The sequence below is a fragment of the Bradyrhizobium sp. USDA 3256 genome, assembly GCF_054058275.1.
On the sequence record NZ_JBSSAE010000002.1, the window covers coordinates 962451 to 1020121 of the forward strand.

Sequence of the window (57671 nt, forward strand, 5' to 3'; positions counted from 1 at the left end):
GCCGCACGGTCCCGCATCAAATGGATGTTCACAACCGAAAAAGCCCGCGCCAAAATGGGACGCGCCTACCCAAACGCTTCCAAAGAGTCATAATCACTGTGCAGAAGTACTAGCCCATAGACCGACGATCGAACGATAGTGCCACCACTCAAATACAAACCGCGTCCCACGGTGTCCCCAGACTCAAGGCGTGTGCAAAGTACTCCGAACCCTCCGACGTCGTCTCAAATTGTGTCGCAACGAGCAAGCGAGCGCCCTGGGCTTTGGCTCAGGCAGCAAACGCTGCACAAGGCAACATGATCGTCACATCAAAGGAGGGTTCCCCGCTATTCGACGGAGGGGCGGTCGTCTAGGCAGGACTGATGATGGCGCGCGTGGCACGATGCGCCTCCCGGCGGCTCTGAGCACGTGCGATCACCGATCTGTTAGTGTGGCAGGCGGTCGGTCGAGGATCAAGTGCCGAAATCGGCGTGTGGCAGTGCCTGCAGTTGGTAGGACCGGCCCCCCTCGCTCCACTTGCGAGTTAGGGTTTCAGACATACTGGACCAATTTGAGGTAATCGTCTGTGAGGACTGGCGAGCGGATGGAAGAAGCTGCGTCATGAAGGAAGCTATTCAGAGTCCTACTAGCGCGAATGCGGCCTTCGAAAGACAGTCGCGCTGGCGCGCGAGCACGGAGGACATCCAATTCGGAACTGACCAGGTCAGCCGCGGGACAATCTGAGGCCGAGAAGCAACCAGCAGAGATGACAGCTTGTGCCAGTCCCAGTGTAGTGAGCCAGCCGGCATAGATTAGTACGGCACCGTCTGTCTCATTGAGCCCAGAGAGTTCCTCAATTGCAGCAGCGTGGACTGTTGCAGCTCCAAGAGAGAGAAAAAGATCGGCTATTTCGTCACGTGTGGCTCGAGAGAGAAGGCAGCGGCCGAGATGTGACAGGAGCGTCTCGGTCGGCCCCTCGAAGATGCGCAGAATGCGAGCGTCGCGATAGATCTTAGCTACAGGCGTTCCCTCATCGTAACCACGGCCACCTAACAGTTGGACACATTGATCAGCGACGAGGCCGCACCACTCCGACGACAAAACCTTCGTTGCTGACGCAAGGTGGACGTTCGGCGCGCCCTGCGCTGAGACAAGACGGCAGGATGCCCCCAGCATTGCCTTCACGACTTCCCGCCGGAGTACCATCTGGCCAAATAACTGCTCGATATAGCTGTTCTCGATCATGCGCAGCTTGCCTAATCGACGTTGGCTTGCATATGAGGCTGCGACCTGGATAGCGCGCTCAAGGGCTCCAAGACCCATAGCAGCCACACCGATGCGTCCGCGGTTCATACTGGATGCTGCTGCTCCCCAGCCGTCTTGATCGCGAGAGAGCACGTAAGCACTCGGCAGCTCGACATCCTGGAACTCAAGGGTGTTCTGGATAATGCCGCGTAGACCGAGTGTGCGATGCTCGTGAGTGACCTTTAGGCCGGGAGCCTGCCTATCAACCAGTACGCCAACGACGCGGCCTTTCGCATCCGGACCAGAAGCTCGCGCAAAGCAAACGATCCAACGAGCCCAGTCAGCGAGGCCGATCCAAATTTTGCGGCCGGAGACGCGAACTCTATCTTCGTGCATGAAAGCCGAAGCTTCTATATGTCGCGGCGCAGAGCCAGCTCCAGGTTCTGTTAACGCGAAAGCGCAAAGGTCGCCATGTGTTGCACCCCACATGACCTGCCCTTGTTCAGGGATGTGCGTTGCCGCTTCGATGCAGGGCAAGGCCAGGAAGTTATGGATCACGAGGGTAGAGGCAGCCGAGACATCGAAGGATGCAGTGGCGGAGATGAGATCGATGGCCTCTTGCAAGGGAAGAGCTAACCCACCGTGCTTTGTTGATGTAGTGAGTCCGAATAGCCCATGCTTTGCTAATACGCTGTGTAGGGTCGGAGGAAATGCTCGACGGTCATCTGCGTCTGCGAAATTCAGCTGACTCAGATCATCGATCAAACGGGAATATAGGGTAGCAGGTGCACAAAAGTCAGATGTGCCTTGCTGCGCCTCCTGGCATAAAGCGTGAACCTGAGTATACATAGCCATAAGAGCAGAATGATTGCGCGCGCGCTCCGTGCCAATCATCCCGGTGGCTAGCTCGAATAGACATTGGTATAGATGGATGTGAGCGTAGCATAAGCTGGTTACCCAAGATCGGAATGTTTCGCCAGCGCTCCGGGCAGGCAACAAAATGCGTCTTGGACGATTAGCCCATCGAGGGCGTGTTCGCGACCGTGCGGTACCGGACGATGGACACCGGAGGTCAGTTGTCGCCGCTACCACCACGCGCATGGCATTCAAACTGTCGATCGCCGCGTCAGGGACCTGGCGGCGGCCCAAAGGCAGATCATTTGCCGCAGCTCATCGCAGTTGTCAGATTCAACAATGGTATCGTCATCCAAGCGTCGGCGAACCACAATGTCTGATCACTCGTCACCCAAGACATCCTGCATAGGAACGACGAACTCATCAGCGGCCTGCTCAAGAAAATTGTCTCCCACACTTCGTAAATCGTTCAACACGCCTAAACGGTACGGGAGCTGCGGCCGTGCGCAAAGCTGATTGCATTGAGCCACGTCGTATCGGAGCGATGGCAGAAGACCGGAGCGCCATCAGCACGAGTTGCGCCACGAAGTGGCTTGGTCATCACGGAGATCGTCATTAAGCAACCAAGCCATACATGGCTGAGCAACTAACGTGCTAGGCAGTCATAGAGCGACAAAGAGGGTAAAACGGTGCGCCTTTCCAAACCCGCTGCGCATTCCGACGAAGTCGGCCGCGGATTCCGAGCGAAGCCGGCCGCCTGTACCGATTGAAGCCGGCCAGGGATTCCGATGATCCCGGCCGCCTGCCGAGGCGGGCTCTCGCGACGACGTCGTCATCAGGTCAGTTGGCGGGCTCGTCGTCAAGCGTCTGACGCTTGGCGGCGGCTTTGCGTAGGCTCTCGCCCTTGAGGGTGAGCCTGTGGGCGTTGTGCACGAGGCGATCGAGGATAGCGTCGGCAATGGTTGGGTTGCCGATGAGCTCGTGCCAATGCTCGACCGGGAGCTGGCTTGTCACCACGGTCGAGCCGCGGCCATGGCGATCCTCCATCATCTCCAACAGGTCGCGTTGCTGCTCGGCAGTCATCGGGGCAAGTCCCCAGTCGTCGAGGACCAGAAGCTCGACGCGCGCCAGGGTCCTGAGGAGGCGAGCATGGCGGCCGTCGCCCCGCGCGAGGGTGAGCGCCTCGAACAGCCGCGGCAGCCGTTGATAGAGCACGGAGCGGTTGTCCCGGCAGGCCTTGTGGCCCAAGGCGCAAGCGATCCAGCTCTTGCCGACGCCGGTCGGGCCGATGATGAGCAGGTTCTGATGCCGGTCGATCCACTCGCCGGCGACGAGCTTTTGGAACAGCGGCTTGTCGAGTCCGCGCGGCGCCTTCATGTCGATATCCTCGACGACGGCGTTCTGCCGGAGGCTGGCGAACCGCAACCGAGCGATCAGCCGCTTGTTCTCGCGCTCGGTCGCCTCACGGTCGACCAGTAGTGCGAGGCGCTCCTCAAAGGCCAGCGTGGCGATGTCGGGCTGTCGCTGCTGTTCGTCGAGGGCCTTCGCCATTCCGTTAAGCCCGAGTGCGACGAGGCGGTTGTGGGTGGGATGTGTCAACATCGTCTCTCCTTTCTTCAGTGCTAGTAATCGGTGCCGCGGATATTGCCGTGGCGGATCGGTGGGTCGTCCGGCAGCCTCTCGTTTGCGTAGGCGCGATCGAGCCCGTGCTGCAGGATCGACTTGATCGAGCCGTAGGAGGTCGCGCCGATGTCGTTACCGCGCCGGCAGGCGGCCTCGATGCGGGCCGAGCCGTAGCTGCGCGCGAGCCGCAGAATGCCGAGACAAGCCCGGAAGCCCTGCTCGGGGTGTGGCTTGGCTTTCATGATCGCCTCGACGAGAGCGATCGTGGCGGGGCCGATCTTGGCCGCTTCTCGTTTGAGCCGTGCTGGCGTCCATTCGGCATAGCGCCGGTGCGCGCTCGGCATGTGCTCCGGGATCGTGGTGTGGCGATGGGGCACGTCAGAGCGGGCGTGGCTGGCGACCCGGACGCCCTTGTGCAGAATCTCGATCGTCCGGTCGGTAATGCGCGCCTCAAGCTCTTCGCGGATCAGACGTGAGGGCACCGAGTAGTAGTGACCGGCGATCTCGACGTGATAGTCGGGCGCGACGCGGCACTTCTTCCACTCGGCGTACTGATACGGCAGCGGCGGCAAGGCTTTGAGCGCCGTCTTGTCGATCTGTCCGAACAACTCGTTGCGGCTCACACCGAGCTTGCGCATGATCCTGGCGTTGAGGTCGGCAACCGCCTCGCGGATGGCCGCGTTGAGTTCATCAAGCGAGAAGAAGCGCCGGTTGCGCAGCCGCGCCAGCACGAACCGCTGGACGATTTGCACCGCCACTTCCACCTTCGCCTTGTCGCGCGGCTTCCTCGGACGCGCGGGCAGGATCGCAGTGCCGTAATGCTCGGCCAGTTCCTGGTAGGTGCGATTGATGCCCGGCTCATAGCGGCAGGTGGCGGTGACGCCGGCCTTCAGATTGTCGCAGACGATCGCCTTCGGCACGCCGCTGATCGTGCGCAAGGCATTGACGTGTAACCCGATCCAGTCGGCCAGCCCTTCCGACCAGCGCGCCTCGGCAAAGGTGTAGTTGGATGCTCCCACCACCGCGACGAAGACATGGGCCAGCCGCTGCACGCCGGTCGCGGCATCGAACACCGGCACGGTGTCGCCCGCGAAGTCGACGAACAGCTTCTCTCCGGGCCCGTGCACCTGCCGCATGGTCGGCGAGATCGTCTCGCTCCATTTCCGGTAGAGATCGCAGAACCGGCTGTAGCCATAGCCGTCGGCGTGCTGGGCGCGATATTCCTCCCACAGCAGGAGCAGCGTCACACCGCGCCGCTTCAGCTCCCGGTGCACCGCCGTCCAGTCGGGCAACGGCCGCGCCGGCTTCTCCTCGAATGTCGGCGGCGTGAACAGCCGGCGCTCGAGCTCGCCGTCGTCCATCCCTTCCGGCACCGGCCAGGTGATGCCGATCACGGCAGCCCGCCGCAGATACTCGCCAACCGTCGATCGGCTGATGCCGACGGTGACCGCGATCTGCCGTTCGCTCACGCCAAGGGCGTGCCGCAGTCTCAAGACTTCTCAAACCTTCCGCATCGGCGCTCTCTCGGCGGGCATCAGACCTCCCCTTGCTTGGCCGCAAAGGAGGGCTGGTCCGCGATTCGATCGCCGTCTTCGAGAGCGTCAGGCCGGTCTCAACAGGGTGGCCGGCTTCGATCGGAGATCGGAATGGGTGGCCGACTTCCGTCGGAATCGGTGGCCGGATTGCGTCGGAATCAGTGGCCGGCTTGCATCGGATTACGCACCCCGGCTGCCTAACCACTCGATAGATTCCGGACGTGTATGTCGCTAATCGGACGCGGTTGACTACCGACTTCTCGCGCGCGATCGAGAGGAGTTTCATAGGTCTGGCGGGCATAATCGGCTCTCATTCGGGATCGATGCACAGGGCGACCTTCGGGACTTCTCTCAAGTCAGCGCCCTCCGCGACTGCGCCTCGGGGCGCATACAAAGGTGGGGGTAATCGTGATTGCGGGGGGCAGGACCGAATCCGTCGGTACCGTACGGACCCATGACGAACCACGCCCCACAGTTCTTTGCGGGACGATACGAACCGGATCGTCGCAACGGCCCGCCACGCGGTCAACGATCTAGTGACCCCGCGTGGAGCACAACTCACACCACGGAGCCGTTGCGCTCCGTTGACAGGAGAACGACGGCCAGGCCGCCGACATTTGTCTGAAAGCAAACAAGCGGTGTCCGGAATGCGCAGCGCGCGCTGAAGATCGCATTGTACGAAACGGACGATGTTGAGGTTGGAACGCTCCTTAGCTCGGAGCTCGAATGTGGTGCACGGCCGTTTCGCCAAGTGCGGCTCTGGCCATGATTAGTCGCGGCTTTCGACTGCTTGAGCGACCACCGACATCGAGCAATGCGGGAAATCCAGCAAAAAAAATGCGCGATGGCGCATGCTCGCGTTCAAGCGATTCAGAATTAGTTGAATTGACTTGAACTCGGTCATCCGCACTTCAATAAGCATCTGTATAGACCTGTTGTAGCGCCGCGAGGAGCTCGCTGCGCGAGCGGACCCGTGGATCCGATCTCTTACCTGCTGCGATACGTCAGAGGCACTCGGTTTCGCTTTGAACAAGTTACTCCCTCCTATTCAGATTTCGATTGGAGTTTTGAGATGGACCAGATTTCATCTGAGCAAGTGCAGACGCCGGAGGTTCTCGTGAGCGTTGCCTTTGATAAGGCGTGGCGCTTTGTCGAGAAGGACCCGTTACTGGCGCACAATCTCAGGACAGTGCTTCACAGCCGATTGCAGGCATTCCTGGAATGTTCGATAAGAAGCGGCGAGCGGAATACTTTGCATCTGGCGAACGAGGCGATACGCAATCTGCGCGCCGAACTTGCGCCCTCGACAAAACAATGAGGTAGCTTACACCTCCCGGCAGGAACAACCGGCTTCGTCTTGGCTCTCCGCGATCTTGCGCAGCAGAAGAGCAATCCCGATATATCGTGCTCGGACTCTTCTTCTCCACCAATATTCTGCTTCGACTGAACCGAGTCCTCGCCTAATCTTGCCGGTGAACACCGAGCGCATCCGCGAGGATGTCCGCCACGATACGGCCGGTCGCCGCCGCGCTATGCCACCTGATCCTTGATGCGCCGCCACACCCGGGCAGGGCTTCCGCCCTTCCGCCGGCATCATCCGGCCCGCCCGATCCTATGGACAACAGTGGCTCGATGCTGCCGCCCTGCGGGCAGATCGACATCTGCGCGCATCTGCGGCCCGGTCAAAGCGATTTTTGCCAACGATCTCGATCGACGTCCTTCACTCAAGCGCCCCTTGTTCAGAAAACGCGCCGGTCCTTCATCCGAACATCCGCAGGCTATGTTACGACAACTCGGAGATCAATGCCTTACGGAACGACTGCGATGCGGACAAGGCAGTAGAAGCGACGCGCTCGTGAGACGACAAGCCGGTCCAATCTTGCAACTCGTGAACCTTGCGGCGGTACTCGGTAGGGCGTCGTCACCGGCTGAAGAACACGAAATGGAATCTACTCATTTTCACGCGACAGAATTAGCGTGGCGATCTTCATCTGGTTGGCAGGAGTGCGTAGAGCCTCGGGTAAGGCCGCCACTGCTTGATCGAACAGGCGTCCCAAAACCTGAAGGTCTTCTGGATGATAGACGCCGCGGTCTCGGGACATTCGCGCTGTTTGCCCATCTCCATTGCGACCACTGGTCCTCGCGTCGCTTAGCTGACCGATGGCTAGCTCCGCGTTTATCATTTCGTTTGTGAGTGCATTAAGTAGTCGGACTGCTTCGAGCTCGTTGCCTTCCTCGCCGACGAGGGTGGCAACGATGTCCAGTTGCAAGTCGATGCGGTGAGTAAGGTCTTGTATGCGTGAATTGGAAGGATCAAGTTCCACGGCGTTGCTCCAGAGCAATTAAAAGCAGGGTCGGTTGAGTAAAGATGTGCGTCGTTTTTCGCGTTCGTGGGGCTGCAGGCGCGCGGCTAGGGCGAATTGCGACCGCAGAAAGCTGTGCATACGTGCGGTTAGTTGAGAGCGGCACATAGAATGCAATGACCGCGAAACTTGTGAGGGCGGCCGGCACCGAGCAGCACCAAGTACGCGAGCGCAGTGAGGATCCCCGACTACAATGACGTAGGGAATCGCGCTGTGGTACTGCGCAGCCGGTCTGGTCACGCAAGTCGTCAGCAGTGCCTCGTCGTGGCCGGCGAAAATATGCCTTGCAATGGAGTTGTCAGATAGCTGACAGTCCTGCATCGGCTGCCGGCCGTCACAGCGCCAGCTTGATGGCGCGGGCAAGCGGTTCAGGACGACAAGTCCGGTTTGCCTTGGCTTAGGGCGCAGTCTGCCCGTCCTAATTCTAGCGGGCGCACGCATGGACCCCAGCCAATAGGAGTACGCGAGAGCCAATCTCCTGGACCGCCTTTAGCATGAGGACAACTAAGTCGGCGACTATGCGGTAGATTGCGCGTGAGGCGTTGCGATGCGCCATCCGCCTATAAGCGGGCGATACGTGCCGTGATTTGCAGGATAAGGGAGTCTGTTTGGCGATACAGACACGGGGGACTGGAGTTGCCCTGCGACTATGCTCAAAGCAAACTGGGTTCATTGTTACACGTGCTTCGTGAAGGGTACGTTCCGGAAATCGGCGATTGACTATGGGTATTTGGTTAAGACCGGTAAAATCGAAAGTTTTGATGGGATGCATCCAACTCGCGGATAGCGCGCGCGACCGTGGCCGACCTGTTCTGGATGACGCAGGATGCCGACCGCATATGAACAGAGTTGGCTTGTCATGCGCCGCTCTTCAAGTCAGTTCACGTCAGCGTCGGTGACATCGGCCGAAAGGCCGCCGTGATGGTGATCAAGACGATCCGGTCCTCATCGGTCTGTGGACCTCCTGCTGAGTAGGCAGGAGGTCCTGAATTACGCGCGTTTGGCAGGGCGGCCGATCATAAATGAAGGTCGCGATGCGCAGCTCCTTTAAGGCGGCCACATCCTAGTCATCGTCAGCCAAAGCTAGCGATGATTTCGGATCTAATTGTGGTTGCAGTGTATAGGGAAGCTTCTAGCGGAAGGTTCCCGAATGCAAGCTGGCAAAGTAGGTAGTTTGCACCTGCCTCCTCCATCTGGTTAAGAAGGGTCTGTCGGACGGAAGCTGGCGTTCCGACGACGCATAATTCGCTTTCGAGCGCTGCATCGAAGGTCAGCGGCAGGGTAGGTGGTGTCGGAATGGCGTTCAGCTCGTAAACGAATTTAAAGCTATCGAGCCATCGCTCATACGCTGTTTCTGCTGTTACATGGGCGTCTCGGTCAGACTGCGCGATCACGACCATGCGAAGCAAACCAATAAACGGCTCGCGATCGTCCCCGGCTGTAATGCGTGCTCGATGGGCGCGGAACGCATTCGTAATGTTTCGGACAGCAGAGGAACGGCCTAGGCACGCCAGATTGGCGCCATTGGCAGCAGCCCACTCCGCCGACTCTGCCCGACTGCTCGTGATCCAGGTCGGCGGATACGGATGCTGATGAGGCCTCATGGTCAAAGGTATCTCGCTCAGCTCGAAGAATCGTCCGTGATAGGATAACGTATGCCCCTTTAGCGCGGCATTTAGGATTTCGCTGGCTTCCTCATAACGCTCCGGCGCTGCGTCCGCGCTGACGCCGAAATAGCCCCATTCGGTCGGCAGGGAGCCACGTCCGATACCGAGCTCGAGCCTGCCGCCGCTCAATTGGTCAAGCATGCAGATCTCCTCGAATGCGCGCAAAGGATGATAGAGGTTGAGCAGCAGGACCAGCGGACCAACACGCAGTCTCTGGGTGCGTTGCGCGACGCTTGATAGAAACAGGTTCGGCGAGGGCCCTCTGCCATGTGGTGTGCAGTGGTGCTCCGCCAAATGATAAGCGTAAAAGCCCAGAGAATCGCACACCTCCGCTAACTTGAGCCGATCTTCGTATTGTCGCGCGACATCGCGGCCGTCGTCGTCCAAGTGGTCGAAAATGCCGCACGTTAGTCTTGAAGGAAGGCTGCGTTTCACTTGATCATCTCCGTTTGTGGAACAGGCATCCTGGTTGCCTGATGCTGTCGCGCTCAAGGACGGCTGTTCGTTATTTGACCGCTTTTGATCTTTCTCGTCGGGTGCGGTGCCCTGAGCTTGCACCATGTGATTGGGTCATGAGGTCTGCAGATGGCGGTCTGACCACTACTTTGATAGGAGCTCGCGAAGCGCCGCCACACCGAGCATGTGTTCGACCAGAAGCATCTTTAGCTTCGCGTTCTCCTCTTCCAGGGCCTTCAATCGTTTGGCCGCAGAAACGTCCATGCCGCCAAATCTGGCTTTCCAATTGTAGATCGCCGCTTCAGAAGTTCTGTGCCTGCGAGCTAGATCGGCCGCTTTCGCGCCAGCCTCATGCTCTTTCAGTATCGCGATAATTTGTTCCTCCGTGAATCTCGACCGCTTCATCTGTCCGCCCTTCTTGGGGCAGAACTTGCGCTCCAACTGGAGGAGATGCCCAATGAGAAATCATCTGCCGGACGCCAACACGAAGCTTGGGTCGGAAGGTATTCCAGAAGGTTCGAGTTCAGCGAAGTCTGCTGCAACTTCCCGCCTTTCAAGCCTGATAGGCCGAGGGTTGTCCTCGAAGGCAAAACGGCGCCCAAAGATACGGACGCCGATGGCATGGCTGATCACATTGTTGTTGAAAAATTTTTGAATCGTGCGAATCGACCCGATTGGCACATCGCTGCGGGCGGCTTGGCGGCTCGCCCCAAGGCGGAGCCGTCCCCTGCGCATCGGCATTGCTGTACGAGGGCAGCAACGAGCCTCCAATTAAGGCGGCGGCCAGCGGGAACGAGTTGATGGCAGGGTTGACACAAGCCTCATGGAGATCGGTTCGGCCGGAGCGGAAGTTGATCGTTTTGTCGCGTGCAGTTCGTAGTGTTCCGCCCGACGCGGGACAACCCGTAGGTTGCAGCGCGCAAGTGCATTTGTCGGCATGCGTGCTCGATGGGGGAAGTTGTCGCTGCAAATTGAGTTTCATGGCTATGTTTGTTGGAAAGAACTGCCAGCGCTCCGTGACACCGCCGAGCTGCTGCAGACGGCATGGGGAGCCTATTTGAGGAAGAACCGGTGAACCAAAGAGAGTAACCATTGAGCTTATCAAAACAGGCTTGCCAAGGTCGAGAGTTGCAACACTGAGGGCTGGCACGGGTGCTATTTGTCTATCATCGGACGCAACTCATCCCCCAGCGGATCGACATCAGGCAGCTCTGCGAGCGCTGCGGCGAACGCGAAAAGTGCTCCGAAGACCGCGAGTACAAGGGTGCATGCGAGGATCGTTGCACCAAGGTCGTGAGGACGTCTTATCATCTGTGCCACTGGTTGAATTGTGGGAGGCTACGTGAGGCCACGATCAGTTCTGCTGGACGTCTTCGACATGTCCGACGCGCCAGCGGGAAACGAGAAAACCAGGAGCCGCTTTGCCTCGTTGGACTCAAATCGGACCGGACCGATCACGGTATCGGTCGGCCTCGAACGAAGTGCGTCGGTGACTCGTGCAGAATCGAAAGAGCTAACCCGCTTCACTGCATCTGCCGGGGCTTTGACGGCTGCATAGGCGTAAAGCATGTAGCCTTCGGCGGACATGTTGGCCGCGTTGAGGCGGGTCGCAATGCCGGCCGCATTGGTATTCTTGCCGGGTTCGGGCATGAAGATGAACAACGTTCCGTTTCCGGTAGTGCTGGCAACGACCCGGAAATTAGAGGTCATCAGCGGATCGTTCGCCATAATGATGAGGCCGGCACCTGATTCTGATGCCCGGCGCACGATCAGTCCGACTTCGGTAAGATAGCCGCCGAAATAAGCGAGCCGTAACCCCTCCGTCTTCAATCTTGAGACCAGCGCCGCGTAGTTCTTTTCGCCGGCTACATAGCTTTGGTGATTGACGTATTCATCGGATCTCTGAAGCTGAGCCGCAACCGCGTCGGCAATGTCATTACCCGCCGCGCTTTTGTCATCGAGCACTGCGATCGGATGATTATTATGTTGGCTCCCAATGTACTCAGCTGCAACGAAGCACTGTTTGTCGTCGCAGCCACAGATCCGAAACACCGCCTCGAGGCCGCGGTCTGTTAGTTGACGATTTGTTGAGCCAGGTAACACTTGAACGATGTCCGCTACGTCGCCGTAGACTGGGATCGACGAAGAAGAACAAAAATGACAAACGGCCAGTCGGACGCGCTCGTTTGTGAGCTGATTCGTAACTGCGATGGCATGATTGGGATCGCAAACATCGTCGACGGCAGTCGATATCAGCTTGGTAGCGGGAAGAAGGCCAGACACGTTCAGGTCCTCGACAGCGGCAGCCGCTCCATCGCGCATTTGTCCGCCAAACGCAGCGCCGTTTCCGATCACGGGACCAGCCACGGCAATATTGACGTCGGAGGCGCGCGTAGCCGAACCGAGGGCGCAAAAGAGCAGTGTTGCACTTGCAGCTAAAGCGTTACGCCTACCCAACATTATAGAGCTCCAATGCTCACCAGCTGCCGGGATTTGCCGCCCGACTTTCTTGCAGATATCGATGCGGTTGATTCTACCGAGCGAAGTCATTCGCGTCAGCTCAGCCACACCGCAGCTACGGTAGAGCCTACAATTTGACGTTACGTACGGTTCAAGCCCCTTTTTGAGGAAGTGTCTGACATGGCGTCGGCGGAAAGGTCGACGAGGCAACAGTGGGAAGAGCTGTCCGGTCGAGCCGCACAACTCAGCCGCCGCGCATCAGAACCAGCTACCGAGGCCTCATCCCGTTCTCATCTTGACGACAGAGACCGACGGGCCATCCTGCACGCGTCCCTCCCCCAAGCTGTCAGTACGGCTGATCCTCCAACCCGGCAAGGGCAAGATCGAGATACTGCATGAGACTGGGATCCCAACCAGCTAGACTGCGGGGGGCACTTAACCGCGCAAGGACCTTCAGGATCGTCGAAACGCGTGAATCAGCTCCGGCGATTTCGCCGATCAGCAACCGCGCTTCAACCGCGACAGCCTTTGCGCGCTCGCCGCAAGGGTGTTCGCCCCTATCCATACAATCACGCAGTTCGTCCCGGATCCGCCGCCACCGATCCTCGCGCTCTGCAGCCAACTTGCATGTGCATCTGGACGCCTGACTACGCGTCTCGACCCGAGACATGGCATTCAAGGTGGCAGGCAGCTCATCTACACTTACCTGGATTTCACTGTCCGTCGTCATGTCGCGCAAGCGATCTCGCAACAGGGTTGCTCGGGCGACTTGAAGTTCGATCCGCTCCAAATGCTTGCGCAGGAGGTCAATGAGTGAAGTGGTGCCCTCCATCGCTTTACGGATCTCGTTAAGGGAAAAGCCAAGCTCACGTAGCGCGCGAATTTGATGAACCCGTTGAACGCTTTCACGATCGTACATCCGGTGGCCGCCGTCCGTACGCTCTGATGCGGCTAAGAGACCCGTGTGTTCATAATGATGCAGCGTGCGTACCGTTACTCCGGTCGCCTCTGCAAGTTCGCCAATGCGCCATCGACGCCTTCGTGGTGTAGCTTTGCTCATGTTGTTCAATTTCAAAGCCTACAACCTGACGTCACGTATGATTCAAGCTATTTCAAAGCTCTAGCTGGATCGTCTTCCATTCCAGCGTAAGAGATGGTCACTATCCTCAGAACGGCTGGCGATCAACCCTGAGGGGAAATCATGACCAACAAGTTCATCAGGCATGCCAGTCTAGACTCGCCGATCGCTGTACGCTCCAAGATGAGTTTGGCGACAGCTGTTCGATTTTCAGGGGTTCGCATCGACGGGGGTAGCGCGGTGATCGCGCCATCAAAAAGTCTTCCCAAGATAGAAAGCTCTTCCGGATCGAATACGCCGCTGTATTGTTTCAACGTTTAGCTCCTTGTTGGTCATTGCGCCAAGGCAGCGCACGTCGTCAAGGCGTTTGACCGCGGTAGGGCCAAAAGAAGTCGGTCCGGCGGCGCAGCGCTATGAAGATGCAGAGCGCTTCTAGGTGATGCGACAAGGCAACACTGGTACGCGGTGTCTTGCAAAATCGCACGAGCGATTCCCGCTATCTGCGTAAATCAATCGCTGCGCTGGCTGTGCGTCATGTGAGCTCGGCGGAAGCGAATCGGCTCCGGGCATTAGGAGTACTACTGGCTCTGAGGGTAGACGGCGAGCCCCGAGCTGATCTTAGTCATGTATATGAGGCCAGTAGGCGAGGCTCCGCTTGCAACGCAAGGGTCTGACTTAAGCGTCCAGTGCGTGCTCTCTGATGCGTGATCAACTAAGGCAACGCGGCAGGCGGCTTGAGCCGCCGCCGCCATGTGCGGCGTGATACCAATATGGGAGTTTCGCAACGGCATCATGATAGCCGACCGGGCAGCGAGACTGCGGGACGTTCATGAGCAAAGAGCGAGTTCAAGCAGGAGCAGCTGTCGAGACATGCAGCCGGATACAAGGTCGCGCGCCTTGCAAAAGTCGTTACGATAGCCGCGAGGCAGGTCCCGCCAAGCTGGCTTCAGTCTCCGGCTGCTCCAAAGCGCAGATCATGGAGCGCTCGTCAGGAGCAGAGGTCATGCGACCCGCCTCCTGCACCAATATCTCTCGCATCCAGATGCTTTCCGGATCGCTGTTATGAAGGGCAGTCCATTGGACCGCCTCGATGAAGGTGGGGAATGGCTGCGGAAGCTCGGCAATCCGAAGGGGCACCGTCCTTTCGAAATGCTTAACGAGCCTTAATGGCATGGTCCCTACGCGGCTCGTGCCCACCAGCATGGGCGGAATCATGCCGTAGCTCTGCACGAGAACGTCGATGCGTCGGTTGAGGCCGCGATCGAGCAGAAAAGACTCCTCGATGGGAGGCTGACGCGCGAGCTTAACCGCGACGTGGCCCATTGACATATACTGATCAAATGTAAGCCGCCGCCGTAGCCGGCCGTTCGTGCCGCAGCCTACGCACACAAGCCTTTCCTCGAATAGGGCTATCCGCGGGTGCGCGCTGGACATGAACAGTTCCGGGAGAATAACAAAATCAACCTCGCAGCGCCGGAGAAGCTCATCGTGCTCATCGGCGAGCGCCACCAGTTCGAAGCTGACGGCCGGTGCTTCTCGTGCGACACGCTCGACGACATGTCGGAAGAACACGACCGTTATGAAATCAGAAAGGCCGATCCTGAATCGCCGATTCGATTGTCCCGGGTCGAACGCATCCCGCGCGATAATGGAGAGTTGGATGTGCATCAGAGCCTCGCGAACGGGAGCCGCCAGTCCCTCTGCGCGTGAGGTTGGGACAAGTTCCCGGCCTCTCATTGCAAACAGCTCATCACGGAAATAGGAGCGCAGCCGGGCAACGGCTGCGCTCATGGCCGGTTGACTGAGGTTAATCTTGCGCGCTGCTGCGGAAAGGCTGCGCTCAGCCATCAGAGCATCAAGGGCGACGAGAAGATTCAGATCCAGGCCTTTGAAACGCATATCTTATTATCCCACGCGATCTCTTCGCGGTGCGTACAATGTTCGGCAACGGCTGCTTCTGAAGCGGTATCATCGGCTCGCCCGAATCGACTCTGTTCCTGCCGTGTGATCGCGAAAAGTAGCTCGCGGATCACCGCAGAATGGCGAGCAGGGCGACGACATACGGCTGGGCCCGTGGGAGCGCCAACCCTAGCGAGTCCGTCAATTCCGACCACACTCGCAACTCAACCTGGTCAAATTGCCACCGGCAGACCAGCGTAGGTGCCCATCCCGTCACAGCCACGAGTTCGCCCAATTCGCCCCATCGACGTCCGCCAGCGCATCGTTGGGAGGCAAACTACAACCTGACGCAGTGTCGGGTTCAAGCGATTTAATTGGGTTCGCTAAACCATCGCACTCGAAAACGCGCGTCCTTCCGCGATGCTGCCGGACCTTGCTTGCAGGACAAGGCACTAAACCATACTTTGCGAGATCATCGCGGCCAAGAGCCGGTAAGCCCTCGCAATCCATCGCCGGATCGCGCGTTTTGCAGCGTGGCCGCACGGGAGTTAAAATGAGAAAGCCGGCCAAGCCGTCGAATGATTGATTAGGATATTTTGCATCTGCCGGGGGCGCGAATCTAGCCGCGCCTGCGCGTTGGGGGCTCCCGATGTTCAGATGCCATGTTGGATGCTTCATCCAACAATATCCGCCGCATCCAAATGCTCGCCGGATCGGTGTTGTGGAACGCGGGCCACTGCACGGCCTCGGTGAAAGTGGGCAGGGGAAGCGGTGGCTCCACAATCCGCAGGGGCATCCGCTTTTCGAAGTGTCTGGCGAGACGTAAGGGCATTGTCCCTATCCGGCTCGTGTCCAACAATATGGGCGGAATCAGACTAAAGCCTTGCACAATGACCTCGATGCGTCGTTTCAAGCCGTGCTCGAGCAAAAACCATTCCTCGAGATTGGGCCTCAGCGCCCGTCCGAACTTGGCCGTAACATGCCCCATAGAATTGTATTTCTCGAATGTAAGTGGTCTCGATAGCTGCTTGTTCGTGCGGCATCCCACGCATACGAGAGTCTCGTCGAATAGCGTCGCTTTAGGATGCGCACTCGACATGAACAATTCCGGTAGAATGAGAAAGTCGACTTCGCCGCGGCGGAGGAGCTCACCGGGTTCATCGGAAAATGGCAGCAGTTCGAAACGCACTGCAGGCGCCTCCTGCGCGATGCGATCGACAATTCTCCGAAAAAACACGATTGTCATGAAATCGGAGAGAATGACCCTGAAGCGCCGGTTCGACTGAGCCGGGTCGAACGCGTCCCGAGAAATGATCGAAAGTTGGATGTGCAGCAGGGCCTCGCGTACCGGACCCGCAAGCGCCTCCGCGCCGGGTGTCAGGACGAGCTCGCGACCTCTCATCGTAAACAATTCGTCGCGAAAGTAGCTGCGGAGCCGCGCGATCGCAGCGCTCATAGCGGGCTGGCTCAGGTTTATTTTGCGCGCAGCCGCTGTGAGATTGCGTTCCGTCATCAGAGCGTCGAGCGCAACGAGAAGGTTTAGATCTAGTCCCTTGAACCGCATGTTGTGGGTCTATCCATCGTGTGGATGTTTTCTATCGAAACAATCGATTTTACCAAATTGCGGAATGTTGGATAGCAAACATCAGTTTGGAAAATGAATTAGGCATACCACGATGGCTGCTGGTCGTACGCGGGCTCCGAGAAAGACTCCTGGACGTGCAGGCACCTGCCGAATCAATTTGGGAAACGGATATCGCTGTCGCATGCGAATTGCGGCTCTTCCCGGTGCGACGAGCACGCGATGTGACGCTAGCAAGGTCCCGATAAACCTTCGTATGTGTGTGCCAACCCTTTCCATATCGGCGGTTTACCCGCGTACACTTGAGAGCGTGCTCAGCCTCACCTTAGTGTCGCGACCAAGCGGCGTGCGCAGATTGCGGATGCCAAATATCTCCGGCGATTGGCCAAATGGCGCGCCTGTTCATCGCAATTATCGCAATTCAAGGCGCGTCGAAGATGCATAGAACCGAAGTTGATCTGGTGCCAGTCGGGTGTGTCCTCGATGAGCTCTCACGAATCGATGGCCTGCCCCGCGATGCGACAGCGCCGATCATGATCTTGGACGAGGCGGAGCGCCTTCATGCCGCAGACAGGCTCCGGGCAATCCAATCGCTTCGTTGGGACGTCCGGGCATGTTTCGACCATGGCATTGGCCGGAAAGATGCGCGCGAGGTGCGAGATCGTCTTGCCGCTAATGAGGCCGCCATTCCGATTCGGTCTGCTCTCGCGCGGTCTGCGAGGAGAGCCGAGCGCGGATGCCGCATGCCAGCGCATTTCAGATTAATCACCGGTTCGGCAATTAGCGAGGTGCTTACGTGACCATCTCCGCTCTCACGTCCACTGGCGCAGGGAAGTACGTCATGAATATTGCCGTGTCGCGGTCTGCGGAAGAGCCTTACGCGCGCACTCAAGTCCGGTGGAGCCTTCGCTGGGAAAACGAGCTGCAGCTCGCCGATCATGCCGAGCTTGCCGACTTCTTCCGTAACAGCTACGGGCCGACCGGTGCGTTCAATGCGCAGCCATTCGAAGGTAATCGAAGTTGGGCCGGTGCACGGCCTGAACTCCGCGCAATCGGTTACGACGCACGCGGCGTCGCTGCTCACATCGGCCTACTACGCCGCTTCATCAAGATTGATGGCGTCGACCTTCTCGTGGCCGAACTCGGACTATATGCCGTGCGTCCGGACCTCGAAGGGCTTGGAATCAGCCACTCAATGCGCGTGATGTATCCTGCGCTGCGGCAGCTTGGGGTGCCGTTCGGCTTTGGTACGGTCCGGCCCGCGCTTGAGAAGCATCTCACCAGGCTGGTCGGAAGGCAGGGGTTTGGCAACCCTGATGTCTGGCGTTCGCGTCCGCTCCACCCAGCCGGATGTCTACCCCAATTTGTCGCCGATCCGCATCGAAGACGTCCTCGTGGTGGTGTTCCCGCTTGAACGCTCATTAGGCGAGTGGCCTGCCGGAACGATTATCGATCGGAACGGGCCCGAGCTGTGAACGAACTCATCCCCCTGTCCGCGGTGCGGCGCAACTATGATGACGTCAGCGGAACTCGCTCGGTCTACTTGACCTTCGATGATGGGCCAAACCCCTTCTGCACGCCGGACGTCCTCGATGTGCTGACGCAACATCGGGTGCCTGCGACGTTCTTCGTTATCGGCACCTACGTGGCCAATCAACCTGAACTCATTCGACGAATGATCGCCGAAGGGCACGAGGTTGCAAACCACACGATGACCCATCCAGATTTGTCCAGATGCGAACCAGCAGAGGTACACGATGAGGTACTAACGGCGAGCAGGGCGATACGTTCGGCTTGCCCGCAGGCGTTACCCAGGCACATGCGGGCACCCTACGGCATATGGACCCAAGACGTGCTTGCTACGTCAGCCAAGGCTGGTCTCGCAGCCGTGCACTGGTCGGTCGATCCGAGAGATTGGGCGCGCCCTGGGGTTGATCGCATCGTGAGCTCAGTGCTGGCGGCTATTCGACCGGGCGCAATTGTGCTCCTGCACGACGGATATCCTCCCGGCGAGGAGAGATCGTGCTCGGATGCCACTTCGCGCGATCAGACGGTGAGGGCGCTGTCATATCTGATTCCGGCACTCCAACGGCGCGGGTTCGAAATCCATCCGCTTCCTCAACTTCACTGAACAAAACTGGCACCCCCATGGACCTGCTCGCTACAACCAGCGCCGTCGCCGTTTCGTCTTATGCGCTGCTCTCGACCGTCTACAAGAGCGCGCAAGCGCTTTACGCTCGGCCGGCCAGCCCCGCATCGCTGCGGGACGAGCGGGGACAAGCCGAGATGGCTCTACCAAGCGTAGATGTCATTGTACCCTCGTTCAACGAGGACCCAAACACACTCTCTGACTGCCTCGCGTCGATTGCAAGCCAAGACTACGCTGGAAGGCTGCAGGTCCATGTGGTCGACGACGGGTCCGCAAATCGCGATCTCGTGGGGCCTGTGCACAAAATCTATGCGACCGATCCGAGGTTTCGCATCATTTTGCTGGCCAAGAACGTCGGAAAGCGCAAGGCGCAGATTGCTGCGATACGCAGCTCTTCCGGCGATCTGGTCCTCAACGTCGACTCGGATACGATACTTGCGGCTGACGTGGTCACGAAGCTTGTATTGAAGATGCAGGACCCAGATGTGGGTGCGGCCATGGGGCAGTTGATAGCGAGCAATCGCAACGAAACATGGCTGACCAAGCTGATCGATATGGAATACTGGCTAGCCTGCAACGAGGAGCGTGCGGCACAGGCTCGCTTTGGTGCGGTGATGTGCTGCTGTGGCCCATGTGCTATGTATCGTCGCTCTGCGCTCGCCTTGCTGCTTGATCAATACGAAACGCAATTGTTCCGTGGGAAGCCAAGTGATTTCGGCGAGGATCGTCATCTAACGATCCTCATGCTCAAGGCGGGGTTCCGAACCGAGTATGTCCCCGACGCGATCGCGGCAACAGTGGTGCCTGACAGCCTGGGACCATATCTGCGACAGCAACTTCGCTGGGCCCGCAGTACCTTTCGGGACACGTTTCTTGCGTTGCGCTTGCTGCCCGAGCTCGATGGCTATCTCACGCTAGACGTTGTCGGACAAAATCTCGGCCCCTTGCTTCTCGCCTTGTCATCACTGGCTGCGCTCGCGCAGTTCGTCATCGCCGGGTCGGTGGCCTGGTGGACGTTGCTGACGATTGCAGCAATGACGATGGTCCGGTGCAGCGTGGCAGCGTTCCGTGCTCGCGATATGAGGTTCCTCGGCTTCTCGCTCCACACGCCCATGAACATCTTTCTCTTGCTGCCGTTGAAGGCCTATGCACTTTGTACATTGAGCAACAGCGATTGGCTGTCGCGCAAAGTCATCGTGACAAGCGATGGAGAAGAGAAGGCTGTCCTCCCGCATGCGACCGCTGGAATAAGCTCTGCAAGAAGTGGGGTGAGCTCTGCCGCAGTTCGTAAGCCCGGGCTTTCGCGCCGTCCATCAAGCTTGCCCGCGACCGAGCGTGTTTGCGGTCGCGATCGATCGAGCGCCTACAAATAGGTTGAATGACCCGTGACACTGGACAAGAACCATCAGCTGTTGGAGCGAGAATTGGCTGTCGATGATCCATGGCGCCTCGACAGCAATTCGTTCGAGCAGGAGCGATACGCGCAGATGCTCAGGATGTCACGCTGCAGCGGTGATGTTGTGCATGCCCTCGAAGTCGGATGTGCAGCCGGCGCATTCACCGAAATGATGGCGCCTCACTGTCAACGAGTCACAGTGGTCGATGTCATGCCGCAGGCGATCGAGCGGGCGCGCCAACGGACCAAGAGGTGGTCGCATATCACGTGGATTCCGTGCGACATTCAGCAGTTCTCGACCGCTGAGGAGTTCGACCTGATCGTCGTAGCCGAGGTTCTTTACTACCTCAAGGACATCGCCGAGATGCACGCAGCCATCCGCAACTTGGTGAGTATGCTTGCACCAAACGGCGCTCTGGTGTTCGGATCTGCGCGTGATGCCACGTGTCGACGCTGGGGTCATGCTGCCGGTGCTGAAACGGTGATTGCTCTCTTCAATGAGAGCCTATCCGAGGTCGAGCGTCTGCATTGCCATACTGAGTCGGTCAACGAAGACTGTTTGCTCGTCCTGTTCCGGAAGCCAGCTAACTCATCAGAACAACCAAAGTTAGATCATTAGGCTAGGGGGTCGTATGCGCATCTGCGGCATCAAGTTAACACACGACGGGGCAATTGCTGTCGTCGAGGACGGGCAGCTCGTCTTTTGCACCGAGCAAGAGAAGCGCGGCAATAATCCACGGTATCAATCCGTCGATAACCTCGATGCAGTCGTGCTCGCGTTGGCTGAGCATGGCCTGGATCCACGAGATATTGATCAGTTCGTCATCGACGGCTGGGATGGGGAGATCGAGTCGCAGTTCCAGGTACTGAGTGGGGCCGTTCCGATTGCGTTGAAAGGGGCGCCATATGTCGAGCGCCATGCCGGGGGCCTCCTAGATTCCGTCGATGGCTATGGCCTGATCCTCGGCGGCAAGGTGTTTCCCTATAAAAGTTACCCGCACGTCACAGGCCACGTCGCCTCAGCATATAGCACCAGCCCGTTTGCCAGTGCCAGAAAACCTGCGTTCTGTCTGGTATGGGATGGCTGCATCTTTCCGCGTCTCTACTATGTAGAGACTGGAGGCGCGCGGCTCATTGCCAGCCTGTTTCCGATGATCGGTCATGCCTATGCGGCCGCGGGCCTTCATTTCGGGCCTTACAGGCAGCCGAATCGCGCGAATTGGGACTTGGGCATCGCCGGCAAGCTGATGGCCTATATTGCGCTTGGCTCTGTCGACGAAACCATCGTGGCAGTGTTTCAAGAGCTTTACGAAAAGCGCTTCGCGGCGGATACGGAGCAGGCCCGTCGCTACCGCGCCGACATCAACAATGCGGAAGCGTCGCTTGCCGCTGTGCACGACTTTTTCGAGGCGAGCGCACTGCGCCTGACGGCCAAGCGAGCGGAAGACGTCCTTGCGTCATTCCATGTGTTCCTGGAACGTCTTCTTGTCCGAGAAATCGCGATGGTTCTGCTACGGCACTCGTCGCTTCCGGGCGCAAGAAATCTATGTGTAGCCGGGGGGTGCGGGCTCAATATCAAGTGGAACAGCGCGCTTCGCGCGACGGGATTGTTTGATGAGGTCTGGGTGCCGCCGTTTCCAAATGACAGCGGCTCTGCAATTGGCGCTGCGTGCAGTGCGATGGCGGTACAAAAGGGGTTCGGCCCACTGGAATGGTCGGTCTACAGTGGTCCGGCGCTGCAGGCCAGCGAAAGTCCGTCAGAATGGGAGGCTGCGCCATGCAGTCTCCGCGAGCTTGCGGCCATTCTCGCCGACAACAAGCCCGTAATCTTCCTTTCGGGACGGGCCGAGCTTGGGCCGCGGGCGTTGGGCGGCAGAAGCATTCTTGCAGCAGCGTCCTCGCCGGCGATGAAGGATCATCTCAACGACATCAAGCGCCGTGAGCATTTCCGGCCGGTGGCGCCGATTTGCCTGGAGGATCGGGCGCCAGAGATCTTCGAGCCCGGGACGCCGGATCCTTATATGCTGTTCGATCACCAGACCCGCGCGGAGTGGCGCGATAAGATCCCCGCTATCGTCCATCTGGATGGCTCTGCGCGGTTGCAGACAGTTGCCCGCAACTCTCCGCACAAAATCGCGGAGGTGCTCGTCGAGTTTGAGCAGCTCACGGGCATTCCGTTGCTTTGCAATACGAGCGCCAACCTTCACGGGCGAGGATTCTTCCCGGATGCCGCTGCCGCTTGCCAGTGGGGACGCGTGGAGCATGTGTGGTGCGACGGTCTGCTCTGGACCAAAACAGCCGTAACGAAACCAACGTCGACCGAACGACTTCTGTCGGCCTAATATGAACATGTCCACCGCAGCAATCGACCTTGCCGGCGTGAGAAAGTCATTTGGCGACAAGATCATCGTCGATGAACTGTCGTTCTCGGTTGCTCGCGGAGAATGCTTCGGCCTGCTCGGGCCGAATGGAGCCGGCAAGAGCACCATTGCGCGTATGCTCCTCGGGATGATCTCGCCGGACGCAGGCAAGATTACGGTCCTCAATGAGCCTGTGCCTGCGCGCGCCCGTGTCGCACGGGTGCGCATTGGCGTCGTGCCGCAGTTCGATAACCTTGAACTCGAGTTCACCGTACGGGAGAACCTCCGGGTTTTTGGTCGCTATTTCGGCATGAGCGCTCACAAGATCGAGGCGGTTGTACCCTCGTTACTGGAGTTTGCCCGTCTCGAAAGCAAGGCGGACGTGCGCGTCGCAAGGCTTTCGGGTGGTATGAAACGGCGGCTAACGCTGGCGCGTGCCTTGATCAATGATCCGCATCTGCTCGTAATGGATGAGCCCACAACCGGTCTTGATCCGCACGCTCGCCACCTGATCTGGGAGCGCTTGCGAGTTCTGCTTGCGGGCGGCAAGACGATCCTCTTGACCACTCACTTCATGGAGGAGGCCGAACGGTTGTGCGATCGGCTGTGTGTGCTCGAAAGTGGACGCAAGATCGCCGAAGGCAAGCCGGACACCTTGATCGATGAGCATATCGGATGCAACGTGATCGAGGTCTATGGCGGTGATCCACATGAGCTCGGTGAGTTGATCAGGCCTTATGCGCGGCACATCGAGGTAAGTGGAGAGACGCTGTTTTGTTATGCGCTCAATCCGGAGCAAGTGGGTCTTCAACTGCGCGGGCGAGCGGGTCTTCGCATTCTGCAGCGGCCGCCGAATCTCGAAGACGTGTTTTTGCGGCTGACCGGACGCGAGATGGAGAAATGAGCGATGGGTGAAAGTTATGCGGCGCTGATGCCAGCTAATGCGTATAACTGGATCGCGGTATGGCGTCGAAACTTCCTGGCATGGAGGAAAGTCGCACTTGCATCGGTTCTCGGCAACCTTGCAGATCCCATAACCAACCTGTTTGGCCTTGGATTTGGCCTCGGGCTAATCGTTGGCCGCGTTGAAGGGACTTCGTACATCGCGTTTTTGGCAGCCGGCATGGTCGCGACCAGCGCGATGACGTCCGCGACGTTTGAAACGATGTATGCAACCTTTGCACGGATGGATGCCAAGCGGACCTGGGAGGCAATCCTGTCCACACAACTCACGCTGGGCGACGTCGTTCTGGGCGAATTGGTGTGGGCGGCCAGCAAGTCTGTTCTGGCCGGAACCGCAATCGGAATTGTCGCTGCGACGCTGGGTTATGCGTCCTGGTTGTCCATTTTGTATGCGATGCCGACGGTCGCCCTGACCGGCCTTGTATTCGCAAGTCTGGCGATGGTCGTCATATCTCTTGCGCCAAGTTACGACTACTTCGTGTTCTACCAGACGCTCATCTTGACACCCATGGTGTTTTTGTGTGGCGCAATCTTTCCGATGAGCCAATTGCCGAGCTCTTTTCAGCACGTCGCCGGCTTGTTGCCGCTGGCGCATTCGGTCGATCTCATTCGCCCGGCGATGCTGGAGCGCGCGGCCAGCGGCGGCGCCGCCGTCCATGTCGGTGCGCTTTGCATGTACGCGGTGTTACCTTTCTTTGTGTCGACGGCATTGCTTCGGCGCCGCCTGCTGCGTTGACGATCGCTATGCTCTCTGCACCGGGTCGAGGCAGCGTGAGCTGCCACAGGAGCAGCGGCAATCGCTTTAGAAGGACGCGATCAAGCCAGGTGTACGTCGCCGGTTCGGTCGATCGGTGCGTGAGCGCCGAGCACCTCAATAGGCTAGCCGCCGGACGTCGGTTCGGCTTCGCAAGAGCATTGGTTGTGCTACCTGGCCCGCGCGGCAGAGGGAGCGTGACAGTACAGGCGATTTAGTCGGGAGGGGGTGGCCTTCCTGTCATGATCAAATGGAGAACGCGATGTTGTGTCTGGGAGTGAGTGGCGGTCTGGACAGAATCTATGAAAGCTCGCCAGAGCTGCCCAATACATTTCTGCACGATGGCGCGGCGGTTCTCGTGCGGGATGGCCGTGTGATTGCTGCCGTCGAAGAGGAGCGCCTCAACCGAGTTAAGCACTCGAACAAATTCCCTAGCAATTCGATCCGATACTGCCTTTCAACTGCAGGAGTTGAGCTTAGCGAGATCGACCGCATCGCGTTCTACGCGACCGAAGCCTATTGCAATACCATGCTCGAGCGGCTGTTTGTTTCTCAGCCCGTTCCGTTGGACGCCAAACTGTTGCTACGGCAGCTGCTGGCACGGGAGTTCGGCACCGAGGTCGATGCGTCGCGCGTGTTCTTCGTAAATCACCATGAAGCGCATGCCGCGAGCGCGTTTGCCATGTCTGGCTTTGAGCAAAGTCTCATCTTTGCGGTCGATGGCGGCGGAGATTTTCTCTCGGGGTTGCTGGCGGTGGGGTCTGGCACCGAAATTTCGCAACTCGCAAGCTTCCCAGAACATAACTCCCTGGGGTTGTTCTATCTCGAGACAATCCGATATCTCGGCTACGGATTGTTCGATGAGTACAAAGTGATGGGGCTTGCTCCCTATGGTGACCCTGCTCCTTATCGCGAGCTCTTCGCGCAGTTCTACGAATTGTTGGACAATGGTGACTATCGCGTTTACCTGGACCGAATCGGTCCAGCCTTGATCCGCGACATCCAGGTCCGGCGAAAGGGAACGCCATTCACGCAGCAGCACCGAGATGTCAGCGCTTCGCTCCAGGAAGCGTTGGAGCGGATCGTCTTTCACATCCTGCGGCATCATCGCGATGCGACGGGCATGAAGCGTTTGTGCCTGGCGGGAGGAGTAGCCCACAATTGCACGGTGAACGGTAAGTTGCTCTATTCCGGGCTTTTCGACGACATCTTCGTCCAACCCGCGGCGCACGACGCCGGTTGCGCACTCGGCGCCGCATTGATGATGTCAAACGAGCTGGGGCGGCCTGCGCCGCGTGAGCGATTGCCGGACGTCTATTGGGGGCCCGATCTCGGGACGGAGCAAGCGGTAGAACAGGAGCTCAATGCATGGTCCAGCCACCTCGATATCCAACGCAGTGATGACATCGCTGCCAGTGCGGCCGACTGGATGGCAAATGGCGCTGTGATCGGTTGGGTTCAGGGCCGTTCTGAGTTCGGGCCACGTGCGCTTGGCAACCGCAGCATTCTCGCCGACCCGAGGCCAGCGGAAAACAAGAACCGGATCAACGCGATGGTCAAGAAGCGTGAGGGGTATCGTCCGTTTGCGCCATCAGTACTGGAGGAGGATGCAGGTGAGTTCTTTGAGCTCCCGGGCGGCAAGCGGGAGTTTCCCTTTATGAACTTCGTGGTTCGTGTGCGTGAAGCCCACCATAGTGTGCTCGGTGCGGTCACGCACGTCGATGGGACTGCTCGGCTGCAAACGGTCTCGCGCAACACAAACCCTGCCTATTGGGATGTCATTAATGCATTCAAGAAGCGAACCGGCGTTCCGGTTCTTCTAAACACGTCCTTTAACAACAATGTCGAGCCAATCGTGGATTCCGTTTCAGACGCCATCGTCACGTTTTTGACGACTGACCTGGACGGACTTGTAGTTGGGCCATTCCTCGTCAAGAAGCGGGCGGCAGCGCTGCAGGATTGGTGTACATTGAGCGTTTCATTGCCTCCGTATGCGTCCCTTCATCGTATTCGCTCTCACACAGCGGAAGATCGTCAGGAAACGGTCTGCGAGATCCGTATGGGACATTCGGGTCGCGACGGCATGCGTATCTCGCATGAGCTCTTCGATCTGCTGATGCGGATCGAGGGCGAGGCCTCGCTCGGCTGGCTTCTCGACACAACTATGCTGGACCAGCCCGAGCGCGAAGATCTCGTGAAGGAACTACGGCTCGTATGGGAGCAGCGCAGCGTTCGGCTGCATCCGCCACGCGCTGCTTGCGTCCGCAGTAAAGCGCAAGGCAAAGCATAACCGGCGATTATGATATGGCCGCGGCTATGCCTCCACGGACAGAAAGCGAGGCCGAGGTTGCACAATAGGCATCCGGCTTAAATCGGGAATATCGGCGCAACAGCTCTGAATGGAAGAAAAGAGGCAACGCGTTGAGAGAACCCGCTACGAGGATAGCGCTGCATGAAGTTCTACCGACGCAACTCGCGAGCAGCACAAGCGCCGACCATAACATCGGCGGAGATCAAATATGAGGTGTCTCCAATGACGTCTCTTGTTCAACCAGGAGCCCGGAAGGAGGCAATGCAGATGCGTGGTGGTTCAAAAAATGATCGGTTCGTTGTTTCCCGACGACGTACGGGATTGGGCGACTGTCTGTGGTCGCTGGCGGCAGCTTGGCGTTTTGCGCAGCGGACCAGACGGAACCTGGTCATCGATTGGCGCGGGTCCTGTTATCTCGATCAACCATTCGCCAACGCCTTTCCGGTCTTTTTCGAACCACTTCAAGCCATTGCTGGCGTACCGGTGATCTGCGACGACCAGATCAATCAGCGTTCATTTCCGGGACCATTCTTCCCGGCATGGTGGAATAGGCCTACCATTGATTGCGCCTATCGGCCCGACGAGCAGATTTTCCGGGAACGCGACGAGCTCGATCAACTGTTCCAAAGCGAGCAAGATAGCGATGCAAACACGGTTGTGTGTGACGCCTGCCTGATGTGGCGCTGCGATGAGGAGGCTGAACGTGAGATCTTTCGGAGCATCAAGCCGCGACCCGAAGTGCAGGCACGGATTGATGCCATCTTCGGGGAGCACTTTGAACCGTACAGCGTGATCGGCATTCATATTCGGCACGGCAACGGCGAGGATATTATGGGGCATGCACCCTACTGGGCTGATACGGAGCGCGCCTTGCAACAGGTCTGTAATGCCATCGACAAGGCCAAGGCGTTACCGCATGCGAAACCTGTCAGGCCTTTCCTGTGCACGGATAGCGCGCTCGTCCTTGAGAAGGTGTCGGCTATGTTTCCCGATGTTTTCACGATCCCAAAGCGCTTCCAGGCGCCTCAGGCCGGACCGTTGCACAGTGCGGCGCTCGGAGCCGGGGGCGGCGTTTCCGCCCTCATCGAGATGTATCTCCTTGCGCGATGCGACACTGTGATCCGTTTCCCCCCGACGAGCGCTTTTACGCGTTATGCGCGCCTCTTTGCGCCACGCGTTATAGAGTTCGATTTGAATGATCCGAGCCGTCTGATCTTGATTGAGGAAACCTCACAAGAGCTCGTGGCTTCATGACAGTCGTAACCCGTCTCATCGACCGGGTGGCCGCTTTTTGCATCGAGCAGTACTGCCACTATGTTTCCGGGCGGCAATTGGTTGCCCAAACCCACGCTTCAACGCGCCCTTGCACTGAAGAAAAGCAAGATACGGCGGCGGAATGCGATCCGCTGAAGCTCGAGCGCGACAAGAGTGGCCTTAACGTATTGCCACCGCGCTAAACGGGTGAAGATCGTCCTCGGCTTTGCCTCGCATGCACCGGGAGTGAAAGTTTCGCGGTGGCTGATCGTGGTTTTAGGTTTCGAAAGCTTCTACGTTGAGCCGGCGAGTTCCGTTGCGGCGGCCGGTCACTCGCTCGCGCGGGCTGACTCATTCGGGATCGATGATCTTGGGCTGGACATTCGGTGTGCCAGTTTGTGATCCTGTAACCCATCGGCGCGGCGATGTGCTGCGATGAGGTCGGTATCAGTTGCGGCAAAAACCTAACGGGCGGAGCGGGTACATGAGGTTTCGATCGCATCGACGCGGCTAGCTGGGCGGCTTCGTCAGCCTGACCAATCGGGTCTCGGCGATGGACGCTGTTCATCCGCTCGCCCCTTCGGTTGCGCGATTATGAGGGTGCGGCTTGGTGTCCGATGTTACCAAGTTGGCTGCCGGGATTGTGTAGGTGATACATCGTCGCTGTCGCAAAGCACACGCAACATGTCTCGAATCCGCCAAGCGTTTGGCGTGCGCGACATTAGGACGCAAAACCGGAGCGCCTTTGCGTGCATCGCGGTGGCCCGATTCCTGCTACGCGTTCACCAGCGGCGCTACAGGAGAGGAGGCGGGCGTGGGTCTCGATCAGCCGAATGACGATCTGGTCGGAGGTCCGCCGCCCCAGACACACTTGGGTTGTCCCTTTCACCCCGATAAAGCTCGTGTCCATCGGGGAGAACAGAAGGCGATGCTGCTGACTGGGGCATCGCGCGGAATTGGTCATGCCACTGCCAAGCTGTTTTCGGAAGCGGGCTGGCGCATCATTTCCTGCGCGCGCCAACCGTTCGACGGCGAGCGGTGCCCGTGGGAGTCCGGCCGCGAGGATCATGTCCAGGTCGACCTCAGCAATCATCGAATGCTGCCGCGCCTGATCACCGAGGTCAAGAAACGCCTGGCTGGTGCACCTCTGCACGCGCTAGTGAACAATGCCGGCATCTCGCCGAAAACACCCGATGGTGACCGGCTGACGTCGTTGACGACGTCAACGGAAATCTGGATGAGGGTGTTCCATCTGAATCTGGTGGCCCCGATTCTGCTGGCGAAGGGTTTATTTGACGAGCTAAGGGCCGCGTCAGGATCGATTGTCAACGTGACGTCGATCGCGGGTTCGCGGGTGCACCCGTTTGCCGGCAGCGCCTATGCGACGTCGAAAGCTGCGCTTGCGAGTCTTACACGCGAAATGGCCCACGATTATGCGCCGCATGGCATTCGCGTGAACGCGATCGCGCCCGGCGAGATCAGAACGGACATGGTGTCGCCCGATACAGAGGCGCGTCTTGTGCCAACTATCCCGCTGCGTAGAGTGGGAACCCCCGATGAAGTGGCTGAGGTCATCTACTTCCTATGTTCGGATGCCGCAAGCTACGTGACGGGGGCCGAGGTGCCGATCAATGGTGGGCAACATCTGTGAATCGAGCAAGCCTGGCAACACGGCTGACTTGAGTTTCAGCGCTCGAGCTTGTGTTCTAGGCTGACGTCGCGCACCTATTCCGAAAACGTGAAATCAAGGACTGTAAGGTTACCTTCGTGCCATGAAAAGGTGTTACGCTTCTATGTCATCTCGTCAACTCGTGGCGCTGAATCGAGCATGACATGCAAAACGAAGCTCGCAAACCCGAACAAGGTGCCAGGGAGGATGATCAAAATAACGGAGACCGCCTTATGCTGCATATCGCTTCCGCACGCGAAAGACCTGCCTCTGACCCAGAGACGGAACGCGAGCTCTCGGGCGAGCCGCTGCGCGAAAGCGCGCTGACCGGTATCTTCGAAATATCGAAAATACTTACTGCTCCTTGCCGCCTCGAGGTCACGCTGGCGAACGTCGTGAGTCTTCTGCAATCGTTTGTGCAGATGCGACACGGTATCGTCTCACTGTTCGACGATGACGGGATGCCGGACATTACCGTGGGCGCGGGTTGGAGCGAAGGGAGCGACGAGCACTACCGGATGCGCCTGCCGCGGAAGGCGGTCGACCAGATCGTCGCGACCGATAGGCCTCTTGTCGCCGAGAACGTGGCAGCGGAGCCGGCATTCAGCGCAGCTGATCTGGAAGTGCTCGGCGCCTCAGATAATATGCCAGTGTCCTTCATCGGAGTTCCGATCCGCATTGATCCGAACGTCGTGGGTACGCTGACCATCGACCGTGTCCGCGACGAGAGGTCGAGTCTCCGGCTCGATTACGACGCGCGGCTGCTCGCCATGATCGCCAACCTGGTAGGACAGACAGTGAGGCTGCATCGCTTGTTCGCCTGCGACCGCGAGCGACTGATGGCGGAGAAGGACCGTCTGCAAAAGCAGTTATTCGAGCTTAGGCAGCCTACACGGGAACGTAAGAAGCTGCCCGTCCATGGGATCATTGGCGACAGCCCGGCGCTGCGCGGGCTGCTCGAGAAGATCGCAGTCGTAGCCAAATCGAACAGCACGGTTCTGCTGCGCGGCGAATCCGGTACCGGAAAGGAACTTGTAGCCAAGGCCATTCACGAATCATCCTCCCGCGCCAAGCGGCCCTTCATTAAGCTGAATTGTGCGGCACTGCCCGAGACAGTGCTGGAGTCCGAATTGTTCGGTCATGAGAAAGGTGCCTTTACCGGCGCCTTCAGCTCGCGCAAGGGGCGTTTCGAGCTTGCTGACAAAGGCACGCTGTTTCTTGACGAGATCGGCGAGATCTCGGCCCCGTTCCAGGCGAAGTTGCTGCGAGTCCTGCAGGAGCAGGAGTTCGAACGGGTCGGCAGCAATCAGACCATAAAGGTCGATGTTCGAGTCATAGCCGCGACCAACAAGAACCTTGAAGAGGCTGTGGCAAGAAGCGAGTTTCGCGCAGATCTTTACTATCGCATCAGCGTTGTTCCCTTGCTGCTGCCACCGCTGCGCGAAAGACGCAGCGATATCCCGCTGCTTGCCGGCGAGTTCCTGAGGAATTTCAACAGCGTGAACGGCCGTACGTTGACCTTGGAGGCGAGTGCGATCGATGTGCTGATGAACTGCGGCTTTCCGGGCAATGTGCGCGAGCTCGAAAACTGCATCGAGCGCACAGCGACCCTGTCGGCCGGGCCCTCGATCGTGAGAAGTGACTTCGCATGTTGCCATGGTCAGTGCCTTTCCGCGATGCTGTGGAAAAGTACGTCCGAGGAAGCGACCGTCCAACCGGCACCGACCGTGCCAGCGCCCGCCAAGCCGATCACTTCGCTGTCTGAAGCGACCGCGCCGGTCCCGCCTGCTGGTAGCGAGCTGGCCCCGCTGGTGCCTCCCGGCACAGTCCTCGTAAGTGGCGCGAAGATGGCCGATCGCGAGCGGGTCATCGCGGCCATGGAAAAATCTGGCTGGGTGCAGGCAAAAGCAGCGCGCTTGCTCGGACTAACGCCGCGTCAGATTGGCTACGCGCTGAGGAAGTACGGAATCGAGATCAAGCGGTTCTGAACGCACGCACTTACAAGAGGACGATGGGTTTCGGGACATCGTGGTCAAGCCGTGGGAAACGCGCAGTGTGACCGCTGGCACCGTTCAGCCTGAACTGCAGGGCGTGCCCGACGGTATTGCGGGCGCGCGCTCGGTGGCGTTCCACCGCCGCCATTGCCGGGTAGCAACGGGCTGCCGATCCAGTTCGTCATCGGCACGACGGGTTCGTTGAACGAGCTCGATGAGGTCGCCGGAGATTCATGGCGGACGCGCTCAAGACGCGGACAGTTCATCTTTCTCGACAACGAATTCAAGATCGACAAGTCGAGGAGAACGGTCATGTTCGACCGCGGCAAGACCGGCGATCTCGGGCTGAACATGAGCGATGTCGGCGGTTCGCTGGCGACCATGCTCGGCGGCAACGTCGAGTATTTCAGCCTGGACGGCCACTCCTAGAAGCAATCCCGCCGGTCCGTCAGAAGGACCGCCTCACGACCGCGCAGCTCCTGACCCACGAGATCCGCACCAGCAACAACATGATGCGGCCGATGGCGACGGTCGCCCATCCGGAGAACAACACCGTGCCGTAGGCGATCAACCATTTCCGATGCGCGCGACTTTGAAGAACCTCGCCCAGCCGCTTCCGGCCGGTTAGTCGGTCAACTACGCAGACGCCTCCCGGCAGCTCGAGAAGGAATCGGGCGGCTTCATTACCACCTTCTTGTTCGCGTTCGCGTTCGCGTTGATCATCATCTAACTTTCGCTCGCCCCACGGTACAACAGCTTCGTTTGATACCGCGATGTCGCTGGTCGGCGCGCTGATCTTAACGTCTGTCGCAAGTGATCCTGTCGCCACTCGGCTGGCATGCCCAGCGGAATAGCGCTGTCGCAGCTCCGACGCGTGTCGGTATTCGTTCGTCCGGAACGTCGAACGAGATGAGTGCATCGGCTCCATCTAAGGCATTGTAGTAACGAGATAATTCAGAGAATTGGGTGCGATGGTACAACACTTGCTGTTCTCTTCGCAGCTGTCGCAACTTTTGGAGCAACTCCGTGCACAATGTCGTCTGCATCAAACAGGTTCCCGATTCTGCGCAGATCCGCGTGCACCCGGTGACCAATACGATCATGCGTCAGGGCGTGCCGACGATTATCAACCCATATGACCTCTTCGCGCTCGAGGCTGCGCTGGAGCTGCGCCATCAGTTCGGCGGCGAAATAACCGTATTGACAATGGGGCCGCAATCGGCAGAAGACTCCTTGCGGAAAACACTGACCTATGGCGCCGATCGCGCCGTACTGCTCACCGATCGCTGTTTTGCGGGCTCCGACACCCTGGCCACGACCTACGCACTGGCAACAGCCATCCGAAAAATCGGTAAGGAATATGGCCCGCCAGACCTTATCTTTACCGGCAAGCAGACCATCGACGGGGATACCGCGCAGGTTGGTCCCGGCATCGCAAAGCGGCTGGGCGTGCTGCAGCTGACTTACGTCGCCAAGGTCAGATCCCTCGACCTGGCCGCACGTACGATTGAAGCGGAGCGACGCTCCGAAGGTGGTGTTCAGGTTTTGCACACGAGGCTGCCCTGTCTCATCACCATGCTAGAGGCGACCAACCAGATACGGCGGGGCGCGATGGCGGATGCCCTGCGTGCCGCGCGTGCACCAATCGTGAAATGGAACGCACACGATGCCGGCGTCGAGGACGTCTCCAAATGCGGTCTTAAGGGCTCGCCGACCGTCGTCAAGCGAGTGTTTGCTCCCTCTGCGCGGGCCGAAAAAGCGGCGCTTGTTGAGGCCGCCGAACAACCAGCGCAAGCCTTGATTGAAGCCATCTTTAAGCATCAACCGAATCTCGAAACCGATCTTGCGGCACTAGCCCGCGAGGCTTGACCTGAAGAGTCCTTACGATCCCGAACCGAGCGCCCACCCGTGTTCGATAGGCATGTCGTGGTTAGGGAGCTGCCATCATTAGGTCGTTTTGCCACCAATGTAAGATCGCCAACGAAAACATGGGCAGCGTCGATCTTTGAAAACCATTTCAACAACGGTGGTTACCCGCCACGCCCTGCGTATCGCTATCGACTTCAAGTCAATAAGATTCGTCGATCGAGGCATCCGCGGCGACGATCTCGCATCGTCTTTTTGGCGAGCACTCATCGTCCTGTGACCGCTGGCTACATCGTCGGATAAGCAATATTATTCTCCGCTTAAATTGCGGAGAAAAGGTCAAATCTCCGCACCACAAGTATCCCGAACTAAGAGTGTCCCAGGCGCTCGGCATGCCGGTCGTCCGCTCCCCGATCGCCCTAATTCCTTAACTTGACGGTGCCGATCAAGGAGATCTGTCGCGCTATCGGTCGTGTCGCGAGCCTCCGGCTGATCGTTTGTGCGACATCCTCTGTTTCCATATCGGCAACTCGTAAGCCGGACTTGCGCGTTATTGGCACGAGCACACGCCTGGCGGCGACGCTTGAGGATGAACGTCGTGAAGCCCTGTCGTCCAATCACTTCAATGGGCGCTTACTCGCCCGTTACGGATGGCTCGTCGCGATGCCTGAGGTGTCGCTTCCGTGTATTGTAACTGACCAGCCAGATAACCCCGACTGCGATCGGCACGCACGCTGCGGTTAGATAAGAGGGTTCTACACGAAGTCCGACATCGTGAGCTCCCTTGGCAAGGTAGCCGAACAGGCTGACCACATAATATCCTATCGCCGCGACCGACAATCCCTCTACCGTGCACTGCAGCCGAAGCTGCTGTCCAGTGCGTTCATTGATCGCGTGCAATAGGTCACGATTCTGCCGTTCGATTTCAACGTCGACACGGGTTCGCAAAAGATCCGCGGCACGCGCCAGCTTAACCGAAAGGGTTACCTCACGATCCTTGGTCGTCTCGCAAGTCCGCATCGCGGGCGCCATCCGGCGCGCCAGGAACAACGACCAGGTCGGATAATCCGCGATCTCACTGCCCTCGATGATGGAGAGTCGGGATTGGACCAACTCGTAATAAGCTCTGCTGGCGTCGAAGCGAAACAAGCTTCCGGTCGCGCCACGCTCGAAAGAGGCAGCCAATGCGGTCAGTTCCGCAAGCAGATGGTTGTTGAGCTTCAATCCCTCCGCGCCTTGCATTTCGTCGAGCACCTCACCAAGACGTCTATCGATACGATCGACGAATGGACCGAGCTCGAGAGCGACCGATAGACCAAGCAGCGCCAACGGACGATAGGTCTCGACTTCAAGGAGCCGTTGCACAAGTGCTCCAAGATTATGGGGCGTCAACCCGAGGTCGCAGACAAGAATTTTGGTGAAACCGTCTTCGTCCACGCGAAAATCAGAGGCCATAACACTTGCTCCGCCTTTTATGCGGACCATGGCGAGGCTGCTCTTGTCGAAAAGTTGTTCGGCGCGTTTCAATGGGGAGGCGTTCTGCTCTACATCCAGCTTGATTGCGACCAGTAATTGTCCTTCCTGCCGCAAGGCGCGCATCAAGGAGTGAACGGCGCCTTGGGCGTCCTCCGTCTGACGAGCGAACGGACTCTGTGCTATCCAGGTGAAGGTTGCGAATTCGGCATGCTGCTCCCAGCGAAGCACAACGGGTCCGATGTTGATTTGGTGATGTTTCGCCGAGAGCTGCGGATGTGGAAGGTCGCGCTCTCGACAAAATGCGACGAAGCCGCGGCGAATGCTTGCAGCCGCATCGCCCTTCGCAAGAAATGCGAAGTGGACCACCTTAAATGGCGGAACAAGCTGCATAAAGGGGCGCGCGTGTACTTCATTGAGCACAGCATCCCGCTGCGGATGTAGTTTGAAACTTCGAAGGTCCAGCTTATCGAGCACGTGTGAGCACCTCGTCTCAGAATTGCCACGCAATTGTCTGCGTCGCCGCGAGCGGCGATGGTGTTGACTGTAAGGATCTGTTCGCGCAGGCACCCAATGGTGTCGTGGCGAAAAGCGACCCGAGCCGCTCTCAATTCGCCGAAAGCAGTGTCAAACGCGACTGGCTGCCACCGGGTCCGCACGAACATCACTCGGCATCGATGTGTTGGGGCACATTAGCCGTGATGCGTAGAGCCGCCTCCCAGAACGACTCCCGAGCGGCGTGGCCGAGGCACCTACGATTTCCACTCTTTCGTCTCCGTGAAGTTGCTAATCGCCGTCGCCGGCTCTGCACCGGTAGCTGCATCGTCGCTTGATGGATCAAAAGCGTAAACGTGGCCCTCGTCTTGCCGCTCATCTTCTCGCATATGGACGCGATGCAGAATCTGGGCCAGCACGGAAGTAGCGGAAGGGTCGAGTTCTTGCGTGGAGTGACCGTTGAAACTGCCAGCGGGGATTTCTGAAGGAAAGCGCTTACATTCGTGCCACCCTCACGTCTGGGGTTTTTGGAACTGAAGCCCCAACGGCTGGAATCCGATTCTCATTGCGAACCGGCCAGCTCGCGCTTCTTTGGGCTCGGCCTCTGTGACGGCCGAGACTAGCTCTCTTCGTCAGAAGGCCTCGGTGATCGCGGAACGCTGACAGGACTGTCGTGCTTGATCCTGCGGCGCCATCGACCGCTGCGCATCCGCCTTCAGCGCATGGAAATCCCCTGCGATATCAATTATCGCCTGTGGCGGAGCCGATCTGGATCCGACACAAGGCCGCCCTGCAGCCCGGTCAAGTGCCCACCTTGCCGGCGATGAACGCCGAGCATTCCATGCGCTCGGTTAGCATGGGAAAATGCATTGTATTGTTCGGGGACGGCCAAGGCGGCCGAGAGCTCGCGGTTCAGGCTTTGCTCACGGCAAAACTTCATGAATTTGACCGGCAGGTCTATCTGACCAATGTACTGAGCGAGCGCATTGAGTCCGAGCAGAATGGCGCACCATCGCACCAGGTTGTCTCGTGAGCGCGCGTCATCATAAGGTAGCATCTCGATGACGTCAGCGGCGATGCTGCTTGCGGACCTCAAGCGATGGCGCCAGGCTCACGACAATCGAGATCTGCCGCCATGAGCATTCCCATGCTCGACGGCTGTGCTGCTGTGACCGTACCCGGACCGGCGTCGATCGACTAGATTTGCGGCTACTCGCGATCGATGCCGAAGCTTTCAACCATGGCAGCACCCCGCAGTTCGCCGCGCTATCGGCTGTCCCGCTGCGCCGCAATGATATCAGCAACGCCCCCTCGACTGCGCCCGATCGGTTCAGGCCGGTGTAGAGGCGAGAAGTTGATGGTGATTTCGATCCGAGCACCTGGTGCCAGGGGTTCTATGCCGCGACGCAGGTCAAGCTGTCGGTGTGGGCGCGGAGCTGGACGCCGGCAACGTCAATCAGGGCCTGTCGCCGCCCATGCTCCTCCATAGCTGCGGCATAGAGCCGTCCAGAGCGCCACAGGGCGGTCGCGAGACCGAGCGGCCAGTCGAGGCCTGACGTCGATCTTCAATGCCGATCAGCTGCGCACGCTGATCATCGCCTGACGTGGTAATTCATACCGCTTACTCGTAAGTCTTCAGACGCGCAATCGCATCACGTGTCTGGTTTCCGACAATGTCGAACATGCAGCTGCATAGGGCTAATTGACGTTGGCTCTATGGGACGCCGGCGCTTCCACATTTGAAACTTGCACGCGCCGCGATCGTCCCATTTGGCTTCTCGATCTCTGTTTTGATAGGGCGTTGACCTTGACATTGTGGTCGCGGAGTGTCTCGAGGCCTTCGAGAGCGCCGGTCAAGTGCGTGCGCAACATGTAGCCGGGCCCGCGATCTACGCATTCTGTCGGCTTCTCATTTGCCCGCCAATCATCTTGTTCCGCAAACTGTGTTACGGCCTCGATCAACGCGCGGAACCGGCCAAGCCCACCAAGCGCGTCGACAAGAGGCTGCGTATCCGTGTCCAGCTCGCAACACTGCGCAGGCGTATGCTCGTCGTTCGCAAGCCGCCGAGGCCAGTCGCGACGTTTGGTTGTAATGAACGATGGGGACCATGTCGGGTTACGGTCAGTATCCTAGCGCGATGCAGCTTGCGCGCCTAAGGCGGTGTCGGACGGCTCAGAGCGCGAAGGCTTCTCGGCCCTCGATGGCTTGGCGGTCCCTCGATAGATGGCGAGTGCCGCTATGATGCCAAGCGCGGCTGCAATCATCAGCCAAAACCCGGGTGAAGCCTTGTCATTAGTCCGTTCAATGAGCCAAGTCGAAGCGAGTGGCGTAAAGGTGCCAAATAGAGCTGCCGCGAGCGCGAAGGCCAGGGAGAAGCATGTTGTGCGCACATGTGCAGGCACAATCTCAACGAGAGCCCCGAGCATAGTTCCGCTATAGATGCCGAAATAGAACGAGAACATCATCGCCACGGCCAGCATCTTACCGAAAGTGGGTGCGCTCACCAGCCAACTTAAAGCCAGATAGGCGGTCATCAACGCTAGGGTCGCAATGCCGAGCAGAACCGGTTTGCGGCCGATACGGTCGGAAACGGCGCCGCCAATTGGATTCCAGATGAAGTTGGTCGCGGCGACCAAGAGCGTCACCAAGAGCGCGTCCTGGGTGGACAGCTTCAAGACGGTCTTGCCAAACGTGGGCGTGTAGACCGTAACGAAATAGAAGGTCGTTGTGGTCAGGATCGCCATCATCATCCCGAGAACGATGGTGCGCCAGTTGATTAGCGCCGAGGCAAAGATTTCGCGGGCCGTGGGATGCTTCTTCATCGCCAGAAATTCGGGGGTTTCCTCGAGCGTTCGACGAAGGAAGAATATTAACGGGATGATAAGGCAGCCGAGAAAGAAAGGAATGCGCCAACCCCAGGAGGCGACAGTTTCGACTGGCATCGATGCGTTCAGGAGGTAACCCAGGATTGCCGCGACAAAGATAGCGACCTGCTGGCTGGACGACTGAAACGAGGTATAGAAACCACGATTGCCTGGGGTTGCGATCTCCGCCAGATAGACCGAAACGCCGCCGACCTCGACACCGGCGGAAAAACCCTGCAACAACCGTCCGGCTAGAACGATGATCGGGGCGGCAATACCGATTGTCGCATAATCGGGACAGAAGGCGATAATCACGGTGCCAATCGCCATGATCGATAGCGTGATGATCAGGCCTTGGCGACGGCCGATCTTGTCGATATAGGCGCCCAGCACGATTGCGCCCACCGGACGCATTAAGGCGCCCAGCCAGAACGCGCCAAAGGTGTTGAGCAATGAGGCGGTTTCGTTCTCTGACGGGAAGAAGGCGTTCCCAATCGCGCTGGCGTAAAAGCCAAATAAGAAAAGGTCGAACTGCTCAAGGAAATTCCCGCTGGTCGCACGCAGGATCGCGTTGATGCGCGATTTGACCGTCGACCGTCGCGTGCTGAATGAACGTTTGTGACACCGCGAGTTTCCTTCCCGTCTGAAATGGCCGGTTGCGGAAAAACCTCGCGGCCAGCCCAAGGCAATCAGGCCGTGACTTTCTCTTAGAGACAGACATTGCCGACAACCGGAAGGCGCCTCATCTTTTCGGCTTATTTTCGGCGACAGCGCCATTGGTGCACAGAATCTGGGGATTTGTTTGACAACCAAGAGCGTTCCTCTACGTCAATCGCCGCAAGCCCGCTCTTGAGATGAAATTTGGCCGATGGGGTTCGTTTTCCGCCACTCGTTGGCCGTCTATGAGGCCCTGCGGGCCGCGGACTCGCCGGCGCTGTCCGGTTTTTGACCGCCGCGCAAATCCTGTCAGGTTCAAAACACCTGCAATGATGAGCCGGTCACGAGCGTTTTTTCAGCGCATTCAGAACTTTATGGATTGGCGGCAGGCTTGGCATGCAGATTGCTGTTAAGCGCGCAGGAACACAGGATGGTGGACGAGTGCACGTAGGACGCACAAAAACCAGTAGAGGACTCTTTGCATTGAGACACTCGCGCTGGCCAGCCGGATGCGGTTCACACCAGCAGTGCGGTACTAAGCCCGCAGCGAGTTCGTTGAACTGTCAGCGAGGCGAACCACGAGTGCGTGGCCTATCCAGGACACGTCGCGCAAGCTCGAAATGTCGGGGCGACCAGATATGTCACTCCCGCATGTGACGTGAGCCTCCCCAGGGCTGCGCGATCCCTTACCGCGCTTCTGCAAGCGCGAGTGGCCGCCCCGGCTCTGGCATCGGATCGCTCGTGGATCGGGATCCGAATACGGGAGGTCCTGGCTTCAATCAACGCGCAGTTTCCCATCCACGACACATGAACGCGGACTGATCCCATGATCCCCTCTTTGTTGCTGCGAAGATGGTCAAGGGAAAGTTCGCCTACATGGCGAACGCGACCAACAACTTGTCGAACCGACGAACTCTCCGATCTCGCTGCTGCCAATAGTTGGCCCTTACACGGAGTTGCTCGTCAAGAATCGTTCTCTCTTCACGGCTAGGGTTCAAATGAGGTCTTCTCAAGCGTCTCAAGTTCAACTGGATCAGTCTTCGCAGATATTCTGCGAGTACTTGACTGAGCAAGCGCGAACTCTGTGTGGCCCGCATCCGTTCGCTGCGGAGATGTCTGAGGGCCAGGTTGCGGGCATGCTGCCTGAATACTTGGCGATGTCACAGGCGTTCCCTTACCTGCAGGCAGGTTCGCAAAAGGATCTCATATTTGATGCGATGCGTCGCAATCGAGACCTTCCGAGGGATATTGAACTAACCAGCGTGGTCGCAAATTTCATCTGTTGGGATGAGACGGGTGGTTATGGCCGAGTTCTCCGAGGCGGCAAAGCTGCGCTGCCCGATATCCTCGCCACTGAAAACTTCCACTCAAATCTGCTTAGAAAGGACGCATCGCGACTACTCGGCAGACCGATACAGCCCAGCTACAGCACTACAACGAAGCGATACCTGCATTCCATCTACACCGGATTGTCATCGAAAGACCCGTTAGTGCGCTGCGCCTACATGGTGGCTTTTGAGCTGCATGCTGCTGAAATGATCCAGTCGCTGTGGACCACTCTGGTCAAAATCTTTGATGTACGGTCTGACGATCTTGAGTACTTCCGCAGTCACGTCGGCGGCGACGATCCTGCCGAGAAGTATCACGGAGAAATGACGACCCGGCTCATTCGCGAACTTGTGCCTGCTGACGGTAATAGTCGTTTTTTGGATGAATTCGATCGAGCCTACCGGCTCAGCTTACAGTGGTGCCGCGATCTGCTGCGAATTGTCTCAGTTGAGGGAGACGGCCTTGCGGAGATCGAACACCATGGCCGTTGTCATTGTGGTTCCGTCAAGTTCTACGTCCGAGCGCCGCGAGATCTATCTGCGGTTCGATGCAACTGCTCGATCTGCCAAATGTCCGGGGTACTGCACCTGCTTGTGCCCGGCAATAAGCTCACGATTGAGTGCGGCGAAGAATTTCTCACCACCTATCAATTCAACAAGAATATCGCTCGTCACACGTTTTGCCGGATCTGCGGCGTAAAGCCATTTTATAGGCCGCGATCGAATCCATCCGGCTTCAGCGTGAACATTCGATGTTTGGATAAGAGAACGATCGAAAACATGAGAATAGAAGATTTCGATGGTGAGCATTGGGAGGAAGCGTTCCGCTCGACGCACGAGGATTGGGAAGCCAATCATTAGATCAAACCTTGGAGTGAAGCCGTATGGCCCGCGCAATGAATGATAGATCTCGTCTGCTTTCAGAGGAAGCTCTCACCAAATATCGTATAGAGCTGTTGGTGAAGGGTACGGTCGTGATCGCTCCCCAGACGTTGTTCACCCAAGATGATTTGGCGAGAATCGATCAGCTCCAGATGCAAATTCCCGAAGAGGAGGTGCGGTTGGGCGATGCTGGCGATTCGCACAATGTCTTTGTAAAGCGGGTGAGGGTGGATCCGCCCGGCCGCCCTCCTAGCAATGCGCATGGAAGAGCTACAGGACAGATCATCGAACTGCTCGAGAGGAAAGACCGCAGCTTTGCGCTGAAAAAGATCTTGGGAGCATCGTCAGATTACGTGATTCGCCGATGCCAAATGCATCGACTGCCTCCCGGTTCGTTTGTTGGCATTCATTTGGATGCTGAGAGCGACCCCGACTTCGACTACTCCGTGATTGTGCAGCTCGCGAGGGACTTTGAGGGGGGCGAGTTTGTGGTCTATCCGAGCGCGTACGAACAGCAGATATTTCGTCCGCCGCTCGGGGCCGTGCTTGTCACCACATGCAAGCTTCGGCATGAGGTGAAGCCCGTGCACGCTGGCGAGCGCCGATCGCTGGTGTATTTCTGTTCAAAACGCAGCGGCGCGAATCGCCGGAACATCGAAAGCTCTGCTGATGACTTATAGGAGCCTTTGCTGGAATGGCCTTCGAACCGGTTGAGATGGAGAGCCGGCCTCTGACAGACGCCGTGCGCTTCGGAGAGCGGACCTTGCGCCGTATCCTAAGTTCAGGTGGAATCCACTTCGAGCGAGACGAAGCAGATACTCACCTGACGTTCCCAACCGCCGGCGTGCGGGCACAGGCAGGGGTTCGAATGAACGGAGGAGTTTGAAACAGTGATTTCAATTGACCATTGCCAATAACGAGTGCTGCAGAGCGCGGGCAGTGGGCCTATCGCGCGCGATCACCAGGCACTCCACCGTGCCTGCATCTTGATCGACGGCAAGCGGAATCACGCCTTCCTTCCGTGTGCCATCGAATAGAAATCCATGCCTGACGAAACGATCAAGCGCAGCTTGGAGAGAACATGATGGGACGTTTCGCACGGATGAAATGACGTGGCGACCGGAATATTCGATGCCGAGCAGCCGGACGGCAATGCTGTGTAACACCGAACCTCCGCCCCATCGGCCGTTCGCTTCGTTAAAGAAAAGCCGGCCGTCGCTGGCGAAAATGCCGTCAATGTTGATCATTCCGCGGTATCCCAACGTTCGTGCGAGCTCCACAAATCGGTAGGCATGGGCCTGGGCGGCCAGCCATTGCTCGTTCGTCAGGTCGCTGGGAAGCTCAAGTCCTGTCCAGATGAGTGCCCGTTCGGATCGATCTTTGCTGCGACGTAGCCGTATGTTGCCGCTGTTGATGAAAACGATGGAACCATCCTCCTCTATCTCATACTCGAGATAGAACAGAGCGCGAGCCAAGTGGTACGATTCAACGACCAACGTCTTGCAGGATGCTGTTGTCAGCTCGGACCAAAGTGCTTCAGGATCAAGCGATGGCCAAGCAACCGCTCGGGTATCTCTTGCCCCAGGGAGTGGACCGCTTTCATTGCCGGTCAGGATGACATTTCCGACTCCGCCCGCTCCATTGTCCAACTTGACGATCACGCTGCCGCTCTCTGACCTCAAGGAAGTCACCGCTCTGAATAGTTCGTCTGGATTCGTGGTCGCGCATCCACTGGGCAGCGGGAGCGCGACACTTGTCGCCAACTGACGGAAGTGGCTCTTGCGGTTCAGGAGATCCGGCCCTCGCTGCAAAGCGAAGTCGTCCCCGCTCTGCGGGATGCCCAGCAGCGCCGCCAAGCGCGCTACGCCTTCACTAGAGTAGCAGGAATGGATTTTCCAAGATGAGAAATTCCGGCGAATATGGCCGTTGAGTCGCTCGACGAGCGTATTGGACAGCAGGGTGCAATCATTAAGAATCGGTGAGTCGCCGGTGCCTTCAGGCACAAGCGTAGAGAGACTCGAGGCATCGAAGTTGAGCGTCGCGCCAATGAAGAATAACAAGTCTGTCGGGATTGCTATCGGAGAGACTATTAGGTCACCCTCCTGTGCAAACCAGGCAGAGCGGCATGCGGAGTTGGCGGAAAGGGACAGTTGAGTTGCTGTCGGATCGCCGCCCGACATTTGAGCGGTCCCGGCATTCATGATTAAGACCCGAGGCAACGACGGTCCCCCAGGCACTTGGCGCGATCAAACACAGACCGCCATGCCAGCAACGATGAACTCGCAGCGGCGCATCGTATGTAGGTACTGACCGAAAGGCGGTATTGCGCCGTCTCGATATCTCTTTTGGTGTAGTTGGGAACTACGCCCAGCCAATCCGCCGATCTCAATCGTTGTCTCCTTGCGGGCTTGACTGCGTGTCGAGCACCTTCAGCATGAAGTGTTGGACCTTGCCCAACGCCGTTTTCGGCAGCTGTTGCGTGAAAATGATTTCGCGCGGTACCTTAAAACGGGCAAGCTGCGATTGGACATGCGCCAACAGCGCGTCGGCTCCGATCCGGGTCCTCGGTCGCCTGATCACATAGGCTATCGGTACTTCTTCCCAGCGCGGGTCCGGTCGACCGACGACGGCGCAGTCGGCGACATCGGGATGGCCCATGAGCACACGTTCCACTTCCGCCGGATAGATATTCTCTCCGCCGGAGATGATCAGATTCTTCTTGCGGTCGCGGATCCAAAAATATCCATCGGCGTCGCAGCGGCCGATGTCACCAGTGCGATACCAACCTTCACTAAAGGCCTCACGCGTCGCCTGTTGATCGCCCCAATATCCGCAGAAAACGTTGGGCCCGCGTACTGCGATCTCGCCTGGGATCCCTGGCGGCAACTTGGTGCCGACATCATCGATGATGGCTGCTTCGCAGCAAAGACCAGGCAGGCCGCTTGCGCCGTCAGGTACGGGATCTGCGCCGAGCTTGGTATACACAGCGATGGGAGAGGTCTCCGTGGAACCATAAACCTGTAAGACTGGCACTCCGCGCCTGACAAAACGCTCGACAAGGCGCTGAGGCACCATCGTCGATCCGGTACAGATTGCTTTGAGCGCGGATAAGTCCGTGCTTACCCACCGCGGATGGTCGGTTAGCGCTTGCATCATGGCCGGCACTAAGGCTGCTACCGTGGGCCGGTCCAGTTCGAATGCATCAAACGTTGCCTCTGGCGTAAAGCGGCTTTGGATAGTTATCGTCGCGCCGTGATGCAAACCTGGGGTCGTCTGGATGTTCAGGCCGCCGACGTGGAAGAGCGGCAAAACAGTCAAGGCGTGATCGGTCGAGGTTAGGTCATGCATATGCTGACTCATGACCCCGTTCCACAGCAATGCTTCCTGACGCAGCACAGCGCCTTTAGGTCGCCCTGTGGTGCCCGAAGTATAGACGATCAGAAGCGGGCAAGACAGGTCAGCACGCGGATTGCGTTCGCCACCACAGTCTCCGTCCATAAGGTCGTCCAACTTGCTTCCGCCCGGCGGCCCAAAGTCCAGTCCGACGAGGTAGATATCAGGAAGTTGCCGCGTCAGATCCGGCAAGACTGCGTTAAAGGACTGCTCAAGCATGAGCACTTTTGCCCCGGAGTCGGACAGAATGAAAAGCCGCTCGGCGGTCGCAAGGCGCCAGTTCAATGGGACGAGAATTGCGCCGAGCCGCGCGCAGGCATAAAGCAAGGTCAGATAGTCAGGCCGGTTGAGGCTGAGGATCGCGATCCGGTCACCTCTCTCGATGCCGAGTTGGCTCTTGAGGCCGCGAGAGACCCGCTCAATCCGTCGATAGAAGCCGGCGTAGCTCAGGGTCTGTCCCTCGAAACGGATCGCGGCTTTGTCGGGAGCATACGCAGCGTTGCGCTCGATCAATGTGCAGAGATCCAACTCATTCTCCGTGTCATTGTGCTTCGCAAGAGACGTTGGGTTCCGATGTAGTTCAGCCCGGGGTCCGGAATTACTTTGCCAGACCTCGATTGAGTGCTTCGGGTACCCGTCGCAAAGGCTATGATCACGTGGCCTTTAGCATGACGAAGCGGTTCTTGAGGATTGTCGTGGATTGCGAACGATCGACACTTTCGAAGTGTCTCAGGCACTTGATCCACTTGCTCTGCTGTGCTCGGCAGAAGTGGCGTGCATCTGCCCGTAGTGATAGGTACACCATGACGACTGTTTCTTGCCTGGTCTTTGACATACAGGTTCGCCGCACATATATGCTGATCTTGGATCTCCATCTTTGAAGCCGACAATGGCCCGGCATTGGCCTTCAATGTGGTCGATCAGCAGGACCTTCTTGACGCCGTCCGGCGCTTTCAACTTGCTGCTCCAAAATACCGCGCCATCTCTTCCGACGTCACGCCGAGCGCAACGTGCAGTTCAAGTCTCTTGAAAGCCTCGGCTGTCGCACGGGCTGCCACACGCTTACGCGAGGGGCGGGCCCTGCCGGTGACGGGAAAGTGGTGCAAACCGAGCGAAACGCCGGTTCTCCGAACTGAGGTCGGTACGGTGGTCTCGCCGTTCGGTTTCGAATTCGGGACGCGGCGGCACCCTGCAAGGGCTCGGGATCTACGCCGATCTCTTCCGGCATCACCGTCTCGTCGGCGCCTCGCTTTGGGATAGCCCCACAGCATCGGTTCCGGAATGTGGGGCCGTCCATAACTACTTTCGAGCCGTGGCGCTGCGATCAAGACTCGCTGCATGAGCATCTCGACCGACTCGCTGTCGCGGATGAGGATCATGAGCAACACCCAGCGTATGTTCTGATGAGGTGAGACATTCGCAATCCTTCACGATTCCGACGACAGAAGAAGACCCGCGTCGTTCTACGGATCGTACAACTTAACGTTACGTCCGATTCAAGCCCTTTCGGCAAAGCTCTCAGGTTTGTCGGGAAAGCGCTGCCAAGAGGCTTGTGTCGACGGCCATTCTGCGCCACGGTCTGCGTCAGAATGTCGCTTGAGACTAGGTTCGCGAGCGATGAGGCCGTGATCGAAACGCCCACGCTTATGCGATCGGGCATCCGTCGTCTTCGCAGCCGATAGCGGATGTAACGCCCGCTGCGCCGTCATTGAACCATTCAGTGCGCATCTGTCGGATGCACAGGGCAAGATCGGACGATCGTGTTCGACAAGTCGACCTCATGGCAGCTTATCATGTTGCGCCGTTCGAACCAGCCGCGCGTATGTGCAAGCGTACTTCATCCGGTGCACGTCGCGATCGCGGGCTCCTCAAGCGCGAAGATCATTGCAGCGTCTGATAGAGGCGATAGAGGAGCCGGGCGCGCGGCTCAATCGATGAAACGTAGAGTTGCTCGTAATGCGTATGGGCTCCCTTGCCGTCAACGCCGAGACCGTCGAGGGTCGCGGTGCGAGGCGCGGTGAAATTGCCGTCCGAGCCGCCGCCGCTGAAGACGTCGAGCAGCTTGAAGCCGAGCTCGGCGGCAAGGCCCTTGGCGTGTTCGTAAAGTGCGGCCCCGGCGTTGCTCTTCTCATACGGTGGACGGTTCAATTCGCCGGCGACCTTCACGCTGACGCCCTTGGTGCGCGAGGTGATACCAAGGATCTTCGGCACCAGCTCGTCGGCGTCAGCCATGGTCGGCACCCGCATGTCGACTTCCGCATAGGCGTCTTCGGCAACCACGTTGGGCTTGGTGCCGCCGCGGACGACACCAACATTGACGGTGACGCCGCGCTTGAGATCGTTCATCGCCTCCAGTGTCTGGATCACATTGCCGAGTTCCCGGATCGCGCTGCAGCCGTCTTCGGGGCGGGCGCCGGCGTGGGCCGGCGTGCCCTTGACGAAGACGTCGAAGCGCGCAACGCCTTTGCGTCCGGTGACTATCTTGCCGCCGTCGCGCGCGGGCTCGGTCACGAGCACGTACTTGGCCTTGCGACCCTCGGCCTCGATCAACGCCCGCGACGTCGGACTACCGGTCTCTTCGTCCGATACGTAAAGCTGGGTGATGCCGAGCGGAGGTCGGACATCATCGGCGCAAGCCTGCCTGAACGCGTGATAGGCGAGGTAGGCGCCGCCCTTCATGTCGTAGATGCCAGGGCCGAACGCCCTGTTGCCCTCGACCTTGAACGGCAAGCGCTCGATGAACCCCATCGGATGAACTGTGTCGAGATGGCTCAGCACGAGAATGCCCGGTACGCCCTGCCCCCAGGACGAGCGCGTGACCAAATGATCGCCGCGGCTGTGACGCCCCGCAACGCGCTCGACGGTCGCCGACAAGTCACGATAGCCCGACGCGACGAGATCAACCAGTTTGTTGACCTGATCCGGCCGTTCGGTCGGAGACTCGATTTCAACCCAACGGCGGATGCCATCGAGAATCACCGCGGTTTCGAACGGGTTGCTGGACATAGTTGTCTGAACCTTAGAATTCGACTTCATCGTTCGCAAAAGAAGGCCTTCGCGCTGGATCACAATGCGTCAGGTGAACCTCTGAAGTCTGGTCTTGCCGCAGGCAATAATGCCGCGCCGGTTGCAATAACGGACCTACCAAGGTTGGTAGGCGCGATTATGAAAGCTCAAGATTCCACACCGGTTTGGCAGTTCTCGCGAGCTGCAGACGTTTCAATCAGGAAGTTCCTTCGATAGCTGCGCCAATTACATTCCCTGGCATCAATCCAGCCGCCTCGTGGGTGCTAGCTGCCATCTTCCTGTCATTTCACGTTTCTGCGATCTTTCGGGGGGACCGGCAGGCAAGAATGTGCGCAGTTGCCACGCAAGGACCAGAACCTCCCTTGTGTAGGTGCGTGCTGGATTGACTAACCGCGGCGGTCGCGCAAGGATGTTCAGCGTGCGGGCCGCAAGCCGATGCAGTCCAGTTTGGTGTGCCAACAAATAATCCAGGAGAGAACGGCCGACGCAAATCTGCTTCGACCACAACTCCCGCGCGGTAGTCGTGCGGATCTCGCGAACCACGCGGGCACTGCTCGGCACTTTCTCGGTGGTCTCAGGGCCCTCTCAGGTTGGTGTCTCTAACCCCCGTGATGCCAACCACTCCGTCATGCAAGCCGCTTCAGCCTGGCGAGCGCGGCGAATAAGCCCGTCGCGTTCAACACCTGGCGGTGTACCACGTGGCTTCTTTTCGCAATCGCTCCGCTTCGTCACATGAGCGCTTATTGTCGAGCGGCTCAGTCCTGCACATCCCTCCGAGTTGCGTAGGCGGGAATATATCAGTCTCTCAGTCAACGGCGACCTACAGGCAGTGCCTTGGCGGTGATGTTTCAATGATCCCTTCCGGGAAAAGTTGCAAGGGACTTGCGACCCGCAGAAATCACGGATCAATCACTGGAAGGGAGCAGACGCTAAATCTTTGGGAGTGGCATTGATTGCTAATGGAAGTACGTCAACAGGTACGTCAATCCCCCTGCCACGCCAAAATGACGACGGCGAATAATCCAGGGCATGTCGCGGTGTTCTCTGTGTGCGTGCTTCATCAGCCGACGAGCCGCTTTCTCTCGAGTTTGCCCATTCATCTTTCATCGTTTGCTATTGCTCTCCCGTTGATCAGCCCGAAGGGGCGGCATGCGGGAGTTCTTCGTCGTCTATGGCCGCGCTTGTAGGGCTAGTCTAGTCGCGGTTCGCAAGCTCTTCCTGCAACGCATGTAGCGACGCAGATCACGAAAATGCAGATCATCTCTCCCTTAACTCGTCGTAGGCTCGCGTGAATGCAGCGCTGGCCCGAACAGGGCTGGGAAGTCGCACTCAATCAAGCAACAAGGTTCGAAGCGCGCCCCTGAAATTGATCAATGGATTGCCGTGACCTACGCGGGTCGCGATAACTCGGCCGATAAAGATGGTATGTGTGCCAATCACCTTGTGGTCGTACAAGACGCATTCGAGCGCACAAAATGCGTTCGGCAATAGCGGTACATCGAGAGCGCCCTGTTTCCAGGGCGCGGTATCAAAGCGGTGAATACCTTTCGCACCTCCTTGACCGCCAAAACGTAGCGCAAGGTCCTCCTGGTCAGTGCTGAGAAGACTGACGCCAAAACTGCGACTGGCGAGTATCCCGTCATGCGTCTCGGAGCCGGCATTTATGCCAACGAGCAGACACGGCGGCTCCATGCAAATGGAGGTCACAGAACTAACCGTCAGCCCCCGTCGTTCGGCGGCCGTTCCTGTCGCCACGATGGCGACACCACCTGCCAGATTTCGCATGGCCTGACGGAACTCTGTCGCTTGGACTGATGGAATATCCCGAATCCCAGGAACGGACTGGTGGCTCATGACCTGCCTCTGGAGTTGTACTCCAATTCTGGTGCTTCCGTTACGAGCAGATGACGTTGATCTCTTTGCATCTGCCATTGGGCGCGCTGTAATCAAATGGCTGCTCCATTTCGCAGGGTAGCTCAGCGCGAGGAGATTTCCTGCTTGCGAACGCCCTATCGATGGGCATGGCGGCGGCTCGCAATTTTTCTCGGGCGTCGATCGCGGCGAGGAATCCATGAGTAGTCGGCCGGATGTTCTCCGCATTTGGCAGCATCGGCACGTTAATGTACTCTCAAAAGAACACGCTTTTTCGCATCGAGAAGATGCTCATCGAGCGTCGCGTGCAGCGCACCTCGCAGCTCCGGCGGGATCGAGCCATCCGTGTCGATCAATTCCCGAAACTTTCGAATGATGTGTTCTATCGTGGCAATAGATCCGAGTGTTTCCATATCCTGTGAGGACATTCCCGCTTATCTCCTTTTGAGCGCAGCGCGCCCACTCCGTCGCGGATCCCGACTTCGACGGTGTGCCGCAACGGGCTCTTGCCGATGAAGAAGGGGCTCTCGCGCGGCGTGCTTAAGGCTAATTGCTTGATCAGGGCGCGGCCGGGCGCACACCGTCTTCGAGAGCTCGCAGAAGCAGCGCACATTCGTGGCTGCACTCCCTTCGCGCTTGTCAGAACGTTGGAACATCGACCAATTCGGCTGTCACGCATTCGAAACCGTGATCAGGCGCTTCAGTCGAGCGGCCGCGGCGCCGCGATCAAGCGAATCTTTCCCAAGTGCAACGCCTTCCTGTAGCGTCGAGGCCCGGCCGGCTACAATCAAAGCCGCCGCCGCATTCAAAAGCGCGGCGTCGCGAAATCGACTTGGTGCACCATCGAGCATGCTTTGCAGCGCGGCGGCGTCGGCATCGCCGCCTTCCAGCGCATCCTTGCGGCAGCGGGGGAGCCCGGCTTCTTCCGGCGTCACCTCGAACGTGCGGACTGTACCCGCCTCAAGCGCGGCTACAAAGGTCTGGCCGGTGAGGGTTATTTCGTCGAGCCCGTCCGAGCCATGAACCACCCATGCCGATTCCGCACCAAGGTTCTTCAACACGTATGCAAGAGGCTCGACCCATTCGCGAGAGGATACCCCGACGATCTGTCGCTTGACCCTGGCCGGATTGGACAGTGGCCCGATTAGGTTGAAAATTGTGCGGGTCCCAAGTGCGGTCCGAATCTGGCCAACGCGCTGCATCGCCGGATAATGGGCCGCCGCAAACATGAAGCCGATGCCGGCTTGGTGCACGCAACGCGCAACTGCCTCAGGCTCAAGATCGATCTTCACGCCGAGGCGCGCCAACACGTCTGCGGCGCCCGAACCTGAGGACGCAGCGCGGTTGGCATGCTTGGCAACAGGAACGCCGGTCCCGGCGACGATAAAGGAGGCGCACGTCGACACGTTGACCGAACACAAAGGACCGTCGCTCATGCCAGCGATATCGATTGGATCGCATGCCGCCTCGACCCGCGGCATTCTATTCCGAATCGCGGAGGCTGCACCCGTGACTTCTTCGACCGTTTCGCCGCGGACCCGCATTCCCATCAACAAGCCGCCGATCTGTGAGGGGGTCGCGTGACCCGACATCACGCTGTCGAAGGCTAACGCAGTTTCCTCACGCGTTAGAGTGGCGCCGTTGGCAACTTTGCCGATGATCGATTTGAGCGCTTCCATTGAACTTTACACGGTCCATCCAAAGCTTAGGCTTGTCCGTTCAACGGGCGGCTTTTCGTTGAAGAGACATGGCATTGGTGCATCGAAGCAGCTGGCTGCCCTGTACCCGGGCGGCTGATACTTCATTGACCCTTGCGTATCAGTTGGTTGAGCGAGGGGCCCGAAGTAAGGCTACAACCTGACGCTACGTGAGGGTCAAGCTCTCCATTTCATGGTGCGGTCCGGACTGATAACAGACAGTGCTGGCGCATGGACGCCAGCGCCAACATAATTGTCTCACGCCGGCGCCTGCCGCGGCTGCCTCTTGATCGCGGTGTTCCGACCCGGTGCACGGCATCTTTCCAAGCCTTTTGGCCTGGGGCGCTTCTTCACGGAGCGTTGACGCGGGCTTCTATTACCTGCTTCGGGTCGTTCGAAGCCAAACCTCTTGGTTACTGAATGTAACGCGCATTGCAGATGAAGATGCACAGCACGTAACGAACCGTACGCTCTACAGCTTTCATAGAGTGCTTGAAAGCTTCGTGGACCCGCTGGGGCCGCTAGTTCAAGCCAATCAGGGAAAAACTGCGCTCCAATTTGCGATGCCGATGGAGCACACGTCGATCTCGGCACCGCCAGTTGCGGAAGGTGGCATGACTCAATCCGCAACTCGTGTTCGGTCCTGCTTTACAGTCGGAATACCCCGTACTGCGGCGCGTCGATCGGCGTATTGAGCGAAGCGCTCAATGCAATCGCGACGGCGGTTCTGGTGTCGGCAGGATCAAGGATGCCGTCGTCCCAGATTTCGGAGGTCGCATAATAGGCGCTCGATCGCTCGTGATACTCTTCAAGAATTGGCTCTCGAATGGCTGCCAGTTGTTGTTCGGAGAGGCGTCCGCCCGCGCGAGCCAACTGTCGCGCCTTGACGTGGGTGAGCACGCCTGCGGCTTGCTCGGCACCCATCGCAGATATCTGAGAATTAGGCCAGCTGAACACAAATCGAGGATCAAACGCACGTCCCGACATAGCGTAAGTTCCCGCGCCGTGCGAGCTATTACAAACGATCGTAAACTTCGGCACGGACGCTCCGGAAACAGCCATGATCAGCTTAGCGCCGTCCTTGGTGATCCCACGTCGCTCATACTCGCGGCCAACCATGAAGCCCGTGACGTTCTGCAGGAAGAGCAGGGGCGTCCGATTCTTGTCGCATAATTGGATGAAATGAGCGCCCTTCAGCGAACTATCGCCGAACAGCACGCCATTATTGGCAAGGATCCCGACTTGATATCCATGAAGCCGCGCAAAGCCACACACGAGTGATGTCCCATAGCGGGGCTGGTACTCATGGAAGCGGCTCCCATCGACCAAACGGGCGATGATTTCTCGCATGTCGAACTGCGCTCGCGTGTCCGTTGGAATGATACCGTAAAGCTCCGAAGCACTGTAAACGGGCGGCTCAGGAGCCTCTCGATCGATCCAGGTCTTCGCCGGTTGGTGGAGGCGAGCGACGATGTCGCGTGCAATCGCAATCGCATGCATCTCGGAGCTTGCGACGTAATCACTGGTACCCGAGACGCTGGTATGCAGGAGGGCGCCGCCAAGGTCTTCGGCGGACACTTGTTCCCCGGTGGCAGCCTTTACGACCGGGGGGCCGCCGAGAAAAATCGCTCCCGTACCTTCGACCATAATGTTGTATTCACTAAGCGCAGGGACGTAGGCCCCTGCCGCAGTGCAGTGCCCCATGACGATGGCGACCTGCGGCACTCCCATCTTCGAGAGAATGGATTGATTCCGGAGTATTCGACCGGCATGGTAGCGATCCGCAAAGAATTCTGCCTGCAAAGGCAGGAATCCGCCGGCGCAGTCGCACAGATGAACCACCGGTAGACGGTTTTCGATGGCGATGTCTAAAGCCCGCACAATCTTCTTGACCGAGAGCGGATACCATGCACCGCTTTTCACGCTGGCATCATCGGCATGAACGATCACCTCCCGACCCGCCACAATGCCGATGCCGACAACCTGCGCAGCAGTGGGCACCTCGCCATCATATGCCTTGTTGGCGGCCAGCGTGGAAAGCTCCAGGAACGGAGTTTCCGGATCAAGCAAGGCCGCGAGTCGCTCGCGAACAAACAGTTTGTTTTGTCGACGCAGTCGCTCGAAGTCCCGTTCGGGCCGGTCGAAGCGGGCAGCGCGTTGCCGTTCCTTCAATTCGGCCGCTAATTGCCTGTTGTGGAGATCGTTGCGGCGAAACGCTTGCGAGTTCACGTCCGCTACGGAATCGATCCGCTGCATTTCAGCGCCCTTCCTTGGAGAGCGTGACCAGCACGGCATCATGCTCGAAGCTCTCGCCTTGCTCGACGTGAATCCGGTCGACGATGCCGTCCCGTGGTGAGCGTATGATCGTCTCCAGCTTCATGCTCTCAACCATCATCAGCGCCATTCCCGCCGAGACTGATTGACCAGGCGAAACGGTAATCGCAACAACGACGCCAGGCATCGGCGCCCGGGCGGTTAGAGGATGTATTTCGTCATTCGCGGGAGCGAGCGTTCGCAACGGGTCGTTGTAGCGCAAAACGCGGGTTCTGCCGCGTATATGTAGGTGAATGAGGTCGCCCTCGATGGCGAACCTGACCGGTTCACTCTCACCCGCAATGGTCAGGATGCCGCTACTCTCACTGTGATGAGTGAAGGCGACCGGATCAATCACTTGGTCTCGCAAATGGAGTCGGTAGCCCTGCTGGCTGGTTGAAAGCCATAGCCTATGATCTACGCGGTCGAGCTCGAATGAGTGATACACGTCAATTCCTCCAGTTGCCGAGTGTTGCGTGAAGCTCGGGCACGGCGTCAGCGGAAGCACGCACCGGTCTCGTCAGGAGAGCGGCGGATGCCAGGAACGCACGCAATCCGGTGGCAAAATTGTCCGCTGCGAGATGCGGATTTTCTTCAAGGTATCCAGTATGGAATTGACCGCCGAGAAATGTTTCGTCCGCCAGGATTCGGGCAAGCAAGTTAGCGTTGGTCTCGCACCCAAGTAGAACTAGCTCTCGAACGGCGCGATGCGCTTTCAGAGCAGCCTCTATGCGGCTCGGCGCATGCACGATGATCTTCGCGAGCATTGGATCGAATGCCGGCGTGATGTGCTGACCTTGCATAACACCGCTGTCGATCCGCACGCCGTCCGGAAATTCGAGAAGAAGTACTTTGCCAGTGGTTGGGACGTATCCGCGTTCGGGAGCCTCTGCGTACAGCCTGAGCTCGATTGCGTGCCCATTCGGAACAATATCGGATTGTGAAAGTGAAAGTTCGCGGCCCGCTGCGGCATAAACTTGTTCGGCGATCAGATCGACGCCGGTGATCATCTCGGTCACTGGATGCTCGACTTGAAGGCGCGTATTCATTTCGAGAAAGTAGAATGCGCCTTCGCTTAGAATGAACTCAACCGTTCCAGCATTTTGATATTGCGTTGCACGGGCGATGCCAACCGCGGCCTCGCAAATCCGCTTCCGCAATTCTGGCGATAGCGCGGGCGAGGGCGTCTCCTCGATGATCTTCTGGAAGCGCCGCTGCACCGAACACTCGCGCTCGAAGAGATGGACCAGGTTACCGAAGGCGTCACCCAGCACCTGCACTTCGATGTGCCGTGGGATTTCGAGATATCGTTCGACATAAAGTCGGCCATCTCCAAAGTAGCGACACGCTTCACTGCGCGCCTGCTCAATAGCTGCTTCCAATGCACTGAGGTCGCGAACAATCCGCATGCCCTTGCCGCCACCGCCCGCTGATGGCTTCACGAGCAGAGGAAATCCAACTGCTTGCGCTCTGGAAACGAACGTCGTCGGTTCATCTTCTTCGATGGCGCAGGGAACGACTGGAAAGCCGTTCCGCTGAACGAAATTGCGAGCCCGGATCTTGTCCCCCATGAGCTCGATGGCTTCCGGAGCAGGCCCGATGAAGGTAATGCCGGCCTCGATCACAGCCTTGGCGAACTCCGCATTCTCGGAAAGCAATCCATAACCCGGATGCAGCGCGCCGGCACTCGCCTTGCGAGCGGCAGCGATGATCTGTGCGAAGTCCAGGTAGCTCGCGACCGGCGTGCGGCCGCTGATCGGAATCGCCAAGTCGGCCATGGAGACGGCGGGGGTCAAGGCGTCAACCTCGTGGTAGGCAATTGCAGAACGAAGTCCAAGGTTCCGTAACGTTTTGATGATTCGTGCAGCTATCTCGCCCCTATTGGCGATCAGAACTGTATCGAAGGGTAATGTGTGCATTCGCCTATCCGGACAAGCCAGCTGTAGCCAGAGCCTCTGTCAGTTATGACACGATTGGTGCCACTCTCGATGGCCAGCGCTTGATCGGTTGCGCTGGTGGAAGGTCAGATTTGGTTCAATTCTGAGCGTGAGTTGGTCGGCACCGGCATGATCGGCGATCCTTCACTTTGGGTCGCCGTTTTTCTTGCCAGTATCTCGAGCGGAAATCACGTAGCGACACTGCTGGCTGAGACTCGCTTGCTTGGATCTGAGACAAGACGTGATGGCGACACGATCTGGTATGTGGCTGCTGCAAAGGCGGAACACGTCCTCCATACAAGCCTCTTTCTCCTCTGCGGTCGGCGCTTGGTCGCGCGCATTCACGTGCTCGGGGATTACTGCTGTCAATGCGATAGCAAGCGCGATCGCGCAGTGGCTGGCATTGGGGCGCGAAGCCAAACGGATTCGTTGAGTTTGAGTCATGATGTATCCTTTCAAGCTGGTGGGCAGCGGTTGTTGTTCCCTGCGCCAAACGCAAGTGGCCCTGTCAACCGGGAAGCAAGTCCGGGTGCGCAGTTCTCGTTATCTGTCAGGAAGCGTCTAGATTGTCGAAGGTGTTCCCCACGTGTCTACGATCGTACAATCTGACGCAGCGTGTGATTCAAGCCCCTTCGTGGATCCGTCTCAAGATGTGTGGAATGTGCATATTCCGTCTTACACGGATGCCTGCGCGAGGGCGCTTCGGAAGGAGGGATACACATCGATTGCTGTACGCCGGCTATGCATGACTGCGCGGCAGCGTAATCAACGAGATAAGCGTCGCTGTTACGTAATTGTACTTAGCGCCTTGTCTTAATTCGTTGATCTGAAAATTGCATGCTCGTCGCTATGAATCCGAAAAGCAAACTCTACGAGACCGATCACTGGCGAGGCCGCGCGGAAGCAACGCGAAAGAAGGCGGAAGCACTCGCTTACGGCAAATCCAGAGATAGGCTTCTTAAGATTGCCATGGAATACGACAAGCTGGTTCGGCATGCTCAAGACTGGCAGGCGCGCAGAAACGAGGACGATACGTTGTCCGATTGTGAGTTTTAACGGCTCGCTCCGTTCGGCAGAACGTCCCGCGGGTACATCGGCTCGCAATTTTATTGGCGGGGCAAATATCACGCAGCGTCTTGGCGCGGCCAAGTAGTGGCAGGTCTGCACGCGGGGCGAGCCGAGCCGTATGGCGGGGTCCCTGGGGCGAGGGACGGCGTGGCCGCGTGCAATATGCTGATATACAAACGTGCTCCTGTCGCAATGCGATCGCGACACTGGCGCGGCCGGCGGCCGATCCCTTTAGCCATTCTCGCGCGGGCTTCGCAAGGCACGTTTCCGTATTTTGTTGCGCATCTGGTCGCGGGTAATAGCCAATGTTAGCCGGTATGGTTGCGGGTACATCAGTTCGCGGAGTCGAAATGCCGTCCTCTTGTCTTTATTTCATTTGTGTCGCGAGAGGACCGCGTGTCGGGCCTAGGTCGCCGCCCAAGTGTGAACTTAGCCAGGTCAGTGCAAGAGGTCATCTCCACCTCTAAAATGACGGTGCGCCTGTTCCGTCCTCCGCACGGTTAGATCGGAAGCCGCGGCCTACGAGCGACTGTACCGAACCATTTGTCGTGACGTTGCCAGTGGGTCGAGTCGATTTCCTCATAGGAGGGCTGTGACAATCCAGCACATACCGGCCCAGAGCAGCGCATTTAGGAGCAGCCCGACCAGCGGCCACAGGTTCCATTTCCTGTGCGGCTGCCAAGGTCCGCAGTCTGTGCCGTAATGCTTGATCATGGGGTGCTTTGGTGTGCGCCAGTGCATCATTCATCCCATGACGCGCTGGCCCACGGAAATAGGCTCGTGTTTGCACGCTTCGGATCACTCATGAGTTTCGCAGTCTTCTTCCAAGGCTCGGGTATCAGAATTCTGTTCGCTGCGCGGCAGGTATCCAGCTAGGTGATTTCGTTCGCATTGTCGCTCAGATCGGAACACGTTGCGAAGAGCGCACCTGTTCAGCACTGCACTGCTCTGGACCAAACAAATGGCTCGTTTTGAATTGATACCCGGATATGGTGCGTCCTGTTGGCTTCGTGTTTCTTCACCCAGCAATCAGCATGCCGCGAGCGGAGAAGTGCAGGTGCCGCTTTGACAGAAGAAAAAATGGTGTCTGTCGGGTCCAGTGCCGTGAACTAGCTGCCCGTAGTCGAATTCGCGACACCGATGTCTGAAGGCGAACACCTGCAGATAAAGGGTAAATGCGTCGCCAGCGCCATACCGCGGCGACAA

43 protein-coding genes and 3 pseudogenes (1 of these 46 only partly in view) are annotated in these 57671 nt (G+C 58.3%); 21 read left to right on the top strand and 25 right to left on the bottom strand.

Features of this window, described 5'->3' with window-relative positions; all coding sequences use genetic code 11:
- A pseudogene (locus ACVWY5_RS06165) lies at positions 1–93 on the top strand (IS630 family transposase) (it extends 1026 nt beyond the left edge of the window).
- Between the two features lie 438 nt (positions 94–531).
- On the opposite strand, the gene ACVWY5_RS06170 reads toward ACVWY5_RS06165, so the two are convergent.
- From ACVWY5_RS06170 to ACVWY5_RS06185, 4 genes are all read right to left on the bottom strand, one after another.
- Entirely contained in the window at positions 532–2325 is a 1794-nt protein-coding gene (locus tag ACVWY5_RS06170) for an acyl-CoA dehydrogenase family protein (RefSeq protein ID WP_431017469.1), read from the bottom strand.
- Positions 2326–2919: 594 nt separating this feature from the next.
- The gene (istB, locus tag ACVWY5_RS06175) at positions 2920–3681 is read right to left on the bottom strand and encodes an IS21-like element helper ATPase IstB (protein WP_122404610.1); all 762 of its coding nucleotides are present in this window, start codon (positions 3679–3681) and stop codon (positions 2920–2922) included.
- Positions 3682–3701: 20 nt separating this feature from the next.
- Positions 3702–5195, bottom strand: a complete 1494-nt coding sequence (gene istA, locus ACVWY5_RS06180; protein ID WP_456671652.1) for an IS21 family transposase — start codon at positions 5193–5195, stop codon at positions 3702–3704.
- Positions 5196–6006: 811 nt separating this feature from the next.
- On the bottom strand, positions 6007–6141 hold the full coding sequence (locus tag ACVWY5_RS06185; RefSeq protein ID WP_456671653.1) for a hypothetical protein: 135 nt from the start codon (positions 6139–6141) through the stop codon (positions 6007–6009).
- 168 nt (positions 6142–6309) lie between these two features.
- Between ACVWY5_RS06185 and ACVWY5_RS06190 the strand changes: the two genes are divergently transcribed.
- Positions 6310–6555, top strand: coding sequence for a hypothetical protein (locus ACVWY5_RS06190; RefSeq protein WP_028337407.1), 246 nt, complete (start codon positions 6310–6312; stop codon positions 6553–6555).
- Between the two features lie 631 nt (positions 6556–7186).
- Here the strand turns inward: ACVWY5_RS06190 and ACVWY5_RS06195 are convergent.
- The 3 genes and pseudogenes from ACVWY5_RS06195 to ACVWY5_RS06205 all read right to left on the bottom strand — a co-directional run.
- Entirely contained in the window at positions 7187–7561 is a 375-nt protein-coding gene (locus tag ACVWY5_RS06195) for a hypothetical protein (protein ID WP_028337409.1), read from the bottom strand.
- 1112 nt (positions 7562–8673) lie between these two features.
- The gene (locus tag ACVWY5_RS06200) at positions 8674–9828 is read right to left on the bottom strand and encodes an LLM class flavin-dependent oxidoreductase (RefSeq protein WP_456671654.1); all 1155 of its coding nucleotides are present in this window, start codon (positions 9826–9828) and stop codon (positions 8674–8676) included.
- A gap of 42 nt (positions 9829–9870) precedes the next feature.
- A pseudogene (locus ACVWY5_RS06205) lies at positions 9871–10128 on the bottom strand (transposase); the annotation flags it as partial.
- Positions 10129–10180: 52 nt separating this feature from the next.
- Between ACVWY5_RS06205 and ACVWY5_RS06210 the strand changes: the two are divergent.
- Positions 10181–10378, top strand: coding sequence for a hypothetical protein (locus ACVWY5_RS06210; RefSeq protein ID WP_321177123.1), 198 nt, complete (start codon positions 10181–10183; stop codon positions 10376–10378).
- 683 nt (positions 10379–11061) lie between these two features.
- Here ACVWY5_RS06210 and ACVWY5_RS06215 read toward each other — a convergent pair.
- From ACVWY5_RS06215 to nodD1, 5 genes are all read right to left on the bottom strand, one after another.
- On the bottom strand, positions 11062–12273 hold the full coding sequence (locus tag ACVWY5_RS06215; RefSeq protein WP_321177122.1) for a branched-chain amino acid ABC transporter substrate-binding protein: 1212 nt from the start codon (positions 12271–12273) through the stop codon (positions 11062–11064).
- A 256-nt stretch (positions 12274–12529) separates the two neighbouring features.
- Complete coding sequence (locus tag ACVWY5_RS06220) at positions 12530–13243, bottom strand: MerR family transcriptional regulator (RefSeq protein WP_028337412.1); 714 nt, start codon at positions 13241–13243, stop codon at positions 12530–12532.
- A gap of 122 nt (positions 13244–13365) precedes the next feature.
- The gene (locus tag ACVWY5_RS06225) at positions 13366–13575 is read right to left on the bottom strand and encodes a hypothetical protein (RefSeq protein WP_080667276.1); all 210 of its coding nucleotides are present in this window, start codon (positions 13573–13575) and stop codon (positions 13366–13368) included.
- Positions 13576–14170: 595 nt separating this feature from the next.
- Positions 14171–15160: a transcriptional regulator NodD2 gene (gene nodD2, locus ACVWY5_RS06230; RefSeq protein WP_028337413.1), complete on the bottom strand. Its 990-nt coding sequence runs from the start codon at positions 15158–15160 to the stop codon at positions 14171–14173.
- 619 nt (positions 15161–15779) lie between these two features.
- Positions 15780–16724, bottom strand: a complete 945-nt coding sequence (nodD1, locus tag ACVWY5_RS06235) for a transcriptional regulator NodD1 (protein ID WP_028337414.1) — start codon at positions 16722–16724, stop codon at positions 15780–15782.
- Positions 16725–17583: 859 nt separating this feature from the next.
- Here nodD1 and ACVWY5_RS06240 point away from each other — a divergent pair.
- The 13 genes and pseudogenes from ACVWY5_RS06240 to ACVWY5_RS06300 all read left to right on the top strand — a co-directional run bounded on the left by ACVWY5_RS06240 (position 17584) and on the right by ACVWY5_RS06300 (position 32021).
- Positions 17584–18217: pseudogene (locus ACVWY5_RS06240) on the top strand (NodA family N-acyltransferase).
- Positions 18214–18873, top strand: coding sequence for a chitooligosaccharide deacetylase NodB (nodB, locus tag ACVWY5_RS06245; protein ID WP_028337417.1), 660 nt, complete (start codon positions 18214–18216; stop codon positions 18871–18873). Before ACVWY5_RS06240 ends, nodB begins: the two are co-directional and overlap by 4 nt.
- Positions 18874–18890: 17 nt before the next feature.
- Positions 18891–20264: a chitooligosaccharide synthase NodC gene (nodC, locus tag ACVWY5_RS06250; RefSeq protein WP_028337418.1), complete on the top strand. Its 1374-nt coding sequence runs from the start codon at positions 18891–18893 to the stop codon at positions 20262–20264.
- Between the two features lie 12 nt (positions 20265–20276).
- Positions 20277–20906 (top strand): nodulation methyltransferase NodS, encoded by a 630-nt coding sequence (gene nodS, locus ACVWY5_RS06255; protein WP_028337419.1) that lies wholly within the window; start codon positions 20277–20279, stop codon positions 20904–20906.
- 13 nt (positions 20907–20919) lie between these two features.
- Entirely contained in the window at positions 20920–22629 is a 1710-nt protein-coding gene (gene nodU / locus ACVWY5_RS06260; protein WP_028337420.1) for a nodulation protein NodU, read from the top strand.
- Position 22630: 1 nt separating this feature from the next.
- A complete protein-coding gene (nodI, locus tag ACVWY5_RS06265; RefSeq protein ID WP_321177121.1) occupies positions 22631–23551 on the top strand; it encodes a nodulation factor ABC transporter ATP-binding protein NodI in 921 nt (306 codons plus the stop codon).
- Between the two features lie 3 nt (positions 23552–23554).
- Entirely contained in the window at positions 23555–24346 is a 792-nt protein-coding gene (locus ACVWY5_RS06270) for an ABC transporter permease (RefSeq protein ID WP_028337422.1), read from the top strand.
- Positions 24347–24626: 280 nt separating this feature from the next.
- Entirely contained in the window at positions 24627–26654 is a 2028-nt protein-coding gene (locus ACVWY5_RS06275; protein ID WP_028337423.1) for a carbamoyltransferase family protein, read from the top strand.
- Between the two features lie 162 nt (positions 26655–26816).
- Positions 26817–27929, top strand: coding sequence for a nodulation protein NodZ (locus tag ACVWY5_RS06280; protein WP_321177120.1), 1113 nt, complete (start codon positions 26817–26819; stop codon positions 27927–27929).
- The gene (locus tag ACVWY5_RS06285; protein ID WP_321177119.1) at positions 27926–28132 is read left to right on the top strand and encodes a hypothetical protein; all 207 of its coding nucleotides are present in this window, start codon (positions 27926–27928) and stop codon (positions 28130–28132) included. Before ACVWY5_RS06280 ends, ACVWY5_RS06285 begins: the two co-directional genes overlap by 4 nt.
- Before the next feature lie 611 nt (positions 28133–28743).
- Positions 28744–29580 carry an SDR family NAD(P)-dependent oxidoreductase gene (locus ACVWY5_RS06290; RefSeq protein WP_028337425.1) on the top strand — a complete coding sequence of 279 codons (837 nt, stop codon included), beginning with the start codon at positions 28744–28746 and terminating at the stop codon, positions 29578–29580.
- A gap of 182 nt (positions 29581–29762) precedes the next feature.
- Complete coding sequence (nifA, locus tag ACVWY5_RS06295; RefSeq protein WP_038377939.1) at positions 29763–31586, top strand: nif-specific transcriptional activator NifA; 1824 nt, start codon at positions 29763–29765, stop codon at positions 31584–31586.
- A 207-nt stretch (positions 31587–31793) separates the two neighbouring features.
- Positions 31794–32021, top strand: a complete 228-nt coding sequence (locus tag ACVWY5_RS06300; RefSeq protein WP_456671655.1) for a hypothetical protein — start codon at positions 31794–31796, stop codon at positions 32019–32021.
- A 19-nt stretch (positions 32022–32040) separates the two neighbouring features.
- On the opposite strand, the gene ACVWY5_RS06305 is transcribed toward ACVWY5_RS06300, so the two are convergent.
- Complete coding sequence (locus ACVWY5_RS06305; protein ID WP_456671656.1) at positions 32041–32511, bottom strand: hypothetical protein; 471 nt, start codon at positions 32509–32511, stop codon at positions 32041–32043.
- A 107-nt stretch (positions 32512–32618) separates the two neighbouring features.
- Here ACVWY5_RS06305 and ACVWY5_RS06310 point away from each other — a divergent pair, with 107 nt between their 5' ends.
- Positions 32619–33461 carry an electron transfer flavoprotein subunit beta/FixA family protein gene (locus tag ACVWY5_RS06310; RefSeq protein ID WP_028337428.1) on the top strand — a complete coding sequence of 281 codons (843 nt, stop codon included), beginning with the start codon at positions 32619–32621 and terminating at the stop codon, positions 33459–33461.
- A 630-nt stretch (positions 33462–34091) separates the two neighbouring features.
- On the opposite strand, the gene ACVWY5_RS06315 is transcribed toward ACVWY5_RS06310, so the two are convergent.
- Positions 34092–35408: a DUF3422 family protein gene (locus ACVWY5_RS06315; RefSeq protein ID WP_028337429.1), complete on the bottom strand. Its 1317-nt coding sequence runs from the start codon at positions 35406–35408 to the stop codon at positions 34092–34094.
- A 691-nt stretch (positions 35409–36099) separates the two neighbouring features.
- On the opposite strand from ACVWY5_RS06315, the gene ACVWY5_RS06320 reads away from it, so the two are divergent.
- Positions 36100–36459, top strand: a complete 360-nt coding sequence (locus ACVWY5_RS06320; protein WP_321177117.1) for a hypothetical protein — start codon at positions 36100–36102, stop codon at positions 36457–36459.
- 1097 nt (positions 36460–37556) lie between these two features.
- Here the strand turns inward: ACVWY5_RS06320 and tcuC are convergent.
- The gene (gene tcuC, locus ACVWY5_RS06325) at positions 37557–39068 is read right to left on the bottom strand and encodes an MFS transporter (RefSeq protein WP_321177116.1); all 1512 of its coding nucleotides are present in this window, start codon (positions 39066–39068) and stop codon (positions 37557–37559) included.
- Positions 39069–40060: 992 nt separating this feature from the next.
- Between tcuC and ACVWY5_RS06330 the strand changes: the two genes are divergently transcribed.
- Both ACVWY5_RS06330 and ACVWY5_RS06335 read left to right on the top strand, forming a co-directional pair.
- The gene (locus tag ACVWY5_RS06330) at positions 40061–41137 is read left to right on the top strand and encodes a GFA family protein (protein WP_321177115.1); all 1077 of its coding nucleotides are present in this window, start codon (positions 40061–40063) and stop codon (positions 41135–41137) included.
- A 98-nt stretch (positions 41138–41235) separates the two neighbouring features.
- A complete protein-coding gene (locus tag ACVWY5_RS06335; RefSeq protein WP_456671657.1) occupies positions 41236–41838 on the top strand; it encodes a 2OG-Fe(II) oxygenase in 603 nt (200 codons plus the stop codon).
- 216 nt (positions 41839–42054) lie between these two features.
- Here ACVWY5_RS06335 and ACVWY5_RS06340 read toward each other — a convergent pair whose 3' ends face one another.
- The 10 genes from ACVWY5_RS06340 to ACVWY5_RS06385 all read right to left on the bottom strand — a co-directional run bounded on the left by ACVWY5_RS06340 (position 42055) and on the right by ACVWY5_RS06385 (position 55841).
- Positions 42055–43338: a preATP grasp domain-containing protein gene (locus ACVWY5_RS06340; RefSeq protein WP_456671658.1), complete on the bottom strand. Its 1284-nt coding sequence runs from the start codon at positions 43336–43338 to the stop codon at positions 42055–42057.
- 205 nt (positions 43339–43543) lie between these two features.
- Positions 43544–45079 carry a class I adenylate-forming enzyme family protein gene (locus ACVWY5_RS06345; protein ID WP_028337434.1) on the bottom strand — a complete coding sequence of 512 codons (1536 nt, stop codon included), beginning with the start codon at positions 45077–45079 and terminating at the stop codon, positions 43544–43546.
- A 1353-nt stretch (positions 45080–46432) separates the two neighbouring features.
- Positions 46433–47557, bottom strand: coding sequence for a M20 family metallopeptidase (locus ACVWY5_RS06350; protein WP_028337435.1), 1125 nt, complete (start codon positions 47555–47557; stop codon positions 46433–46435).
- Positions 47558–48907: 1350 nt separating this feature from the next.
- The gene (locus ACVWY5_RS06355) at positions 48908–49432 is read right to left on the bottom strand and encodes a flavin reductase family protein (RefSeq protein ID WP_321177113.1); all 525 of its coding nucleotides are present in this window, start codon (positions 49430–49432) and stop codon (positions 48908–48910) included.
- Between the two features lie 263 nt (positions 49433–49695).
- A complete protein-coding gene (locus ACVWY5_RS06360; RefSeq protein WP_080667282.1) occupies positions 49696–49878 on the bottom strand; it encodes a hypothetical protein in 183 nt (60 codons plus the stop codon).
- 243 nt (positions 49879–50121) lie between these two features.
- Positions 50122–51129, bottom strand: a complete 1008-nt coding sequence (gene trpD / locus ACVWY5_RS06365; RefSeq protein ID WP_028337437.1) for an anthranilate phosphoribosyltransferase — start codon at positions 51127–51129, stop codon at positions 50122–50124.
- Between the two features lie 666 nt (positions 51130–51795).
- Positions 51796–53403 carry an acyl-CoA carboxylase subunit beta gene (locus tag ACVWY5_RS06370; protein WP_028337438.1) on the bottom strand — a complete coding sequence of 536 codons (1608 nt, stop codon included), beginning with the start codon at positions 53401–53403 and terminating at the stop codon, positions 51796–51798.
- A gap of 1 nt (position 53404) precedes the next feature.
- Positions 53405–53908: an acetyl-CoA carboxylase biotin carboxyl carrier protein subunit gene (locus ACVWY5_RS06375; RefSeq protein ID WP_038377942.1), complete on the bottom strand. Its 504-nt coding sequence runs from the start codon at positions 53906–53908 to the stop codon at positions 53405–53407.
- A 1-nt stretch (position 53909) separates the two neighbouring features.
- Positions 53910–55379 (bottom strand): acetyl-CoA carboxylase biotin carboxylase subunit, encoded by a 1470-nt coding sequence (locus ACVWY5_RS06380; protein WP_028337439.1) that lies wholly within the window; start codon positions 55377–55379, stop codon positions 53910–53912.
- Positions 55380–55541: 162 nt separating this feature from the next.
- Complete coding sequence (locus ACVWY5_RS06385; RefSeq protein WP_321177112.1) at positions 55542–55841, bottom strand: hypothetical protein; 300 nt, start codon at positions 55839–55841, stop codon at positions 55542–55544.
- A gap of 393 nt (positions 55842–56234) precedes the next feature.
- Here ACVWY5_RS06385 and ACVWY5_RS06390 point away from each other — a divergent pair, with 393 nt between their 5' ends.
- On the top strand, positions 56235–56453 hold the full coding sequence (locus ACVWY5_RS06390; protein WP_028337440.1) for a hypothetical protein: 219 nt from the start codon (positions 56235–56237) through the stop codon (positions 56451–56453).
- Positions 56454–57671 lie beyond the last annotated feature (1218 nt).

What these genes read in the sequence shown, in the direction of transcription:
- nodD1 (WP_028337414.1), bottom strand. Translation starts at nt 16,724, where the DNA reads ATGCGGTTCAAGGGACTAGATCTAAACCTTCTCGTTGCGCTCGACGCT.
- ACVWY5_RS06170 (WP_431017469.1), bottom strand. Translation starts at nt 2,325, where the DNA reads ATGCGCGTGGTGGTAGCGGCGACAACTGACCTCCGGTGTCCATCGTCC.
- istB (WP_122404610.1), bottom strand. Translation starts at nt 3,681, where the DNA reads ATGTTGACACATCCCACCCACAACCGCCTCGTCGCACTCGGGCTTAAC.
- tcuC (WP_321177116.1), bottom strand. Translation starts at nt 39,068, where the DNA reads ATGGCGCTGTCGCCGAAAATAAGCCGAAAAGATGAGGCGCCTTCCGGT.
- ACVWY5_RS06370 (WP_028337438.1), bottom strand. Translation starts at nt 53,403, where the DNA reads ATGCAGCGGATCGATTCCGTAGCGGACGTGAACTCGCAAGCGTTTCGC.
- ACVWY5_RS06350 (WP_028337435.1), bottom strand. Translation starts at nt 47,557, where the DNA reads ATGTCCAGCAACCCGTTCGAAACCGCGGTGATTCTCGATGGCATCCGC.
- ACVWY5_RS06360 (WP_080667282.1), bottom strand. Translation starts at nt 49,878, where the DNA reads ATGTCCTCACAGGATATGGAAACACTCGGATCTATTGCCACGATAGAA.
- ACVWY5_RS06190 (WP_028337407.1), top strand. Translation starts at nt 6,310, where the DNA reads ATGGACCAGATTTCATCTGAGCAAGTGCAGACGCCGGAGGTTCTCGTG.
- ACVWY5_RS06330 (WP_321177115.1), top strand. Translation starts at nt 40,061, where the DNA reads ATGTCTGAGGGCCAGGTTGCGGGCATGCTGCCTGAATACTTGGCGATG.
- ACVWY5_RS06185 (WP_456671653.1), bottom strand. Translation starts at nt 6,141, where the DNA reads ATGACCGAGTTCAAGTCAATTCAACTAATTCTGAATCGCTTGAACGCG.
- ACVWY5_RS06380 (WP_028337439.1), bottom strand. Translation starts at nt 55,379, where the DNA reads ATGCACACATTACCCTTCGATACAGTTCTGATCGCCAATAGGGGCGAG.
- ACVWY5_RS06275 (WP_028337423.1), top strand. Translation starts at nt 24,627, where the DNA reads ATGTTGTGTCTGGGAGTGAGTGGCGGTCTGGACAGAATCTATGAAAGC.
- ACVWY5_RS06305 (WP_456671656.1), bottom strand. Translation starts at nt 32,511, where the DNA reads ATGCACTCATCTCGTTCGACGTTCCGGACGAACGAATACCGACACGCG.
- trpD (WP_028337437.1), bottom strand. Translation starts at nt 51,129, where the DNA reads ATGGAAGCGCTCAAATCGATCATCGGCAAAGTTGCCAACGGCGCCACT.
- ACVWY5_RS06220 (WP_028337412.1), bottom strand. Translation starts at nt 13,243, where the DNA reads ATGAGCAAAGCTACACCACGAAGGCGTCGATGGCGCATTGGCGAACTT.
- nodI (WP_321177121.1), top strand. Translation starts at nt 22,631, where the DNA reads ATGAACATGTCCACCGCAGCAATCGACCTTGCCGGCGTGAGAAAGTCA.
- ACVWY5_RS06340 (WP_456671658.1), bottom strand. Translation starts at nt 43,338, where the DNA reads ATGTCGGGCGGCGATCCGACAGCAACTCAACTGTCCCTTTCCGCCAAC.
- nifA (WP_038377939.1), top strand. Translation starts at nt 29,763, where the DNA reads ATGCAAAACGAAGCTCGCAAACCCGAACAAGGTGCCAGGGAGGATGAT.
- ACVWY5_RS06200 (WP_456671654.1), bottom strand. Translation starts at nt 9,828, where the DNA reads ATGGTGCAAGCTCAGGGCACCGCACCCGACGAGAAAGATCAAAAGCGG.
- ACVWY5_RS06210 (WP_321177123.1), top strand. Translation starts at nt 10,181, where the DNA reads ATGAGAAATCATCTGCCGGACGCCAACACGAAGCTTGGGTCGGAAGGT.
- ACVWY5_RS06355 (WP_321177113.1), bottom strand. Translation starts at nt 49,432, where the DNA reads ATGAGCCACCAGTCCGTTCCTGGGATTCGGGATATTCCATCAGTCCAA.
- ACVWY5_RS06270 (WP_028337422.1), top strand. Translation starts at nt 23,555, where the DNA reads ATGGGTGAAAGTTATGCGGCGCTGATGCCAGCTAATGCGTATAACTGG.
- nodC (WP_028337418.1), top strand. Translation starts at nt 18,891, where the DNA reads ATGGACCTGCTCGCTACAACCAGCGCCGTCGCCGTTTCGTCTTATGCG.
- ACVWY5_RS06280 (WP_321177120.1), top strand. Translation starts at nt 26,817, where the DNA reads ATGAAGTTCTACCGACGCAACTCGCGAGCAGCACAAGCGCCGACCATA.
- nodD2 (WP_028337413.1), bottom strand. Translation starts at nt 15,160, where the DNA reads ATGCGTTTCAAAGGCCTGGATCTGAATCTTCTCGTCGCCCTTGATGCT.
- ACVWY5_RS06285 (WP_321177119.1), top strand. Translation starts at nt 27,926, where the DNA reads ATGACAGTCGTAACCCGTCTCATCGACCGGGTGGCCGCTTTTTGCATC.
- ACVWY5_RS06215 (WP_321177122.1), bottom strand. Translation starts at nt 12,273, where the DNA reads ATGACTTCGCTCGGTAGAATCAACCGCATCGATATCTGCAAGAAAGTC.
- nodU (WP_028337420.1), top strand. Translation starts at nt 20,920, where the DNA reads ATGCGCATCTGCGGCATCAAGTTAACACACGACGGGGCAATTGCTGTC.
- ACVWY5_RS06390 (WP_028337440.1), top strand. Translation starts at nt 56,235, where the DNA reads ATGCTCGTCGCTATGAATCCGAAAAGCAAACTCTACGAGACCGATCAC.
- ACVWY5_RS06385 (WP_321177112.1), bottom strand. Translation starts at nt 55,841, where the DNA reads ATGACTCAAACTCAACGAATCCGTTTGGCTTCGCGCCCCAATGCCAGC.